The 56,195-nt window shown below is 68.5% G+C and carries 50 protein-coding genes and 2 riboswitches (2 of these 52 cut by a window edge); of the genes, 22 read left to right on the top strand and 28 right to left on the bottom strand.

Annotated elements, in window-relative coordinates:
• From ASG17_RS12210 to ASG17_RS12190, 5 genes are all read left to right on the top strand, one after another.
• Nucleotides 1-2,173: the 3' portion of a TonB-dependent receptor gene (locus ASG17_RS12210; protein ID WP_056104391.1), read on the top strand. Its footprint begins 920 nt before the window's first position; 2,173 of the gene's 3,093 nt are visible here — the last part of the coding sequence; its start codon lies beyond the left edge, outside the window; the stop codon is at nucleotides 2,171-2,173.
• 89 nt (nucleotides 2,174-2,262) lie between these two features.
• Nucleotides 2,263-3,777: a tryptophan halogenase family protein gene (locus tag ASG17_RS12205; protein WP_056104117.1), complete on the top strand. Its 1,515-nt coding sequence runs from the start codon at nucleotides 2,263-2,265 to the stop codon at nucleotides 3,775-3,777.
• 9 nt (nucleotides 3,778-3,786) lie between these two features.
• Nucleotides 3,787-5,325, top strand: a complete 1,539-nt coding sequence (locus ASG17_RS12200) for a tryptophan halogenase family protein (RefSeq protein WP_056104114.1) — start codon at nucleotides 3,787-3,789, stop codon at nucleotides 5,323-5,325.
• Between the two features lie 72 nt (nucleotides 5,326-5,397).
• Nucleotides 5,398-6,447 (top strand): LacI family DNA-binding transcriptional regulator, encoded by a 1,050-nt coding sequence (locus tag ASG17_RS12195; RefSeq protein WP_235560443.1) that lies wholly within the window; start codon nucleotides 5,398-5,400, stop codon nucleotides 6,445-6,447.
• Nucleotides 6,444-7,658, top strand: coding sequence for an MFS transporter (locus ASG17_RS12190; RefSeq protein ID WP_056104107.1), 1,215 nt, complete (start codon nucleotides 6,444-6,446; stop codon nucleotides 7,656-7,658). Before ASG17_RS12195 ends, ASG17_RS12190 begins: the two co-directional genes overlap by 4 nt.
• Here the strand turns inward: ASG17_RS12190 and cydX are convergent.
• Genes cydX through ASG17_RS12175 form a run of 3 tightly spaced genes read right to left on the bottom strand, consistent with a single transcriptional unit; the run spans nucleotide 7,655 to nucleotide 10,568 of the window.
• Nucleotides 7,655-7,795: a cytochrome bd-I oxidase subunit CydX gene (gene cydX / locus ASG17_RS12185; RefSeq protein WP_056104104.1), complete on the bottom strand. Its 141-nt coding sequence runs from the start codon at nucleotides 7,793-7,795 to the stop codon at nucleotides 7,655-7,657. The genes ASG17_RS12190 and cydX overlap by 4 nt on opposite strands.
• A gap of 18 nt (nucleotides 7,796-7,813) precedes the next feature.
• Nucleotides 7,814-8,962 carry a cytochrome d ubiquinol oxidase subunit II gene (gene cydB, locus ASG17_RS12180; RefSeq protein ID WP_056104103.1) on the bottom strand — a complete coding sequence of 383 codons (1,149 nt, stop codon included), beginning with the start codon at nucleotides 8,960-8,962 and terminating at the stop codon, nucleotides 7,814-7,816.
• A 19-nt stretch (nucleotides 8,963-8,981) separates the two neighbouring features.
• The gene (locus ASG17_RS12175; RefSeq protein WP_056104389.1) at nucleotides 8,982-10,568 is read right to left on the bottom strand and encodes a cytochrome ubiquinol oxidase subunit I; all 1,587 of its coding nucleotides are present in this window, start codon (nucleotides 10,566-10,568) and stop codon (nucleotides 8,982-8,984) included.
• Between the two features lie 119 nt (nucleotides 10,569-10,687).
• On the opposite strand from ASG17_RS12175, the gene cydD reads away from it, so the two are divergent.
• Both cydD and ASG17_RS12165 read left to right on the top strand, forming a co-directional pair.
• Nucleotides 10,688-12,316 carry a thiol reductant ABC exporter subunit CydD gene (gene cydD / locus ASG17_RS12170; protein ID WP_056104100.1) on the top strand — a complete coding sequence of 543 codons (1,629 nt, stop codon included), beginning with the start codon at nucleotides 10,688-10,690 and terminating at the stop codon, nucleotides 12,314-12,316.
• The gene (locus tag ASG17_RS12165; RefSeq protein ID WP_056104097.1) at nucleotides 12,313-13,926 is read left to right on the top strand and encodes an amino acid ABC transporter ATP-binding/permease protein; all 1,614 of its coding nucleotides are present in this window, start codon (nucleotides 12,313-12,315) and stop codon (nucleotides 13,924-13,926) included. Before cydD ends, ASG17_RS12165 begins: the two co-directional genes overlap by 4 nt.
• 55 nt (nucleotides 13,927-13,981) lie before the next feature.
• On the opposite strand, the gene ASG17_RS12160 is transcribed toward ASG17_RS12165, so the two are convergent.
• On the bottom strand, nucleotides 13,982-14,728 hold the full coding sequence (locus ASG17_RS12160; RefSeq protein WP_082496255.1) for a Crp/Fnr family transcriptional regulator: 747 nt from the start codon (nucleotides 14,726-14,728) through the stop codon (nucleotides 13,982-13,984).
• Between the two features lie 63 nt (nucleotides 14,729-14,791).
• Complete coding sequence (locus ASG17_RS12155; RefSeq protein ID WP_056104092.1) at nucleotides 14,792-15,364, bottom strand: TetR/AcrR family transcriptional regulator; 573 nt, start codon at nucleotides 15,362-15,364, stop codon at nucleotides 14,792-14,794.
• A gap of 150 nt (nucleotides 15,365-15,514) precedes the next feature.
• On the opposite strand from ASG17_RS12155, the gene ASG17_RS12150 reads away from it, so the two are divergent.
• From ASG17_RS12150 to ASG17_RS12130, 5 genes are all read left to right on the top strand, one after another.
• Nucleotides 15,515-16,708, top strand: coding sequence for an efflux RND transporter periplasmic adaptor subunit (locus tag ASG17_RS12150; RefSeq protein ID WP_056104090.1), 1,194 nt, complete (start codon nucleotides 15,515-15,517; stop codon nucleotides 16,706-16,708).
• Nucleotides 16,709-16,715: 7 nt separating this feature from the next.
• Nucleotides 16,716-19,976: an efflux RND transporter permease subunit gene (locus tag ASG17_RS12145; RefSeq protein ID WP_056104087.1), complete on the top strand. Its 3,261-nt coding sequence runs from the start codon at nucleotides 16,716-16,718 to the stop codon at nucleotides 19,974-19,976.
• Nucleotides 19,976-21,421, top strand: a complete 1,446-nt coding sequence (locus ASG17_RS12140; protein WP_056104084.1) for an efflux transporter outer membrane subunit — start codon at nucleotides 19,976-19,978, stop codon at nucleotides 21,419-21,421. The genes ASG17_RS12145 and ASG17_RS12140 overlap by 1 nt, the downstream gene beginning before the upstream one ends.
• Before the next feature lie 130 nt (nucleotides 21,422-21,551).
• Nucleotides 21,552-22,163, top strand: coding sequence for a DUF4142 domain-containing protein (locus ASG17_RS12135; protein ID WP_056104081.1), 612 nt, complete (start codon nucleotides 21,552-21,554; stop codon nucleotides 22,161-22,163).
• Nucleotides 22,164-22,218: 55 nt separating this feature from the next.
• Entirely contained in the window at nucleotides 22,219-23,919 is a 1,701-nt protein-coding gene (locus ASG17_RS12130) for a bifunctional protein-serine/threonine kinase/phosphatase (RefSeq protein ID WP_056104077.1), read from the top strand.
• A 52-nt stretch (nucleotides 23,920-23,971) separates the two neighbouring features.
• Here the strand turns inward: ASG17_RS12130 and ASG17_RS12125 are convergent, their stop codons facing one another.
• A complete protein-coding gene (locus ASG17_RS12125) occupies nucleotides 23,972-24,337 on the bottom strand; it encodes a hypothetical protein (protein WP_056104074.1) in 366 nt (121 codons plus the stop codon).
• 71 nt (nucleotides 24,338-24,408) lie between these two features.
• Complete coding sequence (locus tag ASG17_RS12120) at nucleotides 24,409-24,621, bottom strand: cold-shock protein (RefSeq protein ID WP_056104068.1); 213 nt, start codon at nucleotides 24,619-24,621, stop codon at nucleotides 24,409-24,411.
• A 300-nt stretch (nucleotides 24,622-24,921) separates the two neighbouring features.
• Here ASG17_RS12120 and ASG17_RS12115 point away from each other — a divergent pair, with 300 nt between their 5' ends.
• A complete protein-coding gene (locus tag ASG17_RS12115; RefSeq protein ID WP_056104065.1) occupies nucleotides 24,922-26,940 on the top strand; it encodes a TonB-dependent receptor in 2,019 nt (672 codons plus the stop codon).
• A 130-nt stretch (nucleotides 26,941-27,070) separates the two neighbouring features.
• Here the strand turns inward: ASG17_RS12115 and ispH are convergent, their stop codons facing one another.
• Nucleotides 27,071-28,063, bottom strand: coding sequence for a 4-hydroxy-3-methylbut-2-enyl diphosphate reductase (gene ispH, locus ASG17_RS12110; protein ID WP_056104063.1), 993 nt, complete (start codon nucleotides 28,061-28,063; stop codon nucleotides 27,071-27,073).
• A gap of 201 nt (nucleotides 28,064-28,264) precedes the next feature.
• Between ispH and ASG17_RS12105 the strand changes: the two genes are divergently transcribed.
• The 5 genes from ASG17_RS12105 to ASG17_RS12085 all read left to right on the top strand — a co-directional run bounded on the left by ASG17_RS12105 (nucleotide 28,265) and on the right by ASG17_RS12085 (nucleotide 30,907).
• On the top strand, nucleotides 28,265-28,633 hold the full coding sequence (locus tag ASG17_RS12105) for an AtpZ/AtpI family protein (protein WP_056104060.1): 369 nt from the start codon (nucleotides 28,265-28,267) through the stop codon (nucleotides 28,631-28,633).
• 4 nt (nucleotides 28,634-28,637) lie between these two features.
• Complete coding sequence (locus tag ASG17_RS12100) at nucleotides 28,638-29,423, top strand: F0F1 ATP synthase subunit A (protein ID WP_056104054.1); 786 nt, start codon at nucleotides 28,638-28,640, stop codon at nucleotides 29,421-29,423.
• 61 nt (nucleotides 29,424-29,484) lie between these two features.
• Nucleotides 29,485-29,709, top strand: a complete 225-nt coding sequence (locus ASG17_RS12095; protein ID WP_056104051.1) for a F0F1 ATP synthase subunit C — start codon at nucleotides 29,485-29,487, stop codon at nucleotides 29,707-29,709.
• Nucleotides 29,710-29,786: 77 nt separating this feature from the next.
• Complete coding sequence (locus tag ASG17_RS12090) at nucleotides 29,787-30,392, top strand: ATP synthase F0 subunit B' (protein WP_056104047.1); 606 nt, start codon at nucleotides 29,787-29,789, stop codon at nucleotides 30,390-30,392.
• The gene (locus ASG17_RS12085) at nucleotides 30,392-30,907 is read left to right on the top strand and encodes a F0F1 ATP synthase subunit B (protein ID WP_056104043.1); all 516 of its coding nucleotides are present in this window, start codon (nucleotides 30,392-30,394) and stop codon (nucleotides 30,905-30,907) included. Before ASG17_RS12090 ends, ASG17_RS12085 begins: the two co-directional genes overlap by 1 nt.
• 148 nt (nucleotides 30,908-31,055) lie before the next feature.
• On the opposite strand, the gene ASG17_RS12080 is transcribed toward ASG17_RS12085, so the two are convergent.
• From ASG17_RS12080 to ASG17_RS12070, 3 genes are all read right to left on the bottom strand, one after another.
• Complete coding sequence (locus ASG17_RS12080; RefSeq protein WP_056104041.1) at nucleotides 31,056-31,517, bottom strand: DUF6789 family protein; 462 nt, start codon at nucleotides 31,515-31,517, stop codon at nucleotides 31,056-31,058.
• 132 nt (nucleotides 31,518-31,649) lie between these two features.
• Nucleotides 31,650-32,051 (bottom strand): hypothetical protein, encoded by a 402-nt coding sequence (locus ASG17_RS12075; RefSeq protein ID WP_235560442.1) that lies wholly within the window; start codon nucleotides 32,049-32,051, stop codon nucleotides 31,650-31,652.
• Between the two features lie 161 nt (nucleotides 32,052-32,212).
• Entirely contained in the window at nucleotides 32,213-33,130 is a 918-nt protein-coding gene (locus tag ASG17_RS12070; protein WP_056104039.1) for an SDR family oxidoreductase, read from the bottom strand.
• Nucleotides 33,131-33,200: 70 nt separating this feature from the next.
• Between ASG17_RS12070 and ASG17_RS12065 the strand changes: the two genes are divergently transcribed.
• Nucleotides 33,201-33,803 (top strand): TetR family transcriptional regulator, encoded by a 603-nt coding sequence (locus ASG17_RS12065; protein WP_056104036.1) that lies wholly within the window; start codon nucleotides 33,201-33,203, stop codon nucleotides 33,801-33,803.
• Here ASG17_RS12065 and gcvPB read toward each other — a convergent pair.
• The 4 genes from gcvPB to gcvT form a co-directional block, all read right to left on the bottom strand.
• A complete protein-coding gene (gcvPB, locus tag ASG17_RS12060; protein WP_056104032.1) occupies nucleotides 33,800-35,368 on the bottom strand; it encodes an aminomethyl-transferring glycine dehydrogenase subunit GcvPB in 1,569 nt (522 codons plus the stop codon). The genes ASG17_RS12065 and gcvPB overlap by 4 nt on opposite strands.
• Before the next feature lie 2 nt (nucleotides 35,369-35,370).
• Nucleotides 35,371-36,717 (bottom strand): aminomethyl-transferring glycine dehydrogenase subunit GcvPA, encoded by a 1,347-nt coding sequence (gcvPA, locus tag ASG17_RS12055; RefSeq protein ID WP_056104030.1) that lies wholly within the window; start codon nucleotides 36,715-36,717, stop codon nucleotides 35,371-35,373.
• Nucleotides 36,718-36,866: 149 nt separating this feature from the next.
• Nucleotides 36,867-37,232 carry a glycine cleavage system protein GcvH gene (gene gcvH, locus ASG17_RS12050; RefSeq protein WP_056104028.1) on the bottom strand — a complete coding sequence of 122 codons (366 nt, stop codon included), beginning with the start codon at nucleotides 37,230-37,232 and terminating at the stop codon, nucleotides 36,867-36,869.
• A gap of 8 nt (nucleotides 37,233-37,240) precedes the next feature.
• Complete coding sequence (gene gcvT / locus ASG17_RS12045) at nucleotides 37,241-38,356, bottom strand: glycine cleavage system aminomethyltransferase GcvT (RefSeq protein WP_056104027.1); 1,116 nt, start codon at nucleotides 38,354-38,356, stop codon at nucleotides 37,241-37,243.
• Nucleotides 38,357-38,408: 52 nt separating this feature from the next.
• Nucleotides 38,409-38,512, bottom strand: a riboswitch (glycine riboswitch).
• Nucleotides 38,513-38,515: 3 nt separating this feature from the next.
• A riboswitch (glycine riboswitch) is annotated at nucleotides 38,516-38,611 on the bottom strand.
• 111 nt (nucleotides 38,612-38,722) lie between these two features.
• On the opposite strand from gcvT, the gene ASG17_RS12040 reads away from it, so the two are divergent.
• Entirely contained in the window at nucleotides 38,723-39,754 is a 1,032-nt protein-coding gene (locus ASG17_RS12040; RefSeq protein ID WP_056104018.1) for an alpha/beta hydrolase, read from the top strand.
• 57 nt (nucleotides 39,755-39,811) lie between these two features.
• On the opposite strand, the gene ASG17_RS15700 is transcribed toward ASG17_RS12040, so the two are convergent.
• The 9 genes from ASG17_RS15700 to ileS all read right to left on the bottom strand — a co-directional run bounded on the left by ASG17_RS15700 (nucleotide 39,812) and on the right by ileS (nucleotide 48,705).
• Nucleotides 39,812-39,955, bottom strand: coding sequence for a hypothetical protein (locus ASG17_RS15700; protein ID WP_200935079.1), 144 nt, complete (start codon nucleotides 39,953-39,955; stop codon nucleotides 39,812-39,814).
• 41 nt (nucleotides 39,956-39,996) lie between these two features.
• Nucleotides 39,997-41,007 carry an adenosine deaminase gene (locus tag ASG17_RS12035; protein ID WP_056104016.1) on the bottom strand — a complete coding sequence of 337 codons (1,011 nt, stop codon included), beginning with the start codon at nucleotides 41,005-41,007 and terminating at the stop codon, nucleotides 39,997-39,999.
• Between the two features lie 5 nt (nucleotides 41,008-41,012).
• Nucleotides 41,013-41,432: a hypothetical protein gene (locus tag ASG17_RS15830; RefSeq protein ID WP_235560441.1), complete on the bottom strand. Its 420-nt coding sequence runs from the start codon at nucleotides 41,430-41,432 to the stop codon at nucleotides 41,013-41,015.
• Nucleotides 41,384-41,806, bottom strand: a complete 423-nt coding sequence (locus ASG17_RS15825) for a hypothetical protein (RefSeq protein WP_235560440.1) — start codon at nucleotides 41,804-41,806, stop codon at nucleotides 41,384-41,386. The genes ASG17_RS15830 and ASG17_RS15825 overlap by 49 nt, the downstream gene beginning before the upstream one ends.
• Before the next feature lie 67 nt (nucleotides 41,807-41,873).
• Nucleotides 41,874-43,676, bottom strand: a complete 1,803-nt coding sequence (gene argS, locus ASG17_RS12025) for an arginine--tRNA ligase (protein WP_056104014.1) — start codon at nucleotides 43,674-43,676, stop codon at nucleotides 41,874-41,876.
• Nucleotides 43,673-44,368, bottom strand: coding sequence for a hypothetical protein (locus ASG17_RS12020; RefSeq protein WP_056104012.1), 696 nt, complete (start codon nucleotides 44,366-44,368; stop codon nucleotides 43,673-43,675). Before ASG17_RS12020 ends, argS begins: the two co-directional genes overlap by 4 nt.
• A gap of 77 nt (nucleotides 44,369-44,445) precedes the next feature.
• Nucleotides 44,446-45,009 (bottom strand): DUF3035 domain-containing protein, encoded by a 564-nt coding sequence (locus tag ASG17_RS12015; protein WP_056104010.1) that lies wholly within the window; start codon nucleotides 45,007-45,009, stop codon nucleotides 44,446-44,448.
• A gap of 64 nt (nucleotides 45,010-45,073) precedes the next feature.
• On the bottom strand, nucleotides 45,074-45,577 hold the full coding sequence (gene lspA, locus ASG17_RS12010; RefSeq protein ID WP_056104007.1) for a signal peptidase II: 504 nt from the start codon (nucleotides 45,575-45,577) through the stop codon (nucleotides 45,074-45,076).
• A gap of 203 nt (nucleotides 45,578-45,780) precedes the next feature.
• Nucleotides 45,781-48,705 (bottom strand): isoleucine--tRNA ligase, encoded by a 2,925-nt coding sequence (gene ileS, locus ASG17_RS12005; protein WP_056104005.1) that lies wholly within the window; start codon nucleotides 48,703-48,705, stop codon nucleotides 45,781-45,783.
• Between the two features lie 254 nt (nucleotides 48,706-48,959).
• Here ileS and ASG17_RS12000 point away from each other — a divergent pair, with 254 nt between their 5' ends.
• A complete protein-coding gene (locus tag ASG17_RS12000; RefSeq protein WP_235560439.1) occupies nucleotides 48,960-49,826 on the top strand; it encodes a hypothetical protein in 867 nt (288 codons plus the stop codon).
• A gap of 155 nt (nucleotides 49,827-49,981) precedes the next feature.
• On the opposite strand, the gene ASG17_RS11995 is transcribed toward ASG17_RS12000, so the two are convergent.
• From ASG17_RS11995 to hfaA, 4 genes are all read right to left on the bottom strand, one after another.
• A complete protein-coding gene (locus tag ASG17_RS11995; protein ID WP_056104002.1) occupies nucleotides 49,982-52,939 on the bottom strand; it encodes a pitrilysin family protein in 2,958 nt (985 codons plus the stop codon).
• Between the two features lie 98 nt (nucleotides 52,940-53,037).
• On the bottom strand, nucleotides 53,038-54,279 hold the full coding sequence (gene hfaD / locus ASG17_RS11990; protein WP_056104001.1) for a holdfast anchor protein HfaD: 1,242 nt from the start codon (nucleotides 54,277-54,279) through the stop codon (nucleotides 53,038-53,040).
• Entirely contained in the window at nucleotides 54,206-55,216 is a 1,011-nt protein-coding gene (gene hfaB, locus ASG17_RS11985) for a holdfast anchoring protein HfaB (protein ID WP_056104375.1), read from the bottom strand. Before hfaB ends, hfaD begins: the two co-directional genes overlap by 74 nt.
• A gap of 11 nt (nucleotides 55,217-55,227) precedes the next feature.
• Entirely contained in the window at nucleotides 55,228-55,650 is a 423-nt protein-coding gene (gene hfaA, locus ASG17_RS11980) for a holdfast anchoring protein HfaA (protein WP_056103998.1), read from the bottom strand.
• A 116-nt stretch (nucleotides 55,651-55,766) separates the two neighbouring features.
• Here hfaA and ASG17_RS11975 point away from each other — a divergent pair, with 116 nt between their 5' ends.
• On the top strand, nucleotides 55,767-56,195 hold the 5' portion of the coding sequence (locus ASG17_RS11975; RefSeq protein ID WP_056103995.1) for a rhomboid family intramembrane serine protease. It continues 258 nt past the right edge of the window; the window shows 429 of its 687 coding nt (coding positions 1-429); the start codon lies at nucleotides 55,767-55,769; its stop codon lies off the right edge, out of view.

Here is a 56,195-nt window from a genome sequence, read left to right as displayed (position 1 = left end):
CGATTTCGAAACGACCGGCGTCAACGGCGGCAACGGTCAGCCGTGGCTGGACGTCGACCAGTACGATCTCGACGTCTGGTGGATGAACTCCTTCACGGTCAACCGCATGACCGAGACGGAATCGACCAACTACAACCTGGAACTCGAGTACGATAAGGGCGGCCCGTTCAAGTTCTCGGCGCGCGCGCTTCGGGGCTCGGCCGAGCTGCTCAGCATGAACGGCCAGGTCCAGGGCGATCTGTCGAACTGGCAGTATGGCCCGGACCGGACCTTCACCCTGTTCCGCGACGGCGGCGACCGCACCCGCGGGACCTTCTACCCGGCCAACATCGCGGCGCTGTTCCCGTCGTCGCAATACTCGAACGACGTGATCGGCTCGAATGGCGGTCGTTACATCAACCCGAACCCGCTGGGTTACGGCGAAGACCCGCAACTGCACATCGACCTGACCGGAGACGCCCTGACCTGGAGCGGCTTCGGCAACACCATCTCGGGCGGCCTCGGCAATGTGCCGCTGACCGACTACATGTCGAACCTCGACAGCTATGCGGTCGCGGCCTTCTCGTCGGAAGGCAACCAGAACAACACGTCGGACCTGACCGTCTTCCGGGCCGACGGCTCGTATGATTTCGTCGAGCCGTTCCTGGGCTTCGTCAACCGCGTCGACGTCGGCCTGCGCCATTCGTCGCGTGAGGTGGAGATCGAGAACTTCCACCTGTTCTCGGACTTCTACGCCGGCAACGGCGCCACCGTTCCGTCGGGCTGCTCGGCCCAGTGGAAGGCCATCGACGTCGTGATGAACCAGAACCAGTGCCAGGCTGGTGAAATGGTGTCGAACCCCAACTACGACCCCAGCAAGCCGACCAGCACCGCGAACCCGACCCAGGTGTTCCAGGGCTATACGGTCAACGCGCCGACCAAGCTGGACCAGTATAACAACGTCATGTTCATGACGGACTACGGTTCGATCACCAAGGGCATGCCGGGCGTGTGGGTCGTCGATCCGCGCGACTTCGACGACGTGGTCGGCTTCCAGCAACGCGTCTTCGGCAGCGCCTATCGCGTCATCATTCCGGGCACCAGCTACTCGGTGGACCTGTATGAAGACAGCGCCTACCTGAACACGGGCATCGGCTTCGGCAACCTGAACGGCGACGTCGGCCTGAAGGTGATCCGCACCGAACTGCGCGTGCGTCAGAACCAGACCGGTGAGACTCGCAACTACGGCGACACCAATCTGGACGTCGGCGATACGATCTCGAACCGCGACTACATGGACTATCTGCCGTCCGTGAACCTCGCTTACGACTTCTCCGACGCCCTGAAGCTGCGCTTCGGCTATGCCAAGACGATGATCCCGCTGGACCTGGGCAACTACGGGGGCGGCATCACCATCTCGACCGCCGACTCCCTCGGCCCGACGCCGCAAGACCCGGATGCGCCGCCCGTCGGCGTGCGCCGCGTCACCGGCGCCAGCGCGAGTGGCAACCCGGACCTGAACCCCTGGCGGTCGGACAACTTCGACCTCAGCCTGGAGTACTACGTCGGCGACGCCTCGATGTTCAACGTGGCCCTGTTCCGCCTGAACATCGACAGCTTCGTCACCACCGCCACGGTCCTCGACGGCCGCTTCCCCGACCAGGACGGCGTCATCCGCCGCACCGTGCCGGTGACCCGTCCTGTCCAGGGCGACGGCGGCGAGCTGCAGGGTGTCGAAGTGGGCGCCAAGCTGGCGGTCAGCGACTTCATGCCTGACATGGGCATCTGGTCGAACTTCGGCTTCGACGGCAGCTTCACCTACTCGGACAGCTCGCAGAATTCGAAGAACATCGCGGGTGAGGACCTGCCGTTCCGCGACAACTCCAAGTACTCGACCAACGCTGCGGTCTGGTATCAGGACGACCGTCTGCAAGTTCGCGTGGCGTACAATTACCGCACGCCGCGTCTCCAAGGCCAGTTCGGCGCCATTCCGATCTATCAGGATACGGCGCAGTACGTGGACGCCAACGTGACATATAACGTCTCGGATACGATGGCGATTTACGCGAACGGTTCGAACATCTTCGGGGAGATCGAGAACTACTACCTCGAGTTCGAACCGGGGGCGAAACAGTTCCACTCTCGGAACCAGTTCGAGCCTCGCTACTCCGTGGGCATTCGCGCCCGCTTCTAACTCCCTCAACCTCCTCAACGACCGGCGGCGCTCTGCAGTCGCCGGTCGTCTTTTTTTCGACTATCCGTCGAGAGGAGCGGGCCATCACCATGTCGGACGACCAGAGCATTCGCAGCGTCGTGATCGTCGGCGGCGGCACCGCCGGCTGGATGATGGCCGCCGCGCTCGTTCAGCATTTCCGCAACGCCCCGGTGCGCATCACCGTGGTCGAGTCCTCCGACATCGGCACGATCGGCGTGGGCGAGGCGACCATCCCCACCATCCGGCGCTTCTACGCCCAACTGGGTCTGGGCGACGCCGAACTGATGGCCGCCACCGAGGCGACCTGCAAGCTGGGCATCCGCTTTCAGGACTGGTCCGGGCCGGGCTCGGACTTCATCCATCCCTTCGGGCTGTACGGGCAGGATCTGAACGGGATCGGCTTCCATCACTATTGGCGAAAGGCGCATCAGGCGGGCGATCCGGCGCCGCTGGCCGACTATTCGCTGGGCGCGTCGCTGGCCCGGGCCGGGCGCTTCACCCTGCCGTCGCGCAATCCGCCATCGACCCTTTCGGTGTTCGACTGGGCCCTGCACCTGGACGCCGGCCTGTTCGCCCAGCGCCTGCGTCGATACGCGGAGGAGGGCGGCTGCACCCGCATCGACGCCCGCATCGGCCAAGTTCGCCTGCGCGAGGACGGCTTCGTCGCGGCGCTGGAGCTGGAGGGCGGCCGCACCGTCGAGGGCGACCTGTTCATCGACTGCTCCGGCTTCCGGGGTCTGGTCATCGCCGAGGCGCTGAAGACGCCTTACGAGGACTGGAGCCGCTGGCTGCCCTGCGACGCCGCCTATGCGGTCCAGAGCACCCTGCCGGACGGCGACCCTCAGCCCTTCACCCGCGTCACCGCGCGCTCGGCCGGCTGGCAGTGGGGCATTCCCCTGCGCCACCGCGCCGGCAACGGCCTGGTCTTCTCCAGCCGCTATCAGTCGGACGAGGGCGCCGTCGCCGAGCTGATGCCCCATCTGATGGGCGAGCCGCTGATGGAGCCGCGCAGGATCGGCTTCAAGCCGGGCCGCCGCGCTCAGGCCTGGTTCAAGAACTGCGTCTCGGTCGGCCTGTCGTCCGGCTTCCTGGAGCCGCTGGAATCCACCAGCATCGCCCTGATCGAGACGGCCATCGAGCGGCTGAAAGGGCTGTTCCCCGACAAACGCTTCGACCCCGCCGTCATCGACGAATTCAACGAACAGTCGGCCGAGGAGATGGAGCGCGTCCGCGACTTCGTCATCCTGCACTACAAGCTGAACCAGCGGACCGACACGGCCTTCTGGCGCGACTGCCGCGAGATGGAGATTCCCGAGACGCTCCAGCGCAAGATCGCCCTGTGGCGCGCGCGCGGCCAGTTCGTCCGATACCGCTGGGAGATGTTCCACCCGGCCAGCTGGCTAGCCATCTACGACGGCTTCGACGTCTGGCCGGACCGGGTCGACCCGGCCGTCGAGGCGCTGGATCCCGAGCAACTCAAACGTAGTCTGGAGGCCATGCGGCGCGCCGTCGCCGAGGCCGTCTCCCAGACCCCCACCCACGCCCAGTTCCTGTCGGCCGTCGGCCGTCAGGCCGCCGCCTAGGATCACTCCATGGAAGCCAAGGCTCCCAACGCCCTGAGAAAAGTCTGCGTCGTCGGCGGCGGCACCGCCGGGTGGGTGGCGGCCGCCCTCATGGCCGAGCATTTCAAGGGCAAGCTGTTCGAAATCGAACTGGTCGAGAGCGACGACATCGGCACCATCGGCGTGGGCGAAAGCACCGTCCCGCCCTTCCTCCAGCTGCTGGCCAAACTGGGCGTCAACGAGCAGGAGTTCATCCGCGAGACGCAAGCCAGCTTCAAGCTGGGCATCGAGTTCAAGGACTGGCTGGAGAAGGGTCAGTCCTACTTCCACCCCTTCGGCACCATCGGCCTGCCCATCGACCTGTCGGACTTCTACCAGGTCTGGCTGAAGGCGAAGCTGGCCGGATACGACCGGCCGCTGCAGGACTTCGCCCCCGCCAGCGTCATGGCGCGGGAAGGCAAGTTCACCCTGCCGTTCAAGGCCCAGCGCACGCCCCTGGCCGGCGCCTCCTACGCCCTGCACGTCGACGCCAAGCGCGTCGCCCAGTTCCTGCGCCGCTTCGCCGAGGCGCGGGGCGTAACGCGCACCGAGGGCATGGTGTCGGAGGTGCAGACGCGCGCGGACGGCTTCGTCGAGCAGCTTGTGCTAAAGGACGGCCGCACGGTCGAGGCGGACTTCTTCATCGACTGCTCGGGCTTCCGCGCGCTCTTGATCGGCAAGACGCTGGACGTCGGCTACGAAGACTGGTCGCACTGGCTGCTGTGCGACCGCGCCATCGCGGTGCAGACCGAGAATGTCGGTCCGCCGCCGCCCTATACGCTGGCCCACGCCCAAGATTACGGCTGGCGCTGGCGCATCCCGCTGCAGCACCGCGCCGGCAACGGCTACGTCTTCTCCAGCCAGTATCTGTCGGACGACGAAGCGACCGCGACCCTGATGGCCCAGGTCGAGGGCAAGCCCGTCGTCGATCCCATGGTGGTGCCGTTCAGGACCGGCGTGCGCGACCGCATCTGGGACAAGAACGTCCTGGCCCTGGGCCTGGCCGGCGGCTTTATCGAGCCGCTGGAATCGACCGCCATCCACCTGATCTATCGCGGCATGGACTTCTTCTTCCGCTTCCTGCCCGACCGCGACTGCGCGCCCGAACTGGCGACCGAGTACAATCGGCGCATGCGCGCGGACTACGAGGAGATCCGCGACTTCATCATCCTGCACTACTGCGTCACCCGCCGGACCGACACGCCCTTCTGGGACGCCTGCCGGACCATGACAGTGTCCGAGAGCTTGCAGCGCAAGATCGACCTGTTCCGCATCAACGGCACGGTGGCCGAAGGGCTGGACGAGCTGTTCCGCGACCCGAACTGGCAGTCGGTTCTGGACGGCATGGGCGTGGTCCCGCGCACCTATCACCCCTTGGTCGACCGCATCCCGTTCGGGCGGGCGACGGACGGTCTGGACGAGGCCGTCGCCAATCTGGAGCGGATGGTCGCGGGTCTGCCGGACCACCAGAGTTTCATCGCCCAGCACTGCGCGGCCGAACGGCCGACGGCGCCGGTCGTGGCCGCCTGAGGCGTATCCGCTTGCGGCGGCGCGGAATGGTCTGACAACATGGCCGATCATCCGTCGTCCAGGTCCGATCGCGTGCGCCGTCAATCCGTCACCATCAAGCACGTCGCGGCCGAAGCGGGCGTCTCGCTCCAGACCGTCTCGCGCGTCATCAACAACGAGCCGAACGTCCGGCCCCAGGTGCAGGAGCGCGTCCACGCCGCCGTGGCCAAGCTGGGCTACGTCCCCAGTCTGGCGGCCCGCCGGATGGGCGGATCGCGCTCCTACCTGCTGCTGGCCCTGAACGACCGGGATCGCACCATCGACGGCTGGAAGTCGGGCGAGGGCACCGACTGGGTCGACCAGATGCTGATGGGCGGCATGCTGAAGTGCGGCGAGCACGGCTACCGCATGATCTTCGAGCTGGTGGACACCCACTCGTCCCATGTGGAGCGCGAGGTGCAGGCGGCGATCTCGTCGTTGCGGCCGGATGGGGTAATCCTGACGCCGCCGCACTCGGACAACCCGTTGATCACCGAGTTGCTGATTCGACAGGGCATCCCGTTCGCGCGCATCGGCTCGCCCCAGCCGGGCGAGGGCTTCGCCATCTCCATGGACGACGGCAAGGCCGCCGAGGTGGCGACCGACCACCTGCTGGACCTGGGCCACACCCGCGTGGGCTTCATCACCGGCAGCGACGAGTATGCGCTGAGCGGCGAGCGGCTGGAGGGCTATCGCCGCGCGCTGCGCCGGCGCGGTCTGCCGGAGGACGAGAGCCTGGTCGGGCGCGGCGACTTCTCCTACGCCTCTGGCGCGGCGGCCGCCGAGGCCCTGACCAGCCTGCCGGATCCGGCGACGGCGGTGGTGGCCAGCAACGACCAGATGGCCATCGCGGCGCTACAGGTGGCGACCCGCAAGGGGCTGGGCCCGGACCGCTTCTCGATCGTCAGCTTCGACAACACCCCGATCGTCCGCTTCTGCCACCCGCCGCTGACGGCGATCAATCAGCCGATCGCCGCCATGGCCTCGGCGGCGGCGGAGCTGTTGATCCGCAAGACGGCTGGCGAGCAGGACTTGCCCGACGCTCGCGTGCTGCCGTTCGATCTGGTCGCCCGCGGCTCGTCCGCGTCCGCGGCCGGGGCGTGATCGCCGCGCCGGAGGCCGGGCGGTCGGCGGACCGTCGCGGCTGGAGCTACTTCGTCCTTTATGGCGTGGCTGTCGCGGCGGGCGTGGTCTCCTACGCGCCCTTCCTGACCTTGCTGCTGCCGATGAAGATCGAGGGGCTGGCTGAGGACAAGATCCACTGGCTCAGCATGGCCACCCTGCTGGGCGCCGGGGTCGCGAGCCTGACCAACATCGGCGCGGGCTGGCTCAGCGACGTCTCTCTGAAGCGAGGGATCGGGCGGCGGCGCTGGATGCTGGCGGGACTGGTCGCGACCCTGTTCAGCTATGGCGTTCTGTGGCTGTGCCAGACGCCGGCCGCTGTGGTGGCGGGCGTGGTCGCCTTCCAGATGGCGGTGAACCTGATGCTGGCGCCCCTGTCGGCCCTGATTGTGGACGAGACGCCGGACGGGCAGAAGGGACTGGCGGCCGGTGTGGCGGCGGCCGTCTATCCGGTCGGCATGCTGGCGGGGGTGGCGGTGACCGCCTCGCCGACGCTTGGCGAGGGCGTGCAGTTCATGATGATCGGCGGCGCGGTGGCTCTGGGCCTGATCCCCTTCATCCTGAAGCGCGCGCCCGCGCCGGTCCCCGCGTCGTCGCCCCAGCCGATGGCCGCCGCGACCTCGCGCCAGCTGGGCGGCGTCTGGCTGGCGCGCCTGCTGATCCAGGTCGCGGGCAATGTCCTGTTCGCCTACGTCTATTTCTACTTCGAGAGCGTGGCCGGTTCGGAAGACCCCAGCGAGGTCGCCGGCCGCGTGGCCCTGCTGTCGGCCGTGGTCGCCGCCGTCGGCGCGCCTGCCGCCCTGGTGGGCGGACGACTGTCGGACCTGGCGGGCGGGCGCCGCCCCTTCCTCGCAACCAGCGCGGCCTTGGCGACCGCGGCGCTGTTCTTGATGGCCCTGTCGTCGAGCTGGGCCATGGCGGCGCTCGGCTACGGTCTGTTCTCGGTTAGCGCCAACGTCTTCCTGGCGGTGTCGTCCGCCTATGTGATGCAGCGGCTGCCGTCGCCCGACCATCGTGGCCGGGACATGGGGCTGCTGAACCTGACCAACACCCTGCCGGCCCTGATCGCGCCGGCCATGGCCCTGGTCGTCGCCCGCGAGCACGACTTCGGGCCGCTGCTGCTGCTGCTGGCGCTGCTGGGGGTGATCGCCACCGCCATCGCGCTGTCCTTGAACGAGCCTGCCGCCCCTTAGAGCGGCTGGTCCTCATCGGCGTCCTGCGACAGGCCCGCGTCGCCTTCGTCGAACAGGTGGAACTCGTGCCACAGGCCGTTCAGCACGCCGAAGGCCACCGCCAGTCCGAGGCCCAGAATCCAGGAGAAATACCACATCGTCGTTCGCTCCTAGGCTCAGTACAGGTCGGGGTTGGTCTTGAGGGCGGCGGTCGAGGTCCGGCCCCACAGCACGCGGTACACCCAGGCGGTGTAGATCAGGATCAGAGGCAGGAACACGACGGTCACCACCAGCATGATGAACAGCGTCAGATGGCTGGACGAGGCGTTCCACACCGTCAGGCTGGAGTGCGGGTCGAGGGTGCTGGGCAGGATGAAGGGGAACATCGACAGGCCCACGGTCGAGATGATGCCCACTGTCGACAGCGACGATCCGCCGAAGGCCAGAGCCGCCGAGCGCCGCCACATCCCCGCCAACGCCGCCGCCGCGCCGACGAAACCGAGAGCCGGGGCCAGCAGCATCCAAGGATAGCGGCCGTAGTTATCCAGCCAGGCCCCCGGCGCCGCCACGACGGTGGAGCGCAGCGGGTTGGAGAATCCGCTCGGGTCGATCGGGCTGGTGATGCGAAAGCCAAGGCCGCCCAGGGCGACATAGAGCCCGCCCAGCGCGAACAGAACCACGGCCGCCGCCGCAGCGATCGAGCCGTAGGTGCGGGCGCGATCCAGCACCGGGCCTTCCTCGGCCTTGACGCTCAGCCAGGCCGCGCCGTGCACCACGACCATGGCGACCGACAACAAGCCGGCCAGCAGGCTGAAGGGCGTGAACAGGCCCAGCAAATTGCCCTCGTAGAAGGAGCGCAGGTCGCCATCCAGCCGGAAAGGCGCGCCGATCAGGACATTGCCGACCGCGACGCCGAACACCAGGGCCGGCACGAAGCCGCCGATGAACAGGCCCCAGTCCCACATCGATCGCCACCGCGGCGACGGCCGCTTGGACCGGTATTTGAACGACACAGGCCGCACGATCAGCGCCGCCAGCACCAGGAACATGGCCAGGTAGAAGCCCGAGAAGCTGACCGCATAGACGAAGGGCCAGGCGGCGAAGATCGCGCCGCCGCCCAGGATGAACCACACCTGGTTGCCTTCCCAGGTGGCGCCGACGGTGTTGATCACCATCCGGCGCTCTTCGTCGGTGCGAGCGACGAAAGGCAGCAGGGCGCCGACGCCCAGGTCGAAGCCGTCGGTCAGGGCGAAGCCGATCAGCAAGATGCCCAGAAGGGCCCACCAGATCAGGCGGAGCGTGGCGTAGTCTAGGGGAAGGTCCATGGTCAGATGTCCGATGGCGTCAGGCGACCGCGGGCGCGGGCTCGCCGCCGCCGTGGGTCGAGGATGAGGAAGCGTCGGGCGCGAACTGTTCCTGTTCGGCGAACGGGCCCTTCTTGATGGCGTGCAGCATCAGGCCGACCTCGATCACGGCCAGACCGCCATACAGGACGGTGAAGCCGATGATGGTCGCCCACAGCTGCGGCACGGTCAGGCTCGACGCGCCCAGGAATGTGGGCAGCACCCCCTCCACCGCCCACGGCTGGCGACCGAACTCGGCCAGGATCCAGCCGAACTCGATGGCGATCCACGGCAGGGGCAGGGCGATGACCGCCGCCCACAGGAACCAGCGCGTCTCATGCTTGCGCAGGGTGCACAGGACGAAGGCCGTCGCGAACAGGGCGATCATCAGCATGCCGATGCCGGCCATGATGCGGAAGCTGAAGAACAGCGCCGGCACATTGGGCACCGTGTCCCACGCCGCCTTCTGGATCAGCTCGGGCGAGGCCTGGCGCGGGTCGGCGACGTAGCGTTTCAGCAGCAGGCCATAGCCCAGGTCGCGGCGGTGCTGTTCGAACAGGGCGCGGGCCGTCATGTCCTGCGGATTGGCCTTCACCGCCTCCAGGGCGCCATAGGCGACCACGCCGGACTCGATCCGGTCCTGCGCCGTCGCCACCAGTTCGAAAATGCCCTCGACCGGCTTGTCGATGGTGCGCGTGGCGATCAGGCCCATGACCCACGGGATCTGCACGCCGTAGTGGGTCTCGCGATCCTTCATGCTGGGAATGCCAATCAGGGTCAGACCTGCGGGCGCAGGCTCGGTCCGCCACATGGCCTCCAACGCCGCCAGCTTCATTTTCTGGTTGTCGGTCAGGGCGTAGCCGGACTGGTCGCCCAGCACGACGACCGACAGCGACGAGGCCAGGCCAAAAGCCGCCGCGACTGTCATCGACCGCTTGGCGAAGCCGCGATGCTTGCCCTTCAAGAGATAGAAGGCCGAGACGCCCAGGACAAAGACCGAAGCGCAGACGTAGCCGGCCGAGACCGTGTGCACGAACTTGGCCTGGGCCACCGGGTTGAACAGCACGGCCATGAAGTCGGTCACCTCCATCCGCATGGTGTCGGGATTGAAGGCGGCGCCCACCGGGTTCTGCATCCAGCCGTTGGCGATCAGGATCCACAACGCCGACAGATTGGTGCCCAGTGCGACCATGAAGGTGACGAACAGGTGGGCGTGCGGCTTCAGCTTGTCCCAGCCGAAGAACATCAGCCCGACGAAGGTCGCCTCCAGGAAGAAGGCCATCAGGCCCTCGATCGCCAGCGGCGCTCCGAAGATGTCGCCGACGTAGTGGCTGTAGTAGCTCCAGTTCATGCCGAACTGGAATTCCATCGTGATGCCGGTGGCTACGCCCAGCACGAAGTTGATGCTGAAGCAGACCCCCCAGAACCGGGTGATGGTCCGCCAGATCGGGCGGCGCGTCATCACATAGATCGACTCCATGATGACCAGCATGAAGGCCAGTCCCAGGGTCAGCGGCACGAACAGGAAGTGGTAAAGGGCCGTCAGTGCGAACTGCAGACGGGACAGGTCGACGACCGCGAGGTCGATCATGGGAAGCGCTCCATTCACGGCGCACAAGGCCGACGGGACCTCGACTAGGGAGATCGCAGGGGGCGCGCCTTGATCTCGATCAATGCGCCCGCGTCGTTTTGGGGTAAATGCGCCGTATGGCCGCTGACATCGCATTTGAACCGCCCTCGCGAGGCGACCGCGATGCACGGCGCTGGCTGGCCGAAGCGGCGCGCACCGGCGCTCGTCCGGCCCGCATCGCGGCGGTCCTCATGGTGACGGAGGCCTTGCCTGCGGTCGGGTTTGCGGCGTCTCTGGCGCTGGCCCTGGCCGGCATGGACCGGCCGCAGGTGGCCGCCGGCTGGGCTGTTGCGGCAGCCGCCAGCCTGATCGTGCGCGGGCTGATCGGCCTAGCGGCGGCGCGCCAAGGCGCCGAGGCGGCGCGCGCGGTACGTCAGGACGTGCGGCGCCGCGCATTCGCCGGCCTGGTCGCGTCGGGTCGCGCAGAGGCGGCTGATGCCGCCGCGCCGGTCGAGGGCGTCGACGCCCTGACCGGGTACGTCGCGCGCTTCACGCCTCTGCGGATCGCGGCGACGGCGACGCCGTTGCTGCTGGTGGCGGTGATGGCCGTGGCCAGTCCGTTCGCCGCTGCTCTGGTGCTGCTGACGCTGATCCCCTTCATCGCCGGCATGGCCCTGGCCGGAATGGCGGCAGGCGAGGAAAGCCGGCGACAGTTCGACGCCCTGGCCCAGCTGTCCGGCCTGTTCCTGGACCGCATCCGCGCCCTGCCGGCGGTGATCGCCTTCCAGGGCCAGGACCGCATCGCCGCCGAGGTGGCGCGCGCCTCCGACGATCTGGCACGGCACACGGGTCGGGTGCTGCGGATCGCCTTCCTCTCGTCCGGCGTGCTGGAGTTCTTTGCAGCCTTGGCCGTGGCGCTGGTCGCCGTCTACTGCGGCTTCAACCTGCTGCGGCTGTTGCCCTTCCCGGCGCCGGAGCAACTGGACCTGGCCCGCGCCGTCTTCGTGCTGGCCCTGGCGCCGGAAGTCTACCTGCCCCTGCGCCGCCTCGCCGCCGCCTACCACGATCGCCAGGCCGCCGAAGCCGCCGCGCCGATGCTGGCGCGAGTGAGCGGCGCGCAGCTGGTCGCGTCGCGCGAGGAAGCGCGCTCCGCCGACGCCCCCGAGATCCGCTTCACCGATGTGGCCATCGCCTACGTCCATGCGCCGGCCGTGATCGAGGGCTTCAACCTGATCGTCCGGCCTGGCCAGATCGTCGCTCTGGTCGGACCCAGCGGGCGGGGCAAGACTAGCCTCCTGAACCTGCTGCTGGGCCTGTCGCCCCTGACGCGGGGGCAGGTGCAGGTCGACGGCCGCCGCCTGGCCGAAGCGCGGCATTTCGCGGGCAGCGTCGCCTGGGTGGGTCAGGATCCGGTGGTCCTGCCAGGATCGGTCCGCGCCAATCTGGCCCTCGCCCGCAAGGACGCCACCGCCGCCGAGATCGAGGCCGCGGCGAAGGCGGCGGGCCTGACCGTCGCTCTCGACCGCGCGCTGGACGAACGCGGTGGCGGCCTGTCGGGCGGCGAGCGACGGCGACTCGGCGTCGCCCGCGCCCTGGTCAAGGACGCGCCGATCCTGCTGCTGGACGAGCCGACCGCCAACCTCGACGCCGCCGCCGAGGCCGCCATGATCGCTGCCATCCAGACAGCCGCCGTCGGTCGCACCGTCCTGATCGCCACCCACTCGCCCGCCGTGATGGCGCTGGCCGATCGCGTGGTTCGCCTGTGACCGGCGCGCGGGACGATCTGCTGGACGTCGTGCGTCGCGAGAGCCGGCGGCAGGGCCTGCGCCTGGCGGTCGCGGCGGGGGCCGGCGCGGTGCTGGCCCTGGCGTCCGTAGCGCTGCTGGGCGTCTCCGGCTGGTTCATCGTCGGTGCGGCGCTCGCCGGGACGGGCGGTCTGGCCGCCGTCCAGCTGTTCAACTATCTGCTGCCCGCCGCGTGCATCCGCCTGCTGGCCATCCTGCGGACCGGCGCGCGATACGTCGAGCGAGTGGCGGGGCATGATGCCGCGCTGCTGGTGCTCGCGCGGCTGCGGCCCCGGCTTTACGCGACCCTCGCGTCCGGCGCGCCGCACCGGGCCATGGCGCTGGCGGCCGGCGACGCTGCCAATCGGCTGGTTCAGGATATCGACGCCCTGCAGACCCGGCTGGTCCGCGCCTCCGCGCCATGGAGCCTCGGCGCCGGGGCCGTCGTCGCGTTGACGCTGAGCGCACTCGCCACGCCGTGGGCTGCGCTGGTCATCCTGGCCGGCATGGGCGCCGCCATATCCGCAGCCTCGCTGCTGGGGCGGCGCGTCGCCGAGACAAGCCGACGTCTTCGCCACGAGAGCGGCCGCCTCAAGGCCGAGGTCGCTGCGCTGGAGGCAGCCGCGCCCGAGCTGAAGGCCTACGACCTGATCGGCTGGGCCCAGGATCGCGTGGCCCACGCCGCCGAGGGCGTGGACCAGGCTCGTGTAGCCCTCGCCGCCGCCGAGGGACGTGTCAGCGCTTGGCAATGGGCGGTTACCGGTCTGACCGCCGGCGGCGTGCTGATCGTAGCGCAAGGCGCGCCCTTGGCCCTTACAGCGTTGGCGACGCTGGCCGCCGTCGCCGGCGTGGAGGCGGCCGGCGGGCTGGCGGCCGCCCTGTTGCAGGCGGGTGAAGCTGACGCCGCGCTGGACCGTCTGGCCGAACTGACCGAACCCGCGCCCGCCGCGAGCGAACAGCCCGTCGGCGCCGCTATCCAGGCGCCCGGTCTGGACCTGCCCCTGGCGCCGCCGGCGCGGCTGGCGGTGCTGGGCGTGTCGGGGGTCGGCAAGACGCAACTGATCGAGCGGCTGATGGGGCTGCGGCCCGCAGACGACGGCGCCCTGAGGGTCGGCGGCGCGCCGGTCGGGCGACTGTCTTCCGAGGCGTCGCGCCCGATGTTCGCCTATTGCCCCCAGACCATCACCCTGCTGGACGCCGACGTCGGCGCCAATCTGCGGCTGGCCAAGCCGAGCGCCGAAACGGCCGAGCTGTGGGCCGTGCTGGAGGCCGTCGGGCTGGCCGAACGGTTCGGGCGCGAGGGGCTGGCGTCGCCTGTCGGCCCCAACGGGGCGCGGCTGTCGGGCGGCGAGCGGCGGCGGCTGACGCTGGCGCGGGCCTATCTGCGTGACGCGCCGTGGCTGGTGCTGGACGAACCGACCGAGGGGCTGGACGAGGCGACCGAGCAGCGCGTGCTGGCGGGGGTTCAGGCGCATCTGAAGCGGACAGGGCAGGGGCTGATCCTGGCCAGCCACCGTCCCGCGCCGCTGAGGCTGTGTGATCAGACGGTGTCGGTCCGCGCCGCGCCGAACGCGCGCCTGCAGTCGGCCTGATCGTTTGGCCGAAATCTGAGCCCGGCCGGAATGCGTCAGCCGAACCGATTTCGGCCTATAGGCCTTCCGCGATCTCGCGCAGCCGGACCGGATCGCGCAGTTCCAGACTCGACAGGGTGGTCATGCGGATGACGCCCGAGGTTTTCAGCAGTGTCAGCGTCCGGCTGACCGTCTCGATGGTCAGGCCCAGGCAATCGGCGATGTCTGTCCGCGTCATGGGCAGGTGCAGAGCATCCGGCGCTTGCGCACGCATAGGGTCGCGCTCGGCCAGGTCGAGCAGGAAGGACGCGATCCGCTCCTGCGCCGTCTTGCGGCCCAGCAGCAGCATCTGGTTCTGCGCCGCCGCCAGCTCGTGCCGCGCCCGCTCCAGCAATGCCGAGCCCAGCGCCGGGCTGTCGTCGATCAGGGCCCGATAGGCGGCGCGGTTGAAGCGGCAGGCGGTGGTCGGCTCGATCGCCTCGGCGGAGAAGGCGTACGTTTTCCCTGTCGCCAGACCGAGAAAGTCGCCGGCGAACAGGAAGCCGACGATCTGGCGGCGTCCATCGGGCATCAGCTTGAACACCCGCGCCGAGCCGCCCGTCAGGTTGAACAGCTTCGTCGCCGGGTCGCCCTCACGGACCAGCACTTCGCCCGGCGCGAACCGGACCGTCTCGGCCAGCGAATCCAGCCGTTCGAGATCGGCCTCGGCCAGATCGTCGCAGACGCTGAAGGCGCGCGCGCCGCATTCGGCGCAGGCGGTCTCGCGGCGGCTGACCCCGCAATCGATCGACTGGGGACGAAGCTGGACGACGACGGCGTTCATGATCGGCGCCAACCTAGGCCCGGCCGCATGGCCCGGCAAATCGCGATCCGCACCCGGCGAACGTCAGCCGTCGATGAAACCCTGAAGGGTCACGGCCAAGCGGCTGCACATCAGTTCGCACTGCTCGGTCGTCATGTTGAAACCGCCGCTGAGTTCGCGGCCGATGGCGATGCCCATGATCAGTCCGGCGGCCAGGCGTGCGCGCACCGCGCCGTCCGGCTCGCCGACCCATGCGGCGAACGGCCCGTGGAAGCGCTCATCCGCCGAACGCTGGACCAGTTCGCTCGCCTTTGCCGAACTGATCGAGCGCAGCATGATCAACATGCCCCGCAACTTCGACTCGGGCTTGCGCTCGTAGACCAGCTCGCGCGCGACGCGCTGGCCCCACGTGGCCCTATCGCCGCTCATAAGCGTCGAACCGTTGTCGCAACCGTCCAGGACGGCCACGAACAGATCCTCCTTTGAACCGAAGTAGCGGCTGACCAGCGCCGCATCGACGCCCACGTCACGCGCGATGTCGCGCATGCCGACGTCGTCGTAGCTTTCAGCGGCAAAACGGATCAGGGCGGCGTCGAGAATCGCGCCGCGTGTGGCGGCGGCGTCCCGGCGACGGGTAAAAGGCGGGCAACAATCCACGGCGTGTCCAGTCAATAGCCCCAAGGCCTATATGGCTTTGTCAACGCGTGTTGACAAGCGCTGCGGATCGGCCCATGTCACCGGATGATGACATGGCCTCCCCCGCCGTGTGTCGTCTGTTGCAGACTAATCGAACACGGAGAAGCGCGAATGCGCACGGTAGCCATGCTGGCGGCCTCGGCCCTGCTCATGAGCTTGAACTACGGCTGTGCGCCACGCAGCGAGGCTCAGACCCCGCCGCCGGCTTCGGTGACGGTGGCCCAGCCGCTGGTCCGTACGGTGCAGGACTGGGACGACTTCACCGGACGCTTCGAAGCGCCGCAGGAGGTAGAGGTTCGCGCCCGCGTCGGCGGCTATGTTCAGCAGGTCCACTTCCGCGACGGCCAGGTCGTTCAGCGCGGTCAACTGCTGTTCACGCTTGACCCGCGCCCGGCACAGGCCGCCCTGCAAGCCGCCCAGGCGCAACTGGCCCAGGCCAACGCCCAACTGGCCCTGGCCCGCAGCCAAGCCGCCCGCGCCGAAACGCTGCTGGCGTCGCAGGCGGTCTCGCAAGCCGAGGCCGATACGGCCCGCAGCGGCGTGCAGACGGCCCAGGCGGCGGTCGCGGCCGCCAACGCCGCCGTTCGCGCCCGCCGCCTGGATGTCGAGTTCACGCGCGTCACGGCTCCCATCACCGGCCGGGTTTCCGACCGCCGCGTCGACGCCGGCAACCTGGTGGCCGGCGGCTCTTCGGCCGGCGACCTGCTGACGACCATCGTCGCCGCCTCGCCCATCTACTTCACCTTCGACGGCTCCGAGGCGGTGCTGCTGAAGTATCAGCGTCAGGCCCGCCAGGGCGCGGCGCCCATCCAGATCCGCCTGCAGGACGAAGCCAACTTCAGCCGCGCGGGCACGCTGGACTTCACTGACAACGCCATCGACACGGCCTCGGGCGTGGTGCGCCTGCGCGCCGTTGTGGCGAACGCCGACAACTTCCTGAAGCCGGGGATGTTCGGCCAGGCGCGTCTCGCCGGTTCGGGCAGCTATCAGGCGATGCTGGTGCCCGACGCGGCCATCGCCACCGATCAGGCTCGCCGCGTCGTCTATGTCATGAACGCCGACGGCACGGCCGCGCCGCGCCCGGTCCAGCTGGGGCCGCTGGTCGACGGTCTGCGGGTGGTCCGTTCGGGCCTGCAGGCCAATGACCGCGTCATCATCGCCGGCCTGCAACGCGTTCAGCAGCCGGGAGCCAAGATCAAGCCGGTCAACGGCCGCATCGAGCCGGTCGCCCAGCAAGCCACCCAGACGGTGACGCAGGCGGCCCCGGCCTCCAGCGCCACCTTCGCCAACGTCGCCGGCGACTGATCCAGACATGAACATCTCACGCTTCTTCATCGATCGGCCGATCTTCGCGGCCGTGATCGCGGTGTTCATCACCCTGGTGGGCGTCTTCGCCTATCCGCTGCTGCCGCTGTCGCAGTATCCGGAGATCGCGCCGCCCACGATCACCATCAACACCGCCTATGCGGGCGCCTCGGCCGAGACTCTGGCCGAGACCGTCGCCGCGCCGATCGAGCAGGAGGTGAACGGCGTCGAGGGGATGCTCTACATCTCGTCCTCCTCGACCTCGGACGGGGCGGTGGCGATCACCGTCACCTTCAATCCGGGCACCGATCTGGATGCGGCCCAGGTGCTGGTCCAGAATCGCGTCGCCCTGGCCGAACCCCGCCTGCCCGAAGCCGTCCGTCAGGTCGGCGTCACGGTGAACAAGCAGGAGAGCGGCTTCCTGATGATCCTGGGCCTGACTTCGCCCGGTAAGACGCTGGATAACGATTACGTCGGCAACTACGCCCAATCGGTGCTGCGCGACCGCCTGCTGCGGATCGACGGCGTCGGCGCCGTCCAGGTGTTCGGCGGCGGCAACTATTCGATGCGCGTCTGGATCGACCCGGCCAAGGCGGCCGAGCGCAATCTGACCGGCTCCGACATCATCACCGCTCTGCGCGCCCAGAACGTCCAGGCCGCCGCCGGCGCCATCGGCCAGCCCCCCTTCGCCACCAACGCCGCCGCCTTCCAGCTGCCGGTGCAGGTGCAAGGCCGCCTGACCGACCCCCAGCAGTTCTCCGACATCGTCATCAAGACCGACGCCGAGGGCCGCGTCACCCGCGTCCGCGACGTCGCGCGTGTCGAACTGGGCGCCCAGGATTACGGCATCCGCGGCTTCTTTGACGGCCAGCAGGGCGTGGGCATCGCCATCGTCCAGCAGCCCGGCGCCAACGCCCTGGGCACCGCCGAGCGCGTGCAGGCCGAAGTCGAGGCGCTGCGCACGGAGCTGCCCGCCGGCATGGCCGTACAGGTCGCCTACAACCCCACGGAGTTCGTCGCCGCCTCGGTTGAGTCGGTTCAGCACACCCTGCTGGAAGCCGTCGTGCTGGTGGTTCTGGTCGTGCTGGTCTTCCTGCAGACCTGGCGCGCCGCCATCATTCCGATCGTGGCCATCCCGGTCGCCCTGGTCGCCACCTTCGCGGTCCAGTTGGCGCTCGGCTATTCGATCAACTCGCTCAGCCTGTTCGCCCTGGTTCTGGCCGTCGGCATCGTCGTCGACGACGCCATCGTCGTGGTCGAAAACGTGGAGCGATACATCCGCGAGGGGCTGACGCCCAAGGAGGCGGCCTATCGGTCGATGCAGGAGGTCTCGGGCGCCCTGATCTCGATCGGCCTGGTGCTGGTCTCGGTGTTCGTGCCGACCATGTTCGTGCCGGGGATCCCGGGCATCTTCTATCGCGAGTTCGCCATCGTCATCACGACGGCCTCGGTGGTCTCGCTGATCGTGTCGCTGACGCTGTCGCCGGCTATGGCCGCCCTGCTGCTGAAGCCGCACAAGGCGCATGACAATCACCGCAAGCCCGGCCTGCTGGGCACGGCCGCCTATTACGGCGGCTATGCCGGACGCAAGTTCAACCAGGGCTTCGACTGGCTGTCGGACCGCTACGGCCGCCTGACCGCGCGTCTGGTGCGTACGGTCGGCCTGATGCTGGTGGTCTATGCGGTGCTGCTCGGCCTGACCGCCTGGCGTCTGACCGACACCCCGTCCGGCTTCATCCCGGAGCAGGATCAGGGCTTCCTGATCGGCGTCGTGCAACTGCCGCCCGGCGCCTCGCTGGAACGCACCCAGGCCGTGATGCAGCGCGCCTCGGAGATCATCAAGACCACCGAGGGCGTAGAGGGCATGGTCGCTTTCGCCGGCCTGGACGGCACCAGCTTCTCGTTCGGCTCCAACGCCGCGACCATCTTCGTGCGCCTCGACGCCTTCGCCGACCGCAAGTCGGCCGAACAGAGCGCCGCGGCCCTGGCGGGCGCCATCACCGGCGCGACCTCGGGCATCGAGGACGCCAATATCTTCGTCATCGCGCCGCCCGCTGTTCAGGGTCTGGGCAACGGCAACGGCTTCGAGCTGATGGTCCAGGACACCGGCGGCGCGGGCTACCGCGCGCTGGAAGGCGCCACCTTCGCCATGATGGGCGCCGCCGCCCAGGCGCCCGATCAGGTGCAGCAGGTCTTCTCGACCTACAACACCGGCTCGCCGCGCATCGCCGCCGATGTCGACCGTGACAAGGCGCTGATGATGGGCGTCCAGCCGTCGGACGTCTTCAACACCCTGGGCGTCTATCTGGGCTCGTCCTACGTCAACGACTTCAACTTCCTGGGCCGCACCTTCCGGGTGACCGCTCAGGCGGAGCCGACGGCGCGCGACGACATGGCCGACATCGCAAATCTGAAGACCCGCTCGGCCACCGGCGCCATGGTTCCGATCGGCTCTGTCGCCAACCTGCGCGAGGACTCCGGTCCGGCGCGCGTCGTCCGCTACAACCTGTTCCCGGCGGCCACGCTGCAAGGACAAGCGGCGGAGGGCGTTTCCTCCGGCCAGGCCATCGCGTCGATGGAGCAACTGGCCGAGGCCACGCTGCCGGCCGGCTTCGCCTACGAGTGGACCGGCCTGGCCTTGCAGGAGAAGGCGTCCGCCGGCGGCGCGACCGTGGTCTTCGCCATGGCCGTGGTGCTGGTCTTCCTGGTGCTGGCCGCTCAGTACGAGGCCTTCACCCTGCCGCTGGCCGTCGTGCTGATCGTGCCGATGTGCATTCTGGCGGCCATGATCGGGGTCAACATCCGGGGCCTGGACAACAACATCCTGGTCCAGATCGGCCTGGTCGTCCTGATCGCGCTTGCGGCCAAGAACGCCATCCTGATCGTGGAGTTCGCCAAGCAGGCCGAGGACGAGGGGCTCAGCCGCTGGGACGCCGCCGTGCGCGCCGCCCAGACGCGCCTGCGTCCGATCCTGATGACCTCGTTCGCCTTTATCTTCGGCGTCGTGCCGCTGATGCTGGCGACGGGCCCCGGGGCCGAGATGCGTCAGTCGCTGGGCACCGCCGTCTTCTCCGGCATGCTGGGCGTGACCCTGTTCGGCCTGCTGTTCACGCCGGTCTTCTACGTCATCTCGCGCAAGCTGGCGGGCTACATGCCCAAGGCGCCCGAGAAGGAACGGACCTTGCCCACCACCTACGGAACGCCGGAGCACGATCGTGCCGATCCGCCGGCGACCGGCGCGGCCCCGGCCGCGGGAGACGCCGCCTGATGACCCGTATTGCACTCCTCTCCGCCGTTGCTCTGGTCAGCCTCTCCCAGGCGGCCTGCGCGGTGGGGCCGAAGGCGCCCGACGCCCGCCTCCCCCCTGAGGCGTCGGGCGCCTTCATCTCCCAGGACGCCGAGGCCACGACCAGCGCCACCGCGCGCGACGACTGGTGGCGGCTCTACTCGGACCCGGCGCTCGACGCCCTGGTCCAGCAGGCCCTGACCGAGAACAACGACATCGAGGCCGCGGTCCAGAACCTGCGCCAGGTTCGCGCCGTCCTGGGCGAGACGCGCACCGCGCGTCTTCCCGGCACCCAGACGTCCGCTTCGTATCAGCGGGGCAGGGCGTCGCGCTCGTCCACCCAGGTCGAGGGCTTGCCCGACGATCAGGCGCTGCCGGACTACGACAGCTATGACGTCGGCCTCGACGTCTCCTACGAGATCGACCTGTTCGGCCGCGTCTCCAGCAGCATCCGCGCGGCCCGCGCCGATGCGGACGCCGCCGCCGCCGCGCTGGAGATCGTGCGTGTCTCGGTCGCCGCCGAGACCGCCCGCGCCTATGCCGACACCTGCTCGGCCAACGCCCAGATCGAGGTCGCCCAGCGCACCATCGAGCTGCAGTCCAACACGGTCGATCTGACCCAGCGCCTGCTCGACGCCGGCTCGGGCAACGGTCTGGACGTGGCCCGCGCTCGCTCGGCGTTGGAGTCCAGCCGAGCCGCCCTGCCCAGCCTGCTGGCACAGCGCGAAAGCGCCGTCTTCCGCCTGGCGACCCTGACCGGCCAGACGCCGCAGAGCGTCGATGCCTCAGCCCGCGCCTGCACCACGCCGCCGCGCCTGATGCAGCCGATCCCGGTCGGCGACGGCGCCCAGCTGCTGGCCCGCCGCCCCGATGTGCGCCAGGCCGAGCGTCAGCTCGCCGCCGCCGCCGCGCGCGTTAATGTCGCCACGGCCAGCCTCTATCCCAGCATCAGCCTGGGCGGCTCGATCGGCTCGACCGCATCGGACGCCAGCGGCCTGGGCGAGAACCAGAACTTCCGCTTCGGCTTCGGCCCGCTGATCTCCTGGACCTTCCCCAACATCTTCGCCGCGCGCGCCCGCATCGAGCAGGCCAGCGCTGGGTCGGCCGCCGCCCTGGCGACGTTTGACCAGACGGTGCTGGAGGCCCTTCAGGAAACCGAGACGGCCCTGTCGGCCTACGCCAACGAGCTGGACCGCAACGCCGCCCTGCGCGCCGCGCGGGACCAAGCCGCCACCGCCGCCCGCCTGTCACGCCTGCGTTTCGACGCCGGCGCCGACAGCTTCCTGACGGTGCTGGACGCAGAACGGACCCTGGCCGCCGCCGACGCCACCCTGGCGGCGTCGGACGGTCTGGTGGTCAGCTATCAGGTCACGGTCTTCAAGGCTCTGGCCGGCGGCTGGACGGGCGACAACGCGCCCGTCGCCTGACCGGCGCGTTGAACCGGCCGACCTGATCGGCTGTCGAACGGAACGTCCCGATCACGGGGCCGTTACCTCCACAGAAGCCTCGTCGAGAGGCAAGGGGCGTCGTGTGACGCACCCTGTGGAGGAACACACCATGCGTACCAAGACCCTAGCCATGGCCGCCGCCGCCGTCGCCGCCCTGTCGCTCGCCGCCTGTGGCCAAGGCGAATCCGGCGGCGCGCCGGATCAGCAGAACCAGGCCGCCAACACCGTCCAGGACACGACCGCCGGCGCCGTCGGCGCGGTCGCTGCCCCCGTCGCCGCGGCCACCAACGAAAGCTTCGTCACCAATGCGGCCATCGGCGGCATGTACGAGGTCGAAGCCGGCAAGATCGCCGCCATGCGCTCCACCAACCCGGCGATCAAGGCGTTCGGCTCCAAGATGGTGGCCGACCACACCGCCGCCGGTGAAAAGCTGAAGCCGCTGGCCGCCGCCCTGAACCTGACCGTGCCGACCATGATGGATCAGCGCCACCAGGGCCTGATCGACAATCTGCGCGGCGCCACCGACCAGGATTTCGATCGCGTCTATCTGCAGCAGCAGGAAGCCGCACATAACGAGACCAAGGCGCTGCTGGAGGCTTTCGGCATGACCAGCAACGACGCGACTCTGAAGACCTGGGCGTCCGAGACCCTGCCGACCGTTACCGCTCACCAGGCGATGGTCGACCAGATGGACGAAGCTAACGCCGACGCGGCGAAGTAATCGTTTGACCTGATCCGCTCTGTGCCTCTGACTCCCTTGCGGGGATCAGAGGCACATGAGCGACGACAGGCTGGAGATCGCGGCGGGCTTCGCGACCATGCGCGGCCCGCGCGCGGATAATCAGGATTTCGGCGGCGTCCATCTGGGCAGCCCCTCGGAACAACGCACCCACGGCGTCGTCGCCATCGTCGCGGACGGCGTGTCCGGCTCAAAGGGCGGGCGTATCGCCGCCGAGCTGGCGGTTCGCAGCTTCATCGACGGATACATGGACCAGGATCCCATCGTCGGCATTCCGACGGCGGGCATCCGCGCCATGCAAGGTTACAATCGCTGGCTCAACTCCAAGGGCAAGACCGACCCCAACATGCAGGGCGCGGCCTGCACCTTCACAGCCATGGTCCTGCGGGGGCGCGAGGCGACGGTGCTGCACGTCGGTGACAGTCGCGCCTGGCATTTCCGCGATGGCGTCCTCACGCGCCTCACGCAGGACCACGTCCACGACCAGCCCGGCAAGGGCCACGTCCTGATCCGGGCGCTGGGCATCGAGCAGGACGTGAAGATGGACGTCCGCTCCACGCCCCTGATGCCGCATGACCGCCTGCTGCTGACCAGTGACGGCGTCCACGGCGTCCTGAGCGAGGATGACATCTGCCGCATCCTGGGGCGCCGCGGCTCGGCCGATGCCGATGCGCAAGGGTTGCTGGACGCTGTCACCGTCACGGGCCCGCGCGACAACGCGACCGCCCTGATCGTCGATGTGGTGACCACCGGCGCGCTGGACTGGGAAGCCCTGGGGGCCGAGGTCGCCGGCCTGCCCATCCTGCCGCCGCCCGGCGCCGGCCAGAAGATCGACGGCTACCACCTAGACCGGCTTCTATCGGACGGACGCTACACGCGCGTCTTCCTGGCCCGCGACGGCGCCAAGCCCGGTCCGCTGGTGCTGAAGTTCCCCAAGCCCGCCATCCTGTCGGAGAAGGGCGCCCGCTCCGCCTTCCTGCGCGAGAGCTTCATCGGCCGCCGTGTCGACAGCCCCTACGTCGGGCGAACCCTGACGCCCGAGGCGGGCCGCCAGACGCAGCTTTATCTGGTCCAGCCATACTACGAGGGACAAACCCTCCATGCCCGCCTGACGCACGAGCCGATGGAGATGGCCGAGGCGGTGACGACAGCGCTGAACCTGGCGCGCGCCGTTTCCGCTCTGCACCGGCTGGGCGTCGCCCACCGCGACATCAAGCCGGACAACGTCATTCTCGAGAAGGACGGCGGGCTGAAGCTGATCGACCTGGGCGTCGCGCGCATCCCCCGTCTGGAGGAGGAGTTCGATCAGGCCGAAGCGCCCGGCACCCCGGGCTACATGGCGCCCGAGCTGTTCGACGGCGCGCCCGGCGACGCCGCCAGCGACCAGTTCGCACTGGGCGTCACCCTGTTCCGGACGCTGACGGGGCCTCACTATCCGTGGGCGAGGGCCGAGGAGGCGGGTCGGCCCAAGTTCGAGCAGCAGCCGACGTCGCTAACGCGCCTGCGCCCGGACGTGCCGTCATGGCTGGAGGCCGCCATCCGCCGCACGCTGCAGGTCGATCCGGATGAGCGCTTCGCCGATGTCGACGAACTGGTGCACGTTCTGGAAAGCGGCGAACGCCTGGCCGCGCCGCAGCGCGAGCCGCTGGGGCTGATCGAGCGTCACCCCGTCCGCTTCTGGCAGGGGCTGTGCCTGTTCCTGCTCGTGTGTCTGCTGGTCAGCCTCTCGACGCGGTAGTCCGCGCCCTCCACCATCATCATCGGACGTGAGTGGGAGACAGGGGAGTGGACTAGGCGTCCAGCCGGCGAATCTGAAGGCCGGGCTTGCCCTCGGCGCGGTGAGCGACGACGCCCTCGGGTTCGGACAGGACATCGGCGATATCGACCAGGAAGCGCTTGTGCCGACCGGCGGCGGCGGCCGGGTCGGTGTCCTTGAGCATGGGGCGGCCGACGAAGCGGCCCGCCTCGTCGCGAACGCGCTCTATCAGGGCGGCGAGGTGGTCCGAGCCCTTGTGGCGATCCATCAGCACAGCGTGGGACCGGGCCTCGCGCACACGGCGCGTCAGGGCCTCGTCCACGTCCTGGCCGAGTTCGGAGCGGCCCGCGAACTGGACGAAGTCGTGGGCGTAAAGGCGCACGAAGCTTTCTTCAATCATGGGAGAACTCCTGGAAGGTGGAACGAAAAAGGGGCCGGCGAGGCCGACCCCTTTAGACGGCGTTTGAAGGCTTAGCCTTCGGACTTCAGCTGGACCGCCGATTCCTTGCCCGAGCGACGATCGCGCTCCAGCTCGTAGGAAACGGTCTGGCCGTCGCTCAGCGTGCCGATGCCGGCCGCTTCAACGGCCGAGACGTGCACGAACACGTCCTTGCCGCCGTCCGACGGTTGAATGAAGCCATAACCCTTGGTCGGGTTGTACCACTTGACAGTTCCGGTCGCCATTTTCTGGACCTCCGTTCGATTTTCCCAGCCAGCAACGCGCTGACGGGGGGTCGGTCCGATGTTGGGAGCAGCTAAGGATCTCTTGCAGAGACGCAGAAGAACGAGAGCGTTACGCAAAGTAGATCGACGGCCTGATAATGATCGACCTGCGTGACGAAAGCAAGGCGTCGAGAAAAGCCGGGTGATATCAAGGCTTTCAATACGATCCCTAGCGACGCGATAGCGACCTGCCGGAGGGGCTTGACGTTGTGTGATGTTATCTCATAACAACAGCCTGTGTCTTCTTCCCGGACGTTCGCCATGCATCACGTTTCCCGCTCCAGCCTTCTGGGCGCCGCCGCCGCCGTGGCCTTGGCCGGCGTAGCCCACGCGCAGGACGCGTCGTCCGACACCGCGCAGCTGGACGACATCGTCGTCACGGCCAGCCCCTTCGGCGTGAGCCAGCGGGCCACCACCATCGCCACCGACGTGATCGACGAGCAGGCGCTGGCCGTAGCCCCGGCCCAGTCGCTGGGCGACCTGCTGGCCAGCCAGCCGGGTCTGCGCTCGACCGACTTCGCGCCAGGCGCCAGCCGCCCGGTGATCCGGGGGCTGTCGGGCCCGCGCGTACAGGTGCTGACCAACGGCATCGGCATGATCGACGCCTCGTCGGTCTCGCCCGACCACGCCGTCGCCACCGACCCGGCGGAATCGAACCGCATCGAGGTGGTGCGCGGTCCCTCGACCCTGATGTACGGCGGTTCGGCCATCGGCGGCGTGGTCAACATCCTGGACGGCCGCATCCCGACAGAGATGCCCGACGGCGGCGTCGACGGCGTGATCTCGACCCAGGCGTCCAGCGTCGATGACGGCCGCTCGGTCTTCGCCCGCGTCACCGCCGGCGCTGGCCGGTTCGCCTTCAACATCGACGGGGTGAAGCGCTCGACCGACGACTACGATATCCCGTCGCCGGCCCGTTCGGCCCGGCTGGCGGCGCTGGACGGCGAACCGCGCGGCGACGGCGGAAGCCAGCCCAACTCCTATACCGAGCTGGAAGCCTGGGGCATCGGCGCGTCTTACATCGGCGACAAGGGCTTCATCGGCGCCAGCTACAAGGACACCGACAGCGAATACGGCACGGTGGCCGAACCGACCGTCTTCATCCAGCTGCACCAGACCCGCGAGGACGTGCGCGGCGAATACCGCTTCGACGGCGGCCCGTTCAGCGCCGTGCGCGGCAGCTTCGGACACGCCGAATACACACACACCGAGTTTGAAGGCCCGGGCGAGCCCGGCACCATCTTCGACTCCGACGGCCAGGAAGGCCGCGTCGATCTGGTCCAGCGTGAGCGCGACGGCTGGAACGCCGCCTATGGCGTTCAGGCCCTCAGCCGCGACTTCGCCGCCATCGGCGAGGAGGCGTTCGTCCCCACCGCGCATATCGAGGAGCAGGGCGTCTACACGATCCAGCGCTGGGATCGCGGCGCCGTCGGCTTCGAGGGCGGCCTGCGCTTCGACAAGCGTACGCTCAGCGCCATCCCGCTGGGCGAAACGGCCGAGGTCGAGCGTCAGTTCGACAATGTCTCCGCCTCGATCGCCGCCTTCCTGCGCCCGGCCCCTGGCCTCTTCCTGGGCCTCAGCCTGGCCCACAACGAGCGCGCCCCGTCCGAGGTCGAGCTGTTCGCCGACGGCGTGCACATCGCCACCGCCGCCTATGAGACGGGCGACGTCAATCTGGACGCCGAGACGGTGAACACCCTGGAGGGCACGGTCCACTACACGACCGGCCGCTTTACCGGCGACTTCCATCCCTATGTGTCCAAGTATGACGGCTTCATCGACGAGCGCGCCACCGGTGAGATCTTCGACGCCGAGGGCGAAGAGTTCCCGATCTATCGCTTCGTCCAGACCGACGCGACCTTCTACGGCTTCGAGGCCGAGGCGGACTATGCCCTGTGGGAGAGCGGCGACCGCAAGCTGTCACTGGAAGGCCAGGCCGACTACGTCCACGCCGAGACCGACCTCGGGCCCGCCGCGCGCATCCCGCCGTGGTCGGTGACCGGCCGCCTGGCCTGGTCCTCGACGCCCTTTGACGCCGCCCTCGAGGTGCGTCACGTCGCCGAACAGGACCGCGTCACCGAGATCGAGCTGCCGACCGATGCCTACACCATGGTCAATCTGACGGGCGCCTGGCGACCGCTGGCGGACAAGAACATCACCGTCTTCGCCGAGGTGCACAATCTGACCGACGTCGAGGCTCGCGAGCACGTGTCCTTCCTGAAGGACATCGCCCCGATGGCCGGCCGGAACCTGCGGGTGGGGGTGGCGTACCGGTTCTAGGGGCCACACAAAAACCGAGCATCCCGACGGACGTCGGGATCCAGTTCTTTGGCTGCAGTCGCGATGGCAGAGCGTTGCGCGTGTGGTTCTCACTGGATCCCGGCTTCCGCCGGGATGAGCGGAGTTTCATTTAGGCGGTCAGCGCACGCGGCAGCTTGAAGCTGACCGTCTCCCGCTCGCCGGGATCGTCCATCAGCGTCATGTCAAATCGGTCGCCGATGGCGGCGATCAGGGCCTGGATCAGGGGCTCGGGGGCAGAGGCGCCGGCGGTGATGCCGACCGTGTGCACGCTCTCGAACCAGCTCCAGTCCATCTGGCTGGCGTCATCCACCAGCTTGGCGGCCCCGGCGCCCGAGCGCATCGCCACCTCGACCAGCCGCACCGAGTTGGACGAGTTCGGTGAGCCCACCACCAGCACCAGGTCCGACCCGTCGGCCAGCCGCTTCACGGCCTCCTGGCGATTGGTCGTAGCGTAGCAGATGTCTTCCTTGTGCGGGTCCGGCAGCTCCGGAAAGCGCGCCTTCAGCACGCTCAGGATTTCGGCCGTGTCGTCCAGAGACAGGGTGGTCTGGGTGGCGTAGGCCAACGGCTGCTGCCCCGGCCGCATCACGCGATGCGCATCCTCGACCGACTCGACCAGGGTGATGGCGCCGTCCGGCAACTGGCCCATCGTGCCTTCCACTTCTGGGTGGCCGCCGTGACCGATCAGCAGGATGTGCCGGCCGGCCGCATGATGCCGCTCCGCCTCGACGTGCACCTTGGACACCAGCGGGCAGGTCGCATCCAGATAGAACATCTTCCGATCTCGGGCCGAGGCCGGCACCGACTTGGGCACGCCATGCGCCGAGAACACGACCGGCCTGTCGTCCGGGCACTCGTCCAGTTCCTGCACAAAGACCGCGCCCATGGCCTTCAGGCGCTCGACGACGTGACGATTGTGGACGATCTCGTGCCGCACATAGACGGGCGCGCCGTACTTCTCGATGGCGCGCTCGACTATCTGGATGGCCCTGTCGACGCCGGCGCAGAAGCCTCGCGGCGTGGCCAGGCGCACGCTGAGCGGCCGCCGCGACGCGGCTTCGGTCTCGGAACCGGGTCGGGGAGGGGCCACATGGGCGTTCATGACCGCCAAACTAGGGCCTCGTTCGCCTCCGCGCCAGCGACGCCTCGCCACAGGCGCGACGAAATGGCCATTTGCCATGCTAATACAGCGTCTTAGCGCTAGATCACGGCGACTTGACCAAAACAGGTCCCGTCTGTAGGTTCCGCGCCGAATTCAGACCCTGCCCGGGCGATCTCGCCGGGGCCTCTGATTGTACAGGTCATGTCTCAAAATCTGGAATCGCGCGACGAGGCGATCAAACGCCTCCACGAAAGCGCATCCGGTCTGGAGGCGCGGACCAAGGCTCAGGCCGCCATCGATCTGTCGGGCCAGAAGGCGGCCGGGCAGGCCTACAGGATCATCGCCGAGCTTATCGGCGGCGTTCTGGTGGGTTTGGCGCTTGGGTTCGGCATCGACCGGCTGGCCGGCACGACGCCCTGGGGTCTGATCGGCGGCGTCCTTCTGGGCTTCGCCGTTTCAGTATGGATGGCGCACCGCACGGCCCAACGGCTGATGGCGGAAGCCAAGGCGAGCGGGATCGAACCACGGTCGATCCCCTTCGACGACGAAGAAGAAGACGAGGACCGATAGGCTTATGGCCGATCCGATTCACCAGTTTCAGATTCAAAAGGTCGTCGACCTTCCCGACGTGACTCTGCCCGGAATCGGCTACGCCGATCTGGCGATCACCAACTCGCACATCGCCATGACGGCGGCGTTCGTGCTGATCGTCCTGTTCATGCAGTTCGTGACCTCGGGCGCCAAGGTCGTGCCCGGCCGGCTGCAGGCGGCGGGTGAAGGCCTGTTCGGAATGATCGACGGCGTGACCGATTCGATCATCGGCCACGACGGCCGCAAGTATTTCCCCTTCGTCTTCACCCTGTTCCTGCTGGTGCTGGGCATGAACATGCTGGGCATGCTGCTCAGCTTCACCGCTACGTCTCAGCTGGCCGTCACCGGCACGCTGGGCCTGCTGACCATCCTGACCGTCATCGCCGTGGGTTTCGCCAAGAACGGCCTGGGCTTCTTCAAGCTGTTCGTGCCGTCGGGCGTGCCGTGGCCGCTGCTGATCATTCTGGCGCCGATCGAGTTCATCTCGTTCCTGCTGCGCCCCATCACCCTGACGCTGCGTCTGTTCGGCAACATGCTGGGCGGCCACATCGCGCTGAAGATCTTCGCCGGCTTCGTCGTCTCCATGGGCGCGCTGGCCGTGACCGGCGGCCTGGGCCTGCTGGGCCTGCCCGTCGCCGCCCTGTCGATGGGCATGGTCGTCGGGCTGACTGCGCTGGAGTTCCTGGTGGCCTTCCTGCAGGCCTTCGTCTTCGCCGTGCTGACCAGCATCTATCTGAACGACGTCGTCAATCTGGGCCACGGCCACTAAGGTCGCGGGCCAGCCCGACATAATCCATCCCTTCCAACCCTGACTGAATAGGAACACTCACATGGAAGCCGACTCCTTCAAGTACTTCGGTATCGGCCTGGCCACGCTGGGCATGCTCGGCGCCGCCATCGGCGTGGGCAACATCTTCGGCAACTTCCTGGCGGGCGCGCTGCGCAACCCGTCGGCCGCCGCGTCGCAAGTCGGCAACCTGTTCGTCGGCGCCGCCCTGGTCGAAGCCCTGGGCATCCTGGCCTTCGTCCTGGGCATCCTGGCCTGGCTGGGCTGATCCACGACGCCTGAAGACATCGGCGGCGTGGCCTGATCGGGCCATGCCGCCGTTTCCTTGCCTCGCGACGGATAGATATGGCCCTCTCTTCCTCTGATCATCCTCCGGTTCACGCCGAAGACGCCGCCCACGGCGCCGCTGCGGGTAACGTTTCGGGCGGTCACGCCACGACCGAGGCCGAGGGCCACGGCGGGGGCGGCGGGCTGCCCCAGTTCGACACCACCCACTGGTTCGGACAGGCGGCCTATCTGCTGTTCCTGTTCGTCATCCTCTATGTCCTGATCGCCAGGGTCTTCGCGCCGCGCCTGCGCCGCGTCCTGGACGAGCGGACCGAAACCATTTCCAGCGCGGTGGCCGCCGCGCGTCAGGTCCAGACCGAGGCCGCCGACCAGGCCGCCGCCGCCAAGGCCGATCTGGCCAAGGCGCGCGCCGAGGCCCGCTCGCTGGCCACCGCCGCCAAGCAGCGCGTGGCCGATGAGGCCAACGCCCGTCTCGCCGCCGAGGAATCGGTAGTCAACGCCCGCATCGCCGAGGCTGAGGCCGCCATCGCCAAGTCGCGCGACGCCGCCATGACGCACGTCTCGGGCATCGCCGCCGACACCGCCTCGGCTCTGGTCGAACGTCTGACCGGCAAGGCGCCGGCCAAGGCCGACGTGGCCGCCGCCCTGAACGGAGCTACCTGATGAACCTGATCTTCGAGGAAGGCATCTGGAGCCTGTCCAATCCCGAGATCTGGGTCGGCATCGGCCTGCTGATCTTTGTCGGCATCCTGATCCTGGCCGGCGTGCCGAAACTGATCGCCGGGGCGCTGGACGCCAAGGCCGCCAAGATTCAGGCTGACTTGGACGAGGCCGCCCGTCTGCGCGCCGAAGCCGAAGCCCTGCTGGCCTCGATCCGTCAGGAAAAGGCCGAGGCTGACGCCCAGGCCGCTGAAACCCTGAAGGCCGCCGAGGCCGACGCCCGCCGGCTGGAAGTCGAATCTCGCGCCAAGCTGGAAGAGACCTTGGCCCGTCGTCAGGCCCTGGCCGAACGCCGCATCGCCCAGGCCGAAGTTCAGGCCGCCGCCGAGGTGAAGGCCGCCGCCGCCGAAATGGCCGTCGACGCCGCCGAACGCATCCTGGCCTCGCAGCTGGCGTCGCAGAAGACCGACCCATTGGCCGATGCCGCCATCGCCCAGATCGGTTCGCGCCTCAGCTAAGGCGCTTTCCTCCCCATGCAATGGGGAGGGGGACCGCTTGCGGTGGAGGGGCGATCCCACACGCCGCGCTTGAACAGCCCCTCCGTCTCGGCCTGAAGGCCGAGCCACCCCCCCATCCGCCTGCGCGAATGGGGAGAAGAACTTTCCGTCAGTGAGCCGGTTGCGCGCCGACCACGACGTGGGCTCGCTTCTCGCGTGCGATCAGCCGGGCATAGACATTGCCCAGCACGATCCCGAACACCGCATGGGTGACCAGCATCCAGCCGACGGTGGCGAAGTTGCTGCCGAAGACGAAGGCGTCGCCGGTCACCATCATGACCATCATCATCGCCACCCAGGCTCCAACCGCGAAGACGATGCCCTTGGTCTCGGGCGTGTCGGTCGGCAGGCGGGGACACAGGATGCCGAAAAGCGGCCCCAGGATCAGGGTCCCGGCGATGGCGTGAACCACCCAGCCGGCCGTCAAACTATGCAGGTCCAGGATGCGGGCGACGATGCCCGGGAACGGTGCGAACCATTTCACGGTCAGCAGATTGACGGCCTCCATCAGGGAAACCGCGACGGTCGCGACGAAACCAGCGACCACGCCCTTGTATACGCGTGACATCATGACCCTGAGCGCCTCCCAACGCTGTTTCGGTTCTCGATAACGCGAGGGTCAGGATACGCCTGTGTGACGCGGGCGGGAGGCTGTGGACTTCACTTTGGCGTGCTTCGCGGTTGCGGCGCGCGATTTACGCAATCAATGGAACATCTTGCGGAAACCGCGCCGCAGCTTTTTTCGCATCCGCGTCATGGATCCACGCCCGCGCCGCAACATCAGCCGCTCGATCCGAAGCAGCTGCTGCCAGAAGACCGGCGCGAACTCCGGCTTGCGCCGCAGCAGGCGGCGGAAGGGATAGACCCAGTTCGGCCGCGCCCGTTGCGCTCGGATGAAGGCGCGTTTGGCCCAGATCGACGCCTTCAAGATCAGCATCAGGCCCAGCACCATGACCGGCAGCCCCAGCGGGCCCGGCAACGGCGCGATCACCACGCCCAGCAGCACGACGCCGATGCCGGCCGCCGTCATGGCGATGCGGCGCAGCAGCTTCCACGGGCTGGCGCGGAATCGGACGGGCGAGTGAAGGGCGGCGGCGAATGTCACGCGAAGCGATCCGTTCTGGATGGGTCAGGCACAAACCGACAGGACGCCACTTGGCTCCGCGAAGACTTCGCCCCGCGTCACCGTGAACACCCTGCCACGAACGCCTTTACAATCCGCTTCCGTGGCTGAACGGCGGCTGACGAATGACATCGCCGTAAGTGTCAGCCCCAGCGCACGCCCGTCAGATGTTCGGACTCGGTCCAGAGCCGGCGCGCGACATCGGCGTCCAGGGCCGCCGGATCGATCCGGGCCACGCCCGGCCGACCGCGCATCTCGCCCAGACCCTGTGGCCCATAGTATCCGCCGGGCGTCACGCCTGGCCAAGTCGCGGCCATCAGCGTCGGCAGGGCGCCGCGCTCGGCCGACTGGGCGAATCGCCGAACCAGGAAGCCGCTGAGCGAGCCGCCCGTGCTGCCATGCTCCGGCCCATTGGCCATCAGGTCGGTGCGCGACACGCCGGGATGCGCCGCCACGCTGGTCAGGCCCCAGCCGTTCGCCGCGTTCCGTCGCTGTAGCTCGATGGCGAACATCAGCATGACGAGCTTGGACTGCTGATAGACCGGCCACGGCCGATAGCCCTTGCGGTAGTTCAGATCCTCCAGCCGGATGCGGCCGCCGCGATGCGCCACGCTGGACAGCTGCACCACCCGCGCCTTCGCCGCCGTCAGCAACGGCAGCAGCCGCCCGGTCAGGGCGAAGTGGGACAGGTAGTTGGTGCCGAACTGCATCTCGAAGCCGTCCGCCGTCTCCTGGCGTTTCGGCAGGGCCATGACGCCGGCGTTGTTGATCAGCATGTCGATCGGCCGGCCGGCGGCCACATGGCGGTCGGCGAAAGCGGCCACCGACGACAGGTCGCCCAGGTCCAGCAGGTCGAACCTGACCTTCACCGCCGGATATCGCGCGCGAATCAGGGCCACAGCGTCCGCGCCCTTCTGCGGATTGCGCGCCGCCAGCACGACCTCGGCGCCCTTGGCCGCCAGAACCAGCGCCGTTTGCAGCCCCAATCCGCCGGTCGCGCCGGTGATGATGGCCAGTCGGCCCCTCAGATCGGCGATATCGTTTGTGGTCCATCCGGCCATCGGCGCTATCCTGTTTGTCGACACCCCCTTTAAATAGGCTCCGGACTGCATATATGCACCCGGTGCAATTATGCAAGAAGTGCAAAACAAACATTTCGAATCGGACGGACTGCGCGCGCGCAAGCGATCCGAGACCCACGGACGGATCCAGGCCGAAGCCTTACGCCTGTTTCTGGTGTCGGGATTCGATTCGGTGACGCTGGACGACATCGCCGAGGCCGCCGAAGTCTCGCGCCGGACCCTGCTGAACTACTTCGGATCGAAGGAAGAGATCGCCTTATCGGCGAAGGCGGACTTCCCGCAGGTGATCGCCGACGCCGTCGCGGCGCGGCCGGCCGACGAATCGCTGCTGGATATGGTCGAGAACGCCATGATCGACCTGGCGCGCCGACCCCCGTCGCCCGAAGGCCTGGCCGTCGCGCGCCTGATTCACGCCACGCCGTCCCTCCGCGCGGGCGACCAGGCCAAGTACGAGGCGGTCGAGCGTCTTCTGGCCCAGACCCTGGCGAATCAGAAGGGCCTGCCGCCCGACGATGTCGCCTGCCGAGTGGTCGCCGGGACCGCCGTCAGTATCCTGAAACTGGCCACCGACCACTGGCTGACGCACCCCGGCGAATCGCCCGAAATCTTCGGTCGCCAGGCCTTCGCGGCGCTGAGGCGGGCTGCGGGTTAGGCCGCCCGATTCGATCCTTCCGGCGCCGTCCAGCGCAGCACCGGGGTGCGGGCGGCTCGGGTTTCGTCCAGACGGCGCAGCGGCGCGTGGAAGGGGGCGCCCTTGAATCGCTCGACGTCGCCAGCCTTCGCGGCCCCGGCCAGCGCCCGCATCGCCTCGATGAAGCGGTCCAGTTCGGCCTTCGATTCGGTCTCGGTCGGCTCGATCAGCATGGCGCCGTGGACGACCAGCGGGAAATACATGGTCATCGGGTGGAAGCCCTCGTCGATCATCGCCTTAGCGAAGTCGAGCGTGGTGATGTCCGTGCCCTTCAGCCACTCGTCGTCGAACAGGGCCTCGTGCATGCACGGACCGTCCGGGAAGGCGGGGCTCATCAGATCCGACAGGCGGGCCTTGATGTAGTTGGCGTTCAGCACCGCGTCCTCGGCGACCTGGCGCAGGCCGTCCGAGCCGTGGCTCATCATGTAGCTGAGCGCGCGGACGTACATCCCCATCTGACCCTGGAAAGCGCAGAGACGGCCGAAGGCCTGCTCGGCCTCGTCTTCCTCGCGCTCGATCAGACGGTATCCCTCCGCGTCCGACACCACCCACGGGGCGGGCGCGAAAGGCGCCAACGCCGCTGACAGCACCACCGGACCCGCGCCCGGACCGCCGCCGCCGTGGGGCGTGGAGAAGGTCTTGTGCAGGTTGATGTGCATGGCGTCGACGCCCAGGTCGCCCGGCCGCACCCGGCCGACAATGGCGTTGAAGTTGGCGCCGTCGCAGTAGAAGTAGGCCCCCGCCGCGTGGGTCAGGCGGCTGATCTCCAGGATGTCGCGCTCGAACAGGCCGCAGGTGTTGGGGTTGGTCACCATGATGGCGGCCACGTCCGGACCCAGCTTGGACGCGAGATCGGCCACGTCGACGCGGCCGTCCTCGGTCTGGGCGACCTCGACCACCGAATAGCCCACGAAGGCCGCAGTTGCCGGGTTGGTGCCGTGGGCGGAGGTGGGCACCAGGACCTTGCGGCGCTGGGCGTGTTCGCCCGACGCCTCGTGCGCGGCGCGAATCGCCATCAGGCCGCACAGTTCGCCGTGCGCGCCGGCCTTGGGCGACAGGGCGACCGCCGGCATGCCGGTCAGCGTCTTCAGCCAGTGGCTCAGCGTGTCCATCAGTTGCAACGCCCCCTGCACCGTCGAGATCGGCTGCAGCGGGTGAATGTCGGAGAAGCCCGGCAGGCGCGCCATCTTCTCGTTCAGGCGCGGGTTGTGCTTCATCGTGCACGAGCCCAGCGGGTATATGGCCAGGTCGATGGCGTGATTCTTCTGGGACAGGCGCACATAGTGGCGCATCGTCTCCGGCTCGCTCAGTCCCGGCAGGCCGATGGGATCGCGCCGCACCAGATCGCCCAGATCGCCCCCGTCCGTCGCCGGCTCCGGCAGATCGACGCCGGTCTTGCCCCAACCGTCGCCCTCGAAGATCAGGGCTTCGTTCTGCAGTAGGCCTCGCCCGCCGGTCAGCGTGGCGGGTTTGGCGGCGACGGCGTTGGGCGTGGTCGGGCGGCCGACGGTGTTCATGGTGCTCATCGTCAGTTCCCCAGGACCTTGGTCAGCGCGACGGCCAACAGCTTGATATCGGCGTCCAGCGTGGTCTCGGTCGCGGCGACCAGAAGCACGTCGTCCATGCCGGCGGCGGGCGCCAGGCGGCTGTAAGGTACGCCGGCCAGGATGCGGTGGTTGGCCAGGGCCTCGACCACCTCGGCCGCAGGTTTGGGCAGGCGCATCGCGAACTCGTTGAAGAAACGCGGCGTCAGGATCTCCACGCCAGGCACAGCGGCCAGGGCGTCGCGCGTGGCGACCGCCTTCTCGTGGTTCAGCAGGGCCAGCTTGCGCAGGCCCGTCTCGCCCAGCAGGCTCATGTGGATGGTGAAGGCCAGGGTGCAGAGGCCCGAGTTGGTGCAGATGTTCGACGTCGCCTTGTCGCGGCGGATGTGCTGCTCGCGCGTCGACAGGGTCAGGACGAAGCCGCGCTCGCCGTCCGCATCCACCGTCTCGCCCGTCAGGCGGCCCGGCATCTGGCGGATCAGCTTCTGGCGCGTGGCGAACAGTCCGACGTAGGGGCCGCCGAAATTCAGGGCGTTGCCGATCGACTGGCCCTCAGCCGCGACGATGTCGGCGCCCATCTCGCCGGGCGATTTCAGCAGGCCCATCGACATGGCCTCGGTGACCACGACGATCAGAAGGGCGCCGGCCGCATGGGCCGCCTCGGCGATCCTGGTCACATCCGTCGCGGTGCCGAAGACGTTGGGCGTCTGCACGACCACGCAGGCCGTGTCCGGCCCGATCTGGTCGATGACGGCGGCCTCGGCGTCGACGGCGGCGGCCAGCACCTGCGTCTCGACGCCCACGGCGTGCACGACCGTCTCGGTCGCCTGGACATAGTGCGGATGCACGCCGCCCGAGATCACCGCCTTGTTCCGGCGCGTCACGCGGGTCGCCATCAAGACGCCTTCGGCCATGGCGGTCGAGCCGTCATAGAGGCTGGCGTTGGCCACCGGCATGCCGGTCAGGTTCGCGACCTGGGTCTGGAACTCGTACAGATACTGCAACGTGCCCTGTGCGATTTCCGGCTGATAGGGCGTGTAGCTGGTCAGGAACTCGGACCGCTGGATGATGTGATCCACCGTGGCCGGGACGTGGTGCTTGTAGGCGCCGGCGCCGCAGAAGAAGGGCGTCGTGCCTGCCGTGGCGTTGCGAGAGGCCATCGCCGACAGCGCCCGCTCGACCTCCAGCTCCCCCGCCACGCGCGGCAGGTCCACCGGGCCATCCAGCCGCGCGCTTTCGGGCACATCCACGAACAGGTCGTCGATGGACGGGGCGCCGATGGCGGCCAGCATGGCCGTGCGGTCGTCGGGCGTCAGGGGAAGGTAGCGCATACGTATATTCCGCTCATCCCGGCGGAAGCCGGGATCCAGTGCTTTGGGTGACGAACGTCACCGGGGGAGGTGGTCCCGCTCATCCCAGGGCGCCGCGCTTGCGGCTCGAACTGGTTCCCGGCTTCCGCCGGGATGAGCGGGTCCGAAGGTCAGAGGCTCGTCAGGTATTCGTCGTAGGCGGCCTGATCCATCAGGGCGTCCAGCTGGCTGGCGTCCTTGATGCGGATCTTGGCGAACCAGCCTTCGCCTTCGGGGTCGGCGTTCACCGTTTCCGGCGCGCCGGCCAGGGCGGCGTTGCCCTCGATCACTTCACCCGAGACGGGGGCGTACACGTCCGACGCCGCCTTGACGCTCTCGACCACGGCGAAGCCGTCGCCCTTGCCGACCGTCTTGCCGGCTTCCGGCGTCTCGACGAAGACCACGTCGCCCAGCTGGTCGGCGGCGTGCTTGGAGATGCCGACGACGGCGACATCGCCCTCGACGCGCACCCACTCGTGATCCTTGGTGTATTTCATGGCGGTCCTCAGACGGTCTTGGGTTTGCGGTAATAACGTGAAGCCACGAAGGGCAGGGCGACGACCTCGGCGGCGGCCGGCTTGCCGCGCACGATGACCTTCAGCTCCGTGCCCAGGTCGGCAAAGGCCGGCGGCACGTAGCCCATGGCGATGTTGCGGCCCAGCGTCGGCGAAGGGCCGCCGGACGTGACCTTGCCGATCACCGCGCCGTCCGCGTCGGCGATCTCTGCGCCCTCGCGCGCCGGGGCGCCCTCCTTGACGATCAGGCCGACGCGGACGCGCTCGGTTCCGTTCGCCAGCTGACCCAGGACGGTCTCGGCGCCGTTGAAGTCGGCCGCCTCCTTGCGCGACTTGGAGAAGGCGAAGGTCAGGGCGCCCTCAACCGGCGTCGTCGCCGGATCGATGTCGTGGCCGTGCAGGGGCAGGCCGGCTTCCAGCCGCAGGCTGTCGCGCGCGCCCAGACCGATCGGCTTGACCCGCGCGTCTTCCAGCAGGGTGTTCCAGATGCGCTCGGCCTGGTCCGCCGGGACCGAAATCTCGTAGCCGTCCTCGCCCGTATACCCCGAGCGCGAGACGTAGCAGTCGCAGCCGAACAGCATCAGCCGCGCGCAATCCATGAAGCCGAAGTCGGCCAGCACCGGTTCGTGCGCCGCCATCACGGCGGCCGCTTCCGGCCCCTGGATGGCCAGCAGCGCGCGGTCCAGCACCGTCAGGGTCGCGTCGCCTTCCAGGTTCGCGGTCCAGAAGGCGAAGTCCTCGTCCTTGTTGCCGGCGTTGACGACGACGAACAGGCCGTCGTGATCGGGCTTGCCCGCCATCAGGTCGTCGATGATCCCGCCGCGCTCGTTCAGCAGCAGCGAGTACTTCTGCTTGCCGGCCTTCAGCGCCTGATAGTCGCCGGGCACGAAGCGTTCGAACTGGGCGATGGCGTCCGCGCCGGTGATCTTGGCCTGGCCCATGTGGCTGACGTCGAACAGGCCGGCGTGTCCCCGCGTCCAGCGATGTTCGGCCAGCACGCCTTCGTACTGCACCGGCATGTCATAGCCGCCGAAGCCCACCATGCGGGCGCCCAGCGCGCGGTGCGCGGCGTTCAGGGGCGTGGTCTTCAGGGTTTCGTCGGCCATTCAGAGTCTCGCGGTCGCGTGTTGGAGCGGTCTCCCGCCGTCTGCGCGCCCCCGCTGTCCTGAAGCCTGAGAGATTCCGGCGCCCCCCATCCGAACAACCGGATGTCGAGGCGGCCTTGCTCCGTCGGCGCGGTCATGAAGACCGACTTTCCAGCGTCCGTGTGCTTCGCGGTCCGTTTGCCTGAGCGTTTCCGGGGCGGTTGCGCCTTCGGCGTCGGGGCTGAATCACACCCCGATCTCTCCCGCGAGAGCGAGGCCCAAAGGCCCGGTTCGCCGGAACGAGTCAAGCTCCAGCATACGGAACGGCCTCATAGACCCGGGGGTTAGCTGACCGATACCGCCAACCTTCTGAATATAGGGACCCTTATGTCCATCCTCGATAAGATCCTCGGCAAGGACGAGCAGCCGCGCACCACCCCGGCCAAGCCCGACATGCCCATGCAGAACGTGCTGGACCATCTGGCCCAGCTGAACCCCAAGCCGATCGAGTCTCTGAGCCCGCAGGAGGCCCGCCTGCAGCCGACGCCGACGGACGCGGTCAAGGCCATCCTGCGCGAGACGGTGAAGGATGAAGACCCGACCCTGGGCATCCAGACCCGCGACATCACCATCGACGGCGCCGCCGGGCCGCTGAAGGCGCGCGTCTACAGCCCCGACCTGACCAGCGACGACCTGAAGCCGCTGGTCGTCTATTTCCACGGCGGCGGCTTCGTGATCGCGGACCTGGATGTCTATGACGGCGGCCCGCGCGGCGTGTCGCGTTTCGCCGACGTGGTGGTCCTCTCGGTCCACTACCGCCAGGCGCCCGAGAACAAGTTCCCCGCCGCCCATGACGACGCCCTGGCCGCCTGGAACTGGGCCGTCGCCAACGCCCAGTCGATCGGCGCCGACCCGACCAAGATCGCCATCATGGGCGAAAGCGCCGGCGGCAACCTGGCCGTCGCCACGGCTATGCAACTGCGGGATCAGGGCGGCCGCCTGCCGGACCACATCGTCTCGGTCTATCCGGTCGCCGGCAACGACATGACGCGCGAAAGCTATGTCGAGAACGCGACGGCCAAGCCGCTGAACAAGCCGATGATGGAATGGTTCGTCGGTCACTACTTCAACGACAAGTCCGAGACCGCCGACCCGCGCATCAACCTGGTTGACGCCGACCTGCGCGGCCTGCCGTCCACGACCATCATCAACGCCGAAATCGACCCGCTGCGCTCCGAGGGCGAACTGCTGGCCGAGCGCCTGGAAGCCCAGGGCGTCGATGTCCGTCACAAGACCTGGAACGGCTCGACGCACGAGTTCTTCGGCATGGGTCTGGTGGTGCCGGACGCTGCGGCGGCCCAGACCTTCGCCGCCCACGAGCTGAAGCGCGCCTTCGGCACGGCCATCCTGCCGATCTGATCGGGCGGCCGGGATGAACGAAAGGGCGCGTCCTGACGGGCGCGCCCTTTCTGCATTTCAGTGGCTGGCCTTCTTGCCGCCCTTCTTGCCCAGCTCGGCCTGCGCCGCGCTGGACTTGCGCGGGTTGGACTTGCTTTCCTTGGCCGCCTTGGCGTTCGCGCGCTTCGCGGTCTCGCTGCCGTGACCTTGCTTCTCAGCCATGATGTCTCTCCCTGTGGTCGGGGAGACAAAGCCGCCAGAGGTCAGGCCGTTCCGGCGTAGGCGTCCACCTCCTCGATGAAGGCCGACTTCTCCGCCGAGGTCAGGAACGACCCTTCGAAGCTGTTGCGCGCCAGCTGCGTCACCTGCTCGCGCGTCAGCCCGACCGCCGCCGCCAACTGGCGATAGTTCTCGTTCACATAGCCGCCGAAATAGGCCGGATCGTCCGAGTTGATCGTCACGTGCAGCCCCTGGCGCAGCATCTCCGGCACGGGGTGATCCTTCAGATCGTCCACCACGCACAGCTTGTGGTTCGACAGCGGGCAGACCGTCAGCGTCATCCCCGTGCGCGCCAGCCGCTCGACCAGCGCTGGATCCTCCATCGAGCGATTGCCGTGATCCATCCGGTCGATCTTCAGCAGGTCCAGCGCCTCCCAGACATATTCCGGCGGCCCCTCTTCACCCGCGTGCGCCACCCGCTTCAGCCCCATCGAGCCGGCGGCCGCGAAGACCGATTTGAACTTCGACGGCGGGTGCCCGACCTCCGACGAATCCAGCCCCACGCCCCGGATGCGGTCCAGCCAGGGCTCGGCCTTCCTCAGCGTCGCGAAGGCCGCGTCCTCGTCCAGATGGCGAAGGAAGCACAGGATCAGCTGGGACGAGACGCCCAGATCGCTCTCGGCCGCCTTCATTCCCGACAGCAGGCCGTCGGCCACCACCTGGAACGGGATGCCCCGGTCGGTGTGCGTCTGGGGGTCGAAGAAGATCTCGGCGTGCCGCACGCGGTCCGCCGCCGCCCGCTGGAAATAGGCGTAGGCCAGGTCGTGGAAGTCCTGCTCGGTCAGCAGCACGTTCGCCCCGGCGTAATAGATATCCAGGAAGTCCTGCAGGTTCGAGAAGTCATAGGCCGCCCGCACCGCCTCGACGCTGTCGAACGGGATCGACACCTTGTTGCGGCGGGCCAGTTCGAACATCAGCTCGGGCTCCAGCGAGCCTTCGATGTGCAGGTGCAGTTCGGCCTTGGGCAGGCCGGCGATATAGGCGTCTAGGGACATGCCCTTTAGTTCGACACCACCAGCCGCAGATGTCCACCCTTGCCGTCGGCGCGCGGCATGGCGCTCGGCGAAGGCGGCGTAGGATCGGGCGGTGGCGCCGGCTCCGGCCTGGCCCAGTTCAGCGGCCGCTCGATCCAGCCGGTTCGCGTCTTCACCCGGTCGGGCAGCATGGAGCGCTCGATCAGGTTCGGTCCAATGCCGACCGTGCCGTCGACCCAAGCGCTGATCTGGCGATTGTGCCCGCGCCCCGGCGGCGCGACGGTGATCAGCCCCTTGTCCGGATAGCTCTCGCGCAGGAAGCGCGCCGTGGCCGAATGGTCGCCGTCGGTAGTCAGCAGATAGGCGACATCGAACCGATCAGCGGCCGCGTCCGACGTCAGAGCCAGCGCCAGATTGACGTCGCTCTGCTTCTCCGTGGCCGACATCCAGCGGTGGCCGCAGTTCTGGCACCCGTCGCCATGCACCACGAAGTGCCCATCAGGCAGCGCACCTTCCTGGCCCGCAGCGCCTGCTCATAGGCGAACATGGCCTGCATCCGGCCGTTGCGGTCAGGCTTGTGCGCCGAGACCCAGGTCACCGAGGCCAGACGCTCGCCCGGCCGGATGATCCCCTTGCCCAGGGTCTTCAAGTCCAGCCACAACCACTCGCGCCGGCCCTGGTCCAGCAGGGCGTGGAACAGGTTGTAGCCATCGACGTACAGCGCCGCGCGCGGCTTCAGAAAGCCCGGCGTGACGTCCGCCAGGCCGAAGCCCCTCACGGCCGCATCGGCCATCCGCACGCTGTGATCGCGACGCCCCATGCCCGCCCCGGACTGCCCCAAGGCAAAGGTTAACCAGACCTTGCACCGGGAGTCTGCGCCTTTGGCGCTACATCCGCTCGGGCGATTCGATTCCCAGCAGGCGAAGGGCGATCGCCAGCTGGTCCAGCGCCGCCTTCGACAGGGCCAGGCGTGAGCCCTTGGTGGCCTCGTCCGGCGCGACCAGCACCGGGCATGCGGCGTAGAATTTCGAGAAGCTCTGCGCCAACCGGTAAGCGTGCTCGGCGATGGCGTGCGGCATCCGGCGCTCATAGGCGTCGGTCACGGCCTGGTCGAAGGCGTCCAGCGTCAGGGCCAGATCACGCTCGGCCAACTCGGCGATGATGATCGGCCCCACGGCCGCGCCCTGGTCCGCCGCCTTGCGCAGCAGGGATTTGATCCGCACCACCTGATACAACAGGTACGGCCCGGTCTTGCCCTCGAAGCTGGTGAACCGGTCCAGGTCGAAGACGTAGCTGGTGGTTCGCGCGTTCGACAGATCGGCGAACTTGAGCGCCGCGATGGCCACCTTGTGGGCGATGTCGGCGTGCTCGTCGGCCGGCATGTCGGCCCCCAGCTCGGCCTCGGCCAGCCGCTGATCGGCCTTCTCGGTCGCCATGGAGATCAGGTCGTGCAGCTTCAGCACCCCGCCCGCACGGGTCTTGAAGGGCTTGCCGTCCGCGCCGTTCATGGTGCCGAAGCCCAGATGCTCCAGCGCGCCCTCTTCGGCGTATCCGGCCAGAACCGCGGCGCGGAACACCTGCTGGAAATGCTCCGCCTGCCGCTCATCGACGACATACAGGATCAGGTCGGGATCGAGGCTCTTCCGACGATCCAGGATCGTGGCCAGGTCGGTCGTGCCGTACATGGCCGACCCCTCGGACGACACCACCAGCAGCGGCGGCGGGCTCGGCGCCTCGACGGTCGAGCCATCGGCCAGCTTCTTCTTTCGGGTCTCGCCGGGCCTGGCGACATGCACCACCTGGGCGCCGTCGTCCTCGACCAGCAGGCCGGTGTCAGACAGATGGGCCAGCATCTCGGCCATGACCGGATCGGCGTCGCTCTCGCCGTTCCACAGATCGAAGGTGACGCCCAACGCCCCGAACTCGCGCTCCAGCGCCGTGCGGCTGACCGCCACGAACTGCGCCCACAGCGCCCGGTATCCGGCCCGGCCGCTCTGCAGCTCGGCCGTCGCCTTGCGGGCGCGGTCGCGGTAGGCCGGGTCTTCCTTGGCCTTGCCGGCCGCCAGCGGATAGAGGCGCTCCAGATCGTCCAGCGACACGGGGCTGACATCCGGGAACGGCCCGTCGCCCTCGGCGAAGAACGCGTCCGCCTTGCCCTCATCACCGACCGCGACGATCAGCAGCCCCATCTGGAAGCCCCAGTCGCCGAAGTGGGCGTCGCCGGTGACCGTGTCGCCCCGGAAGCGGAAGATGCGCTTCAAGCTCTCGCCGATGATGGACGAGCGCAGATGGCCGACGTGCATCGGCTTGGCCACGTTCGGTCCGGCGAAGTCGATCAGAACCTTGCGGGGCCTGTCGACCGTCGAGGCGCCGGCGTGGTCGGCGTCCGCCGCCACCTCGGCCGCCCGAGCAGCCAGGGCGTCGTCCGCCACCTTCAGATTGATGAAGCCCGGTCCCGCCACCTCGACCGAGGCCAGGCGCGGATCGGCGGCCAGCCGGTCGCCGACGCGCGTCGCCAGCTCGCGCGGATTGGCCTTCAGCGCCTTGGCGGCGGCCAGGGCCCCGTTGGACTGGAAGTCGGCCAGGTCGGGCCGGTCCGAGGTCGTGACGCGCGCCAAGGCCGCGTCCACGCCTTCGGCGGCGAAGGCGGCCTGGACCGCTTCGCCGAGCGCAGCCTTCAGGTCGGTCATTGTGCGGTGGAGGCCGTCGCCGCCGGCGCGCCCGGCTGGATGCGGAAGCGGCTGCCCGAACGGTTGAACGCGGCCATCTCAGGCGTCACGTCGAAGCCGACGAGCACCTCGAAATTGCCGCCCGACACTTCCTCGCTGGCGCGCGGAATGGTGATCGAACGCTCTTCGCGCACCTGGGCCAGCCCCGAGGCGTCGAACGTCACCGGAACATCGAAATAGGTCTTGGCCAGGATGGCGCGGTTCCGTTCCGTTACTGCGATCCAGTAGCGATAGGTGTGCTGCTGGCCGGCCGCCGCCTGGCCACGGCCCAGGCTGAACAGCATCTGCATGTCCAGCTGAATGGGATCGCCCTCGCGGTATTCACAGTCGGCGCTGATGCCCTCGATCTCGCCGGTGAAGCCGACGTTGGCCAACCGGGGCTGGTTGTCGCGCATCTCCACATAGCGGGCGGCGTCGTACAGGATCTTCACATAGGGGCAGGGGCCGGCGTTGGCGCGGCGCGACAGGGGCGCGATGCGCGGAGCGCGGCGACGCTGCTCCTGGGCTTCCTCGGCGCTGTTGCCGCGGCTCTGTTGCTGCTGCGTCTGGGAGCCCTGACGACCCATGCTGCCGCCGAGCTGCGCATTGGCCGGCCCAGCCACGGCCGTGGCGGTTAGGAGGGCGGCGGACAGGGCGATAAGGGCACGACGCATGTAGCTGTATCCGTGGCCGATCGGCCGAGTTTACGCGAAGGCGGGTGACCTATCGGCCGCCCGTGACGTCCAGACCCTTAGAGGCCCGGCAGCTTGAAGCCGCTGCGGCGACGCTCGGTGATCGCCACCGCTTGGCCGCCGGTCAGGGCCTGCAGGCGCGCCTGCTCGCTGGCCGCGTCGATGGTCTGCGAGCCATCGGCCGACTGGGTCACCGTGGCGACCTGGGTCGAGGGATCGTTCTGACGCCAGAACAGCAGGCGGCTGGCCCAGTTCTCTTCCTTGTGGGCCAGGTCGCCGAACTCGTCGTCGACGACGTAGCGGGCAAGCGGGTCGGCGCGGTCGGCGCCGGCTTGCTGGGCCAGGGCCTGCTCGCCCGGCGTGCGCGTAATGGCCTGGCGCTGACCCAGCAGGATCTGGCGGGCGGCGCTCTCAGGGGCCAGCTCCTGGGGGCGCGGCTGGCCGGGCGACGGCGGACGCAGGCCGTACTCCGGCGGAACGCTCAGCGGGGCGGTCGAGACGGTGACGAACTCGTCCGGCACGACCTTGGTCAGGCCGATGCCTTGTTTGACGGCGCCGCAGGCGCCCAGGGAGGCGGCCGAGACGGCGATCAGGCTGACGGCGGCGACGCGGATAGGGGTCATGAAACGGGCTCCGGGCGCGCGGACGCGCTGGACACAAGGACGAGGTCCTTTGGAAAGCGCCTGATTACGACTTTTCAACGGCCGCGCCAACCTGAGCGGAGCGTTCGCTGCGCAGGCTGTCGATCAGCAGCAGGACCACCCCGACGGTGATCGCGCTGTCGGCCACGTTGAACACCCACGGGAAGACGCCGGTGCCCGAAAAGTCGATGAAGTCGATGACGAAGCCCAGACGCACCCGATCGATGACGTTGCCCAGGGCGCCGCCGATCACCAGGCCGATGGCCGTGATCAGCAGGCGGCGCTTTGCCGTCAGGGCCCACCAGGCCAGCAGACCGGCCACGGCGATCGAGAAGAAGCTGAGCGCCCAGCGCGCCGAGCCGCCGCTGAACATGCCGAAGCTGGAGCCGGTGTTCTCGACCCAGGTCAGGTTCAGCACCGGCGGCAGCAGAGGGATGCGCCCCACCTCCTGCAGGTCCAGACCGATCATCCAAAACTTGGTGATCTGATCGATCACCAGCACAGCGAACGCGAAGCCGTAGGCCGACCAGGTAATGCGGGGAATTCTCATGGCGCGGCGGTTAGCAGGCCGAATGGGCGCGGTCGAGGGAGGGTTCGCTGCGGGCCGGAAATGAGGGGGCGAATTTCCTTGGCGGTGGGTCGGAATTCTCCGCTTCGCCGTGAAACCTTCTCCCTTCACCCTTTCGGCTTGGCGCCTCGGTTCGCTCTGCGAGCCGCAAGCCCTTTCCTTCTCGGAGAGGAAAGGCAGGCGGTTCAGCCCCGCGCCGCGTCCCACGCCCGAACGGCGTCCGCATCCCGCGCTGACAGCTCCGGATAGGCCGGGTCCGACCCGACGTCCGGCACACGCCGCCACGAGCGGGCGCATTTTGGAAAGTCGGCCGTCTTGACCACGACCACCACGGCCTCGCCGCCGCTGACGATCTCGGCGCCCGAGGTGCGGAACACCTCGGCGGCGTCCAGACCCTCGAATGCAGCCAGCAAGACCGCTGGGGCCGTGACTGTCGGCCAGGCGTCCAGCGCCCCGCCGATGGCCTTGTCGCGCCGCGCCGCTTCGAGCGAATCGTTGACGACCTTCAGCACCGTCTCGACGCCAGACCATCGCTCGGCCTCGGCCTCGTTTCGCCAATGCTCCGGCGTCGCCGGGATCACCCGCGCGCAGTTCGAGCCGCCGTCCTGGAACCGCGTCGTCCACGCCTCTTCCATCGTGAACGGCGTCAGCGGGGCCAGCCAGGCGGTCAGCCGCGCGAACACCTCGTCCATCACCGTTCGCGCCGCGCGGCGACGCACGGAATCAGGCCGGTCGCAGTACAGGGCGTCCTTGCGGATATCGAAATACAGCGCCGACAGGTCGCCCGAGCAGAACTCCAGCACCGGCCGCACCACGTCCTGGAAGCGGTACTCCTCGTACGCCTTGCGCACCTGGCCATCGAGTTCCCAAAGCCGATGCAGGATGAACTTCTCGAGCGGGGGCATCTGGTCGTAGTCGGTCAGGCGCTCGGCCTCGTCGAAGCCGTCCAGGGCGCCCAGCAGATAGCGGACGGTGTTGCGCAGCTTGCGATAGGCGTCGACCGTGGTCTGCAGGATCTGCTTGCCGATCCGCTGGTCGTCCGAATAGTCCACCAGAGCGACCCACAGGCGCAGGATGTCGGCGCCCGATTCCTTGATGATGGTCAGGGGGTCGGTCGTATTGCCCCGCGACTTGGACATCTTCTCCCCGTTCTCATCCAGGGTGAAGCCGTGGGTCAGGACCGCCTTGAAGGGGGCGCGGCCCCGCGTGCCGCAGCCTTCCAGCAGCGAAGACTGGAACCAGCCACGGTGCTGGTCCGAGCCTTCCAGATACAGGTCGGCCGGCCAGTGCGCCGGGCGGTCGCCGGCATAGCCATGCTCGGCCGTGCGCGGGTCCAGGGTGAAGGCGTGGGTCGATCCCGAATCGAACCAGACGTCTAGAATGTCCTCGACCTTCTCGAACCGGGCCGGGTCATGGGCGCCCAGGAAGTCGCTGTCAGGGGCAGTAAACCAGACGTCCGCGCCGCCCTCGGCCACCGCCTTGACGATACGGGCGTCGACCTCGGGGTCATGCAGCGGCTGGCCGGTCTGCTTGTCGATGAACATGGCCAGGGGCGTGCCCCAGGCGCGCTGGCGGCTGACCAGCCAGTCGGGCCGACCCTCGACCATCGAGCGGATGCGGTTGCGGCCCTGACCCGGGTGGAAGGCAGTGGCGTCGATCGACTTCAGCGCCGTCTCACGCAGGGTATCGCCCGACTTCAGGGGCTGATCCATGCGGATGAACCACTGCGGCGTGTTGCGGAAGATGACGGGCGCCTTGGACCGCCAGCTGTGCGGATAGGTATGCTCGATGCGGCCGCGCGCCAGCAGATTGCCGGCCTCGATCAGCTTTTCCATCACCGCGCCGTTGGCCGGACCGAACTTGCCGGTCTTCTTGCCCTCGGTCTCCAGCACCTTCAGCCCCGCGAACAGGGGAACGCCGGGGTAATAGGCGCCGTCCGGATCGACCGTGTCCGGCACCTCGTGATGACCGTGGGCCTTCCAGACCTCGAAGTCGTCGGCGCCGTGGCCGGGGGCCGTGTGGACGAAGCCCGTGCCCGCGTCGTCGGTGACGTGGTCGCCGCTCAGCAGCGGCACGGAGAAGCTGTAGCCCGGGTCCAGCGCCGCCAGCGGGTGCACGCACTCCAGCCCCGACGGATTGATGTCGTAGATGCGGGTCCAGGCGGCGATCTTGGCGGCCTTGAAGACGTCCTCGGCCAGCTTGTCGGCCACAATCAGCCGGTCGCCCGGCGCGGCCCAGGGCTGGAACTCCAGCCCCTCTTCCATGGCCGTGACCTCGTACAGGCCATAGCTGATCTCGGGGCCATAGCTGATCGCCCGGTTGGCCGGAATGGTCCACGGCGTCGTGGTCCAGATGACGATGGCCGGCGTGGCGCTGCGGAAGGCCAGCAGGTCGTCGGGGTGGTCGTCGGACGCCGCGATGACCGGGAATTTGACCCAGATCGTGGGCGAGACGTGGTCGTGATATTCGATCTCGGCGTCGGCCAGCGCCGTGCGCTCGACCGGCGACCACATGACGGGCTTGGACCCGCGATACAGCTGGCCCGAGTTCTTGAACTTGTGGAACTCCGCGACGATCGCCGCCTCGGATGCATAGTCCATGGTCGCGTAACGGTTGGCGAAGTCGCCGACGACGCCCAGGCGTTTGAACTGGTCGCGCTGCAGGTCGATGTATTTGCCGGCGTAGGCGCGGCAGGCGGCGCGGAACTCGTCCTTGGAGACTTCGTCCTTGCGGCGGCCCTTGGAGCGGAACTCCTCCTCGATTTTCCACTCGATCGGCAGGCCGTGGCAGTCCCAGCCGGGGACGTAGTCGACGTCGTAGCCCAGCAGGAAGCGGCTGCGGACCACGAAGTCCTTCAGCGTCTTGTTCAGCGCATGGCCGATGTGGATGTCGCCGTTGGCGTAGGGCGGGCCGTCGTGCAGCACGTACAGCGGCGCGCCCTCCGCCTGACGCTGGGCGCGCAGGGCGCCGTAGAGGTCGCCCCATTGCTCCAGGATAACGGGCTCCTTCTGGGGCAGGCCGCCGCGCATGGGGAAGGGCGTCTCGGGCAGGAACACGGTCTCGCGATAGTCGCGAGCGTCAGATGAGGGGGTTTCGTTGGCGTCGGCCATGAGGGGTCGTCTCGTCGTTGGATCGTTCGCGGCTTCGATGGAAAGTCCCGACGTGCGCGGGGCCTAGGCCCTGCGGCGCTACGCCGGGCGGCTAATCGAAATCGGGCGAAGGACGCGGACGGTCATGGTGGCGGTCGTTTAGCAGGTCGTCGCGCCCGATGGCTAACGGAAACGCAAGCCTTTTCCGGTCAACTGCCGGATCAGGCAGGCTGCGTCATGCGGCCCGCCATGTGTTTTTCGCGGAGCGAACGCCCATGCGGGTGCGGATCAAGACCTGGCTTCTGGCCGTGGCGGGCTTCATCGCCGTGACGGCGGCCGCCGATGCGGCCTCGGCCAAATGCGACACGGGGTGCACGCCGCCTCCGCCGCCGTGCTGTCAACCGCCGCCCCCTCCGCCGCCGCCGCCCCCTCCGTGCTGCGTCACGCCGCCGCCTCCGCCCTGCTGCGGCGGTGGCAATGTGAATGTGAACGTCAACGTCAATGCGAACGCCAACGCCGGCGCCCGCGCCTATGTGAACGCCCGCGCCGGCGTCTATGGCTCGGTGCAAGGCAACGGCGGAGGCTCGGCTTACGTCAGCGTCGACCAGCCGTATCCGACCGTCATCAACGGCCTGAACGTCGAGGGCGCCCTCGTTCAGCAGGTGATCCGCACGCCCTATCAGGCCTCGCGTCGTTGGGAGAAGCGGGTCGTGATCCAGGCCGTCTGCATCGACGACCGCTCGGTGCCGCATCCGGCCTCGCAGGTCTTCGCCGACCGCGACGTGCGCGACGATTTTGAGGGTGAGCTTTACCGCTGCATCGCGGGCACCAGCCTGCAGATCACCATCGCCGAGTTCCTGGGCGACATCCGCTTCGACCACGGCGAGACCCTGAGCTGCCGCAAGGGCGAGGCGCTTTGGCGCGGCCGGGGCGGCGAGGTCGTGTGCAAGCCGCAACTGCCGGCGCGCGACTGCAACGAACGCTCGCTGCTGCGCCGCTTCGGCGCCGGCGTGAAGATCCTGACCATGATCCGCGAAGAGACCTACACGGAGTATCGCGAGGAAGTCGTCGAGACGCAGGGCTTTGCGGTGCAAGGCGCCAGCATCGCCCTGGACGGCGGCGTCGGAGGCCGCGTGTTCTAATCCGGCGCGAACATGAGCGGCAGGTGAACACCGCCGTTCAGGTCCGGCTCAGGCTCTATGAACGAATATGCGGATGTCGACCCTCCGTCGGCGATCCTGTGACTGGCCCCGGATGCGCAAGCGTCCGGGGCCTTTTCAGTTGGGATGCGTAGCGCCTACCGGGCGGCGACGCGCGGCGTGACCTGGATGCGGTAGGCCTTCGACGCCACGAAGTACTTCTGCGCCACCCGCTGGAGATCGGCCGGGGTGGCGCGCTCCAGATCGGCGACGGCGCTGCGCAGGGCCGGTAGGCGCGTCGGATCGGTCTGGGCGTCCTGAAGCTCGCTCATCCAGAACTCGTTGGTCTCTCGCATCCGGTTCAGCGCTTCGATGCGAGGACGGCGCGCCCGCTCCAGTTCGTCGGCGGTGACGCCATTCGCGGCGATCTCGGCCGCGATCCGGTCTACGTCCGTAAAGAAGCCAGGCAGGCGCTCGGGCGGGGCCTCGATGGCGGCCTGGACATAGCCGTAGCCGCGGAAGACCGAGGACGGGTCGTCCGAGACCTGGGGCGAATAGGTGACGCCCTGATTCTCGCGCAGCTCGTCGGTCAGGCGCAGGCGCAGCACGTCGGTCAGCAGGCGAACGTAGCGCATCTCGCGCGGGTCGCTGAACGAATCGACCGTCGGCCAGGCGACGAAACCCAGCGCCTGGTCGAGACGCCCGCCGTGCTTCAGATCGACCGGCGTGGCTGTGGGAGCAGGGAAGCGGACGCCGTCGCCGGTGCGGTCCGTCGAGCCGGTGCGGGCGGGCAGGGCGCCCAGGGTGGCAGCGACCTTCGCGACGACATCGTCCACATCGACGTCGCCCACGACGATGACCTCAAGCGGACCGCCGCCCAGATCGGCTTCGACCGTGCGGCGCAGGGTCGGCAGGTCGGCGCCGGTGATGTCCCCCTGGGTCGGAAAACGCCAGCGCGCATCGCCTGAGTGAAGCAGGGCCGAGGCGTCGCGGCCGAACACGCCGCCCGGGGTGGCGTCGATCTGGGGCAAGGCCTGGGCGTAGACGCCGCGAACGCGCTCGAACGGATCCGGCCGCCAGGCGGGATCGGTCAGATAGGCGGTCAAAACCTGCAGCTGCAGCGCCAGGTCCGCAGGCCGCGTCGAGCCGCTGAGCAAGTAGGAGTCCTCGCCCGGCTGGAAGCTCATGCCATAGGTGTTGGGGGCCAGCGCCTCCTCGAGCTGCTGCGCCGTCAGCCGGCCGAGGCCGCCTTCCGAGAAGGTGGCGGGTGCGGCCCACAGGGCGGTCGTGCGGTCCGTGGGCAATGACAGGAAGCCGCGACCGGCGCGCACCGACACCATGATCTGGTCGTCGCGGAAGCGCGTCGGCTTGACCGTCAGACGGACGCCGTTGGCGAAGGTGACGAAGGTGGTCTCGATGTCGGCCACTTCGCTGCGCGAGGCCACCGCGCCGGGGCGGCCGAAGTCGGTGTAGGGCCAGTCGATGGCTGCCTCGGCTTGCGGCGCGGCGACCTGGGCCGTCTGGGCCTCGGCCAGAGCGGTCAGCACCGCCTGATCGCCGCCCTCGATCGCGGTCGGGCTGGTGATGAAGACAAGCGGACCCGAGCCCTGGAATGCCGCCTTCAGCGCGGCATTGACCGTCTCTGCCGTCAGGCCGTCCACGACGGTGTCAAAGATGGCCAGGTCGGTCTGGGGCGCGGTGAAGACGGTGCGGCTGTTGACCGTGTCGGACAGGCCGTTGGCCAGACCCGGCGTGCGGCGGGTCGCGGCGCCGGCGACGGCGTTCTGCAGCGAGGTGCGGAACTCTGTGATCTCGCGGTTAAGCTCGGCCTGGCTGACGCCGTACTCGACGATGCGGCGCTGCTCCTGCTCCAGCGCGCTCAGGGCAGGCTTCCACTGGCCAGGCTGGACGTTGGCGTACAGCGAGACGTTGTCCTGCGAGCGCCAGTTGGTCGTCGCGTTGGCCGAGGCGCCGATGAACGGCGGGGTCGCTCCGCGCGACAGGGCCTGGAAGCGGCGGTTCAGCACCTGCAGCCCCAGGATGCGAATGATGTCGGCCTCCTGGTGCGCCAGCGTGTCCGGCGCCAGGTCCGGCGGCGAGACCCAGGCGATCTGCAGCGTCGACTGCACGCCGGGGTCGACGAACACCGACGCCTCGGGCCCGCGCGGTTGCACGGCGCCCAGGTTCGGGGCGGCCCCGTCCGGATGGCTGTTGGCCCAATCGCCGAACTCGGCGCGGATCTTGGCTTCCATCTGGTCGACGTCGAAGTCGCCCACGGCGATCAGGGTCGCGCGCTCGGGCCGGTAGTAGGCGTTGTAGAACTCGGTGAAGCGCTCACGCGGGGCCGCCTGCAGCACCGAGGTGTCGCCGATGGGGAAGCGTTCCGGCGCCAGCTGTCCCTTCATCAGGAACCCGAGGCGGGCGCGGATCGATCGCAGGGCGGGGCCGTCGCGGGTCCGCTCCTCTGACAGCACCACGCCGCGCTCCCGGTCGATGGCGTCGGCGGCCAGGGTCGCCTCGCCCGACATTTCGCGCAGGATGTTCAGCGAGGCGTCGACGGTCGCGTCGTCAGTACGCGGCAGGTCCAGCTTGTAGACCGTCTCGTCGAAGTCGGTGGAGGCGTTGGTGTCGGCGCCGAAGGACAGGCCCAGCCGCTCCAGCGTGTGAACCAGCTCGCCTTCGGGAATGTCGGTCGACCCGTTGAAGGCCATGTGCTCCATGAAATGGGCCAGGCCCAGCTGGTCTGCGCGCTCGTTCAACGACCCGGCGTCAATGCGCAGTCGCAGCGAGGCCTGGCCGGGCGGGGTGGCGTTGCGCAGCAGGGCATAGCGCATCCCGTTGGGCAGCACGCCGTAGCGGACCGCCGGGTCAGCGGGCACGTCGCTGGCGGTCTGGGCCCACGGCTGGGAGGGCGTGCCGGTGGTTGCGGGTGTCCCCGGGGCCGGGGCAGGCGTCGGTGCGGCGGCGGGCGTCGGGGCCGGCTGGTCGCCGCCGCCCATGAAGGGCAGGCGCGGCATCGACACGCTGGGCATCGATACGTCGGGCAGGGAGCCGCAGGCGCTGAGCAAGACGGCGCTGGAGGCGGCCGTCATCATAAGGCGGAAGGAAGGGCGCATGGAACGTCTCCGGCATCCACCGGAAACGGCGGCCTTTCGCGGCCTAGACCGGGCGCAAGGCGCGTTCAAGGCGCGGTTGCGGCCGGATCGGACCCGTGTCAGCCGCCGGGTCGGGAGACGTAGAAGGTCGCGCTGTTGCCCGTGGCGGTGGCGCTGCCGATCACCGCGCGGCCCTGACCGGCGACCGCGCCGCTGACCGTGGCGGTGACGTCGCCGTTGTTGGTCTGGCTATTGGTGGCGTCCATGTACGCCGTGCAGGTCGAGCAGGCGTATCCTGTGATCGTGTTCCCGACCGCATCGGCGCCCAGATAGACGTCGTACCCCTGGGTCCCGGCGAAGCGGGCCGAGGCCTCAACGCCGCCGGAGTTCAACTGGGTATTGTCGATCTCGACATAGCGATCGTTGTTGCCCGCCTGGACTTCGTTGGCGGCGGCGCGGGCGTAGCTGGTCGCCTTGCCGTAGTCGTAGGCGGTGACGACAGAGGCGGCGCGCACGTCACTGGTGTTCCCCTGATCGGTCTCCACAACGATGGAGCCGCCCTGATTGCCGACCACGATCTGATTGGCGCCGGCGTTGGCGCGGCCGGCCAGATCCCAGGCGTTGCCGGCGTTGGCGCTGGTAGCAGCTTCGACCAGGGCGCCCGTCGAGCGCTGGCGGACGCCCATCCGTTGAGTGGAGGCGACATTGCCGCTGGTCTGGACCGCATTGGCCAGAGCCTGGCTGGAGACCTCTGCTTCGGCTGGAATGTACTGGGTTGCGACGAAGGTGGAAGCGCGGACGGATCCCTCGGCGCGCTGATCCAGACCCATCAGGACGCCGACTTGATCCCCGCCGACCGCGACCGTATTGCCGATGGCGCCGGTGGCGATCGTGCCGCCCGCCAGCAGCCGGGCGTTGTCCTCGCCGATATTCGTCGTAGCGCGGACCTGGCCGGTGGTGGTCTGGGCCGCGTCGATGGCGATCTCTGCGCTGTCCACCGTCGCGCCGAGATAGGTCCCGCGTGCCTGGTTGGCGACGGTGACCCTACCGCCGGTGTCGCCGCTCAGCGTCAGATCGACCCGGGCGCGCGTGTCGCCGCGCATCTCCTGTGTCGATACGACCAGGGCGTCATGGCCGTCCGAGCCGCCGGCCAGGCTGACGCCTACGGCGCTGTTGCTGACCGTGACCTGATCCGAGGCGTCCACGACGTTCAGCGTCTGGCCCGCGACCACGTCGCCAAGCTGCAGCTGGTTGTTCAGAACCAGAGGCTGGCTTTGCGCGGCGGCTTCAGTAGCGGCTGCGGCGTACGTCGCCGTCGCGGCGATCATGCCAGCGAGACGGATCAGACCGGGTCTGGCCATTGTTGGTGTCCGTGTTCTGATAGGCCGGATAGTAGCCGCCCGTCGGACCAACCGTATTGCCGGCCAGCGGGTCGTTCGAGGCGTTCAGGCAGACTTCGGGGCCCGGCGCGCCGTACAGATTGGCCATGAACTCGACCGTGGCGCGCTCGATCAGCGCGCGGACGGCCAGTTGCACCGGCTCGAACCCGCCCGTGCCGGCCGAAACGTCGAAGACGTTGCCGTTCAGGAAGTCGAACACGCCGGCCGAGACTTCGCGGCCGATGATCTGCTTCTGGTACGAGACGACGTCGACCACTTCGAGGGTGGTGGTCTGAACCAGGCGCAGGTCGATCGCCACGTTCATGACGAAGACCTTGCCCTGAATGATGCCAGAGGCCGGGGTATCGCTGTCGGCCTCGCCGCCGCCGATATCGAAACCGGCCGAGCGGATGTTGTAGTTCACCTCGGTGATGCCGCCGACGACATAGAAGTCCGAGCCGGGCACCTGGCCGGCCAGGATGCGGCGGTACTGCGAGTCGGCCTGGCCCTGAGCCGGGGCCTGGGCCTCGTCGCCGATCAGTCGATTGTTGGCGTAGCGCAGCTCCAGCTCCGACACCGAGGTATCATAGCGCTCGACGATGCGGGCGCCGGCCTTGGCCAGGGCCGAGTTGGCCATCAGCGAGGCGCCGCCGGTGATCTGGCGTCCGCCGTCCGGAGAGACGGTGCCCGTGTAGTCGCTGATCCGACCCACGGCGATGCGCGGCGAGGGCAGGTTATAGCGGTGCGCATAGTCGGCCAGGCAGAACAGGGCGGTCGAGTACGGCGTGGGGTTCGACGTGACAGGCGCGTTGCCGATGGGTGTTGCGTACTGGCCGGACGGGCCCGCGACGGGGCTGACGCAGCCGGTCAGCGCCAGCGCGGCGGCCGAGAGGAGCCCGGCGGTCCGGTAAGCGGTCATGGACTTCTGGCTCATGGGAAACTCAGTGTACCGTTCAATGCGGTTCCGGCGGTGACATCGCCGTTGTTGACCTGGTCGGAGTTGACGATGACCGTGTTCCAGCTGCCCTGAACGACGACGTTCAGGCTGTTGCCGATGGCGGTCGCGCCGCCGATGGTCGCGCCGTTGGTCCCGGCGCCGTAATAGCCCGACGCCACGCCGCCCGAGGTGCTGGAGTAGCTGGACGCCCCTGCCTGGATCAGGCCGTTGACGATGATCCGGTTGCCGTTGGCGTCGCGGGTGGAGCCGCTCTGGGCCGACTGGGTCGCGCCGCGGGCGTTGCCGTAGCCCGCCTGCATGGAGGACGCGCCCGCGGAACCGCTGGTCTGGGCCAGGGCCGAGACGGGCAGGGCGGTCGCGATGGCCGCGATCAGGATCAGACGGGACGCCGGCATCCGGGCCTCTTGCGCGCAAAATGGTTGACCGGTCGGAAACCGACCGGCGTGCCAAAGTGGGCCACGGATATTAAGAAGCGCTTGAGATCGCGGGCAGACCGACGCATTGCGGGTCCATGCCCTGGTCCGCCGCGATCCCCGAACCCGACCGCCAGGAGCCCTGGACCCGCGCCCCGTTGCTGGCGGTGCTGCTGGCGGCGTCCATGCCGGCGCTGTTCTTCCTCCAGCTGAGATTGCCGGACCAAGGAATCCAGTGGGCCTTCTACCCGGTCGATCTGGAGGCAGGACGACCGGGCGGCCTGTTCACCGCCATGTTGCTGCATGGCGGGTGGGTGCACGCCGTCATGAATGCGGTCGCCGCGCTGGCTTTCGGCACGCCGCTGGTGCGGGCCTTGAGCGGGCGATGGGGTGCAGCGATGTTTCTCGCCCTATATATTGTATGCGGCGTGCTTTCGACGCTCGGGTACGGCCTGCTTCATCTGGCCAGCAACCAGCCGATGGTCGGGGCGTCCGGGGCGGTCTTCGGCCTGATCGGGGCGACCACG

The organism is Brevundimonas sp. Leaf363 (genome assembly GCF_001424025.1).
Lineage (GTDB): Bacteria > Pseudomonadota > Alphaproteobacteria > Caulobacterales > Caulobacteraceae > Brevundimonas.
The sequence above is the reverse complement of the archived record's forward strand: the minus strand, read 5'-3'. Positions and strand labels throughout refer to the sequence as shown.

Excerpts from the sequence above, each read along its gene's own strand:
- ASG17_RS12205 (WP_056104117.1), top strand. The coding sequence starts at position 2,263 with ATGTCGGACGACCAGAGCATTCGCAGCGTCGTGATCGTCGGCGGCGGC.
- ASG17_RS12200 (WP_056104114.1), top strand. The coding sequence starts at position 3,787 with ATGGAAGCCAAGGCTCCCAACGCCCTGAGAAAAGTCTGCGTCGTCGGC.
- cydX (WP_056104104.1), bottom strand. The coding sequence starts at position 7,795 with ATGTGGTATTTCTCCTGGATTCTGGGCCTCGGACTGGCGGTGGCCTTC.
- cydB (WP_056104103.1), bottom strand. The coding sequence starts at position 8,962 with ATGGACCTTCCCCTAGACTACGCCACGCTCCGCCTGATCTGGTGGGCC.
- cydD (WP_056104100.1), top strand. The coding sequence starts at position 10,688 with ATGGCCGCTGACATCGCATTTGAACCGCCCTCGCGAGGCGACCGCGAT.
- ASG17_RS12160 (WP_082496255.1), bottom strand. The coding sequence starts at position 14,728 with ATGAACGCCGTCGTCGTCCAGCTTCGTCCCCAGTCGATCGATTGCGGG.
- ASG17_RS12150 (WP_056104090.1), top strand. The coding sequence starts at position 15,515 with ATGCGCACGGTAGCCATGCTGGCGGCCTCGGCCCTGCTCATGAGCTTG.
- ASG17_RS12145 (WP_056104087.1), top strand. The coding sequence starts at position 16,716 with ATGAACATCTCACGCTTCTTCATCGATCGGCCGATCTTCGCGGCCGTG.
- ASG17_RS12140 (WP_056104084.1), top strand. The coding sequence starts at position 19,976 with ATGACCCGTATTGCACTCCTCTCCGCCGTTGCTCTGGTCAGCCTCTCC.
- ASG17_RS12135 (WP_056104081.1), top strand. The coding sequence starts at position 21,552 with ATGCGTACCAAGACCCTAGCCATGGCCGCCGCCGCCGTCGCCGCCCTG.
- ASG17_RS12130 (WP_056104077.1), top strand. The coding sequence starts at position 22,219 with ATGAGCGACGACAGGCTGGAGATCGCGGCGGGCTTCGCGACCATGCGC.
- ASG17_RS12125 (WP_056104074.1), bottom strand. The coding sequence starts at position 24,337 with ATGATTGAAGAAAGCTTCGTGCGCCTTTACGCCCACGACTTCGTCCAG.
- ASG17_RS12120 (WP_056104068.1), bottom strand. The coding sequence starts at position 24,621 with ATGGCGACCGGAACTGTCAAGTGGTACAACCCGACCAAGGGTTATGGC.
- ASG17_RS12115 (WP_056104065.1), top strand. The coding sequence starts at position 24,922 with ATGCATCACGTTTCCCGCTCCAGCCTTCTGGGCGCCGCCGCCGCCGTG.
- ispH (WP_056104063.1), bottom strand. The coding sequence starts at position 28,063 with ATGAACGCCCATGTGGCCCCTCCCCGACCCGGTTCCGAGACCGAAGCC.
- ASG17_RS12105 (WP_056104060.1), top strand. The coding sequence starts at position 28,265 with ATGTCTCAAAATCTGGAATCGCGCGACGAGGCGATCAAACGCCTCCAC.
- ASG17_RS12100 (WP_056104054.1), top strand. The coding sequence starts at position 28,638 with ATGGCCGATCCGATTCACCAGTTTCAGATTCAAAAGGTCGTCGACCTT.
- ASG17_RS12095 (WP_056104051.1), top strand. The coding sequence starts at position 29,485 with ATGGAAGCCGACTCCTTCAAGTACTTCGGTATCGGCCTGGCCACGCTG.
- ASG17_RS12090 (WP_056104047.1), top strand. The coding sequence starts at position 29,787 with ATGGCCCTCTCTTCCTCTGATCATCCTCCGGTTCACGCCGAAGACGCC.
- ASG17_RS12085 (WP_056104043.1), top strand. The coding sequence starts at position 30,392 with ATGAACCTGATCTTCGAGGAAGGCATCTGGAGCCTGTCCAATCCCGAG.
- ASG17_RS12080 (WP_056104041.1), bottom strand. The coding sequence starts at position 31,517 with ATGATGTCACGCGTATACAAGGGCGTGGTCGCTGGTTTCGTCGCGACC.
- ASG17_RS12070 (WP_056104039.1), bottom strand. The coding sequence starts at position 33,130 with ATGGCCGGATGGACCACAAACGATATCGCCGATCTGAGGGGCCGACTG.
- ASG17_RS12065 (WP_056104036.1), top strand. The coding sequence starts at position 33,201 with ATGCAAGAAGTGCAAAACAAACATTTCGAATCGGACGGACTGCGCGCG.
- gcvPB (WP_056104032.1), bottom strand. The coding sequence starts at position 35,368 with ATGAGCACCATGAACACCGTCGGCCGCCCGACCACGCCCAACGCCGTC.
- gcvPA (WP_056104030.1), bottom strand. The coding sequence starts at position 36,717 with ATGCGCTACCTTCCCCTGACGCCCGACGACCGCACGGCCATGCTGGCC.
- gcvH (WP_056104028.1), bottom strand. The coding sequence starts at position 37,232 with ATGAAATACACCAAGGATCACGAGTGGGTGCGCGTCGAGGGCGATGTC.
- gcvT (WP_056104027.1), bottom strand. The coding sequence starts at position 38,356 with ATGGCCGACGAAACCCTGAAGACCACGCCCCTGAACGCCGCGCACCGC.
- ASG17_RS12040 (WP_056104018.1), top strand. The coding sequence starts at position 38,723 with ATGTCCATCCTCGATAAGATCCTCGGCAAGGACGAGCAGCCGCGCACC.
- ASG17_RS15700 (WP_200935079.1), bottom strand. The coding sequence starts at position 39,955 with ATGGCTGAGAAGCAAGGTCACGGCAGCGAGACCGCGAAGCGCGCGAAC.
- ASG17_RS12035 (WP_056104016.1), bottom strand. The coding sequence starts at position 41,007 with ATGTCCCTAGACGCCTATATCGCCGGCCTGCCCAAGGCCGAACTGCAC.
- ASG17_RS15830 (WP_235560441.1), bottom strand. The coding sequence starts at position 41,432 with ATGTCGGCCACGGAGAAGCAGAGCGACGTCAATCTGGCGCTGGCTCTG.
- ASG17_RS15825 (WP_235560440.1), bottom strand. The coding sequence starts at position 41,806 with ATGGGGCGTCGCGATCACAGCGTGCGGATGGCCGATGCGGCCGTGAGG.
- argS (WP_056104014.1), bottom strand. The coding sequence starts at position 43,676 with ATGACCGACCTGAAGGCTGCGCTCGGCGAAGCGGTCCAGGCCGCCTTC.
- ASG17_RS12020 (WP_056104012.1), bottom strand. The coding sequence starts at position 44,368 with ATGCGTCGTGCCCTTATCGCCCTGTCCGCCGCCCTCCTAACCGCCACG.
- ASG17_RS12015 (WP_056104010.1), bottom strand. The coding sequence starts at position 45,009 with ATGACCCCTATCCGCGTCGCCGCCGTCAGCCTGATCGCCGTCTCGGCC.
- lspA (WP_056104007.1), bottom strand. The coding sequence starts at position 45,577 with ATGAGAATTCCCCGCATTACCTGGTCGGCCTACGGCTTCGCGTTCGCT.
- ileS (WP_056104005.1), bottom strand. The coding sequence starts at position 48,705 with ATGGCCGACGCCAACGAAACCCCCTCATCTGACGCTCGCGACTATCGC.
- ASG17_RS12000 (WP_235560439.1), top strand. The coding sequence starts at position 48,960 with ATGCGGGTGCGGATCAAGACCTGGCTTCTGGCCGTGGCGGGCTTCATC.
- ASG17_RS11995 (WP_056104002.1), bottom strand. The coding sequence starts at position 52,939 with ATGCGCCCTTCCTTCCGCCTTATGATGACGGCCGCCTCCAGCGCCGTC.
- hfaD (WP_056104001.1), bottom strand. The coding sequence starts at position 54,279 with ATGGCCAGACCCGGTCTGATCCGTCTCGCTGGCATGATCGCCGCGACG.
- hfaB (WP_056104375.1), bottom strand. The coding sequence starts at position 55,216 with ATGACCGCTTACCGGACCGCCGGGCTCCTCTCGGCCGCCGCGCTGGCG.
- hfaA (WP_056103998.1), bottom strand. The coding sequence starts at position 55,650 with ATGCCGGCGTCCCGTCTGATCCTGATCGCGGCCATCGCGACCGCCCTG.